General features: G+C 67.1%; 51 protein-coding genes and 1 pseudogene (1 of these 52 only partly in view). 37 read left to right on the forward strand and 15 right to left on the reverse strand.

All coding sequences use genetic code 11. From position 1 onward, the window contains the following. The 4 genes from B0E41_RS12290 to B0E41_RS12305 form a co-directional block, all read right to left on the reverse strand. Positions 1-633, reverse strand: a 633-nt coding sequence (locus tag B0E41_RS12290) for a GMC family oxidoreductase N-terminal domain-containing protein (protein WP_171984744.1), incomplete at its 3' end; no start/stop codon positions are given. Positions 634-681: 48 nt separating this feature from the next. Further along, a complete protein-coding gene (betB, locus tag B0E41_RS12295; RefSeq protein ID WP_077331528.1) occupies positions 682-2,139 on the reverse strand; it encodes a betaine-aldehyde dehydrogenase in 1,458 nt (485 codons plus the stop codon). 95 nt (positions 2,140-2,234) lie between these two features. Then, complete coding sequence (locus B0E41_RS12300) at positions 2,235-3,167, reverse strand: choline ABC transporter substrate-binding protein (RefSeq protein ID WP_253194814.1); 933 nt, start codon at positions 3,165-3,167, stop codon at positions 2,235-2,237. Between the two features lie 283 nt (positions 3,168-3,450). Next, the gene (locus tag B0E41_RS12305; RefSeq protein WP_077331445.1) at positions 3,451-4,377 is read right to left on the reverse strand and encodes a DMT family transporter; all 927 of its coding nucleotides are present in this window, start codon (positions 4,375-4,377) and stop codon (positions 3,451-3,453) included. 320 nt (positions 4,378-4,697) lie between these two features. On the opposite strand from B0E41_RS12305, the gene B0E41_RS12310 reads away from it, so the two are divergent. From B0E41_RS12310 to fdhA, 14 genes are all read left to right on the forward strand, one after another. After that, entirely contained in the window at positions 4,698-5,669 is a 972-nt protein-coding gene (locus tag B0E41_RS12310; protein ID WP_077331446.1) for a dipeptidase, read from the forward strand. A 151-nt stretch (positions 5,670-5,820) separates the two neighbouring features. Then, positions 5,821-6,615: a glycine betaine ABC transporter substrate-binding protein gene (locus tag B0E41_RS12315; RefSeq protein ID WP_253194816.1), complete on the forward strand. Its 795-nt coding sequence runs from the start codon at positions 5,821-5,823 to the stop codon at positions 6,613-6,615. Positions 6,616-6,660: 45 nt separating this feature from the next. Next, the gene (locus B0E41_RS12320; RefSeq protein WP_077331447.1) at positions 6,661-7,731 is read left to right on the forward strand and encodes a haloacid dehalogenase-like hydrolase; all 1,071 of its coding nucleotides are present in this window, start codon (positions 6,661-6,663) and stop codon (positions 7,729-7,731) included. A 40-nt stretch (positions 7,732-7,771) separates the two neighbouring features. Then, positions 7,772-8,305, forward strand: a complete 534-nt coding sequence (locus tag B0E41_RS12325) for a DUF5943 domain-containing protein (protein WP_077331448.1) — start codon at positions 7,772-7,774, stop codon at positions 8,303-8,305. A 23-nt stretch (positions 8,306-8,328) separates the two neighbouring features. Continuing rightward, the gene (locus B0E41_RS12330) at positions 8,329-10,389 is read left to right on the forward strand and encodes an NADH:flavin oxidoreductase (protein ID WP_077331449.1); all 2,061 of its coding nucleotides are present in this window, start codon (positions 8,329-8,331) and stop codon (positions 10,387-10,389) included. A 1-nt stretch (position 10,390) separates the two neighbouring features. Then, positions 10,391-12,277, forward strand: coding sequence for a (Fe-S)-binding protein (locus B0E41_RS12335; protein WP_077331450.1), 1,887 nt, complete (start codon positions 10,391-10,393; stop codon positions 12,275-12,277). Further along, a complete protein-coding gene (locus tag B0E41_RS12340) occupies positions 12,274-13,377 on the forward strand; it encodes an electron transfer flavoprotein subunit alpha/FixB family protein (RefSeq protein ID WP_077331451.1) in 1,104 nt (367 codons plus the stop codon). Before B0E41_RS12335 ends, B0E41_RS12340 begins: the two co-directional genes overlap by 4 nt. Continuing rightward, complete coding sequence (locus B0E41_RS12345; RefSeq protein ID WP_077331452.1) at positions 13,374-14,168, forward strand: hypothetical protein; 795 nt, start codon at positions 13,374-13,376, stop codon at positions 14,166-14,168. Before B0E41_RS12340 ends, B0E41_RS12345 begins: the two co-directional genes overlap by 4 nt. A gap of 12 nt (positions 14,169-14,180) precedes the next feature. Continuing rightward, positions 14,181-15,437 (forward strand): aromatic ring-hydroxylating dioxygenase subunit alpha, encoded by a 1,257-nt coding sequence (locus B0E41_RS12350; protein WP_077331453.1) that lies wholly within the window; start codon positions 14,181-14,183, stop codon positions 15,435-15,437. Positions 15,438-15,485: 48 nt separating this feature from the next. Further along, positions 15,486-16,577 carry a hybrid-cluster NAD(P)-dependent oxidoreductase gene (locus tag B0E41_RS12355; RefSeq protein WP_077331454.1) on the forward strand — a complete coding sequence of 364 codons (1,092 nt, stop codon included), beginning with the start codon at positions 15,486-15,488 and terminating at the stop codon, positions 16,575-16,577. Positions 16,578-16,765: 188 nt separating this feature from the next. Further along, entirely contained in the window at positions 16,766-17,803 is a 1,038-nt protein-coding gene (locus B0E41_RS12360) for a glycine betaine/L-proline ABC transporter ATP-binding protein (RefSeq protein WP_077331455.1), read from the forward strand. Continuing rightward, complete coding sequence (locus B0E41_RS12365; protein WP_077331456.1) at positions 17,796-18,668, forward strand: proline/glycine betaine ABC transporter permease; 873 nt, start codon at positions 17,796-17,798, stop codon at positions 18,666-18,668. The genes B0E41_RS12360 and B0E41_RS12365 overlap by 8 nt, the downstream gene beginning before the upstream one ends. Before the next feature lie 19 nt (positions 18,669-18,687). Next, complete coding sequence (locus B0E41_RS12370) at positions 18,688-19,758, forward strand: GlxA family transcriptional regulator (RefSeq protein ID WP_077331457.1); 1,071 nt, start codon at positions 18,688-18,690, stop codon at positions 19,756-19,758. A 174-nt stretch (positions 19,759-19,932) separates the two neighbouring features. Then, positions 19,933-21,135 (forward strand): formaldehyde dehydrogenase, glutathione-independent, encoded by a 1,203-nt coding sequence (gene fdhA, locus B0E41_RS12375; RefSeq protein ID WP_077331458.1) that lies wholly within the window; start codon positions 19,933-19,935, stop codon positions 21,133-21,135. A 116-nt stretch (positions 21,136-21,251) separates the two neighbouring features. On the opposite strand, the gene B0E41_RS12380 is transcribed toward fdhA, so the two are convergent. Together B0E41_RS12380 and B0E41_RS12385 are read right to left on the reverse strand one after the other, a co-directional pair. Continuing rightward, positions 21,252-22,598, reverse strand: coding sequence for a dicarboxylate/amino acid:cation symporter (locus B0E41_RS12380; RefSeq protein ID WP_077331459.1), 1,347 nt, complete (start codon positions 22,596-22,598; stop codon positions 21,252-21,254). Between the two features lie 179 nt (positions 22,599-22,777). Next, positions 22,778-23,803, reverse strand: a complete 1,026-nt coding sequence (locus B0E41_RS12385) for a DctP family TRAP transporter solute-binding subunit (protein WP_077331460.1) — start codon at positions 23,801-23,803, stop codon at positions 22,778-22,780. A gap of 21 nt (positions 23,804-23,824) precedes the next feature. Between B0E41_RS12385 and B0E41_RS12390 the strand changes: the two genes are divergently transcribed. The 9 genes and pseudogenes from B0E41_RS12390 to B0E41_RS12425 all read left to right on the forward strand — a co-directional run bounded on the left by B0E41_RS12390 (position 23,825) and on the right by B0E41_RS12425 (position 32,947). Beyond that, positions 23,825-25,789, forward strand: coding sequence for an ATP-binding protein (locus B0E41_RS12390; protein ID WP_077331461.1), 1,965 nt, complete (start codon positions 23,825-23,827; stop codon positions 25,787-25,789). Further along, positions 25,786-26,412: a response regulator gene (locus B0E41_RS12395; protein WP_077331462.1), complete on the forward strand. Its 627-nt coding sequence runs from the start codon at positions 25,786-25,788 to the stop codon at positions 26,410-26,412. Before B0E41_RS12390 ends, B0E41_RS12395 begins: the two co-directional genes overlap by 4 nt. Positions 26,413-26,426: 14 nt before the next feature. Further along, positions 26,427-26,660: pseudogene (locus tag B0E41_RS26585) on the forward strand (DUF1653 domain-containing protein); the annotation flags it as partial. Positions 26,661-26,711: 51 nt separating this feature from the next. Beyond that, positions 26,712-26,915, forward strand: coding sequence for an oxidoreductase-like domain-containing protein (locus B0E41_RS27120; protein ID WP_253194817.1), 204 nt, complete (start codon positions 26,712-26,714; stop codon positions 26,913-26,915). A gap of 107 nt (positions 26,916-27,022) precedes the next feature. Further along, on the forward strand, positions 27,023-28,408 hold the full coding sequence (locus tag B0E41_RS12405; protein ID WP_077331463.1) for an HD domain-containing phosphohydrolase: 1,386 nt from the start codon (positions 27,023-27,025) through the stop codon (positions 28,406-28,408). Then, the gene (locus B0E41_RS12410) at positions 28,405-30,567 is read left to right on the forward strand and encodes a PAS domain S-box protein (protein ID WP_077331464.1); all 2,163 of its coding nucleotides are present in this window, start codon (positions 28,405-28,407) and stop codon (positions 30,565-30,567) included. The genes B0E41_RS12405 and B0E41_RS12410 overlap by 4 nt, the downstream gene beginning before the upstream one ends. A 13-nt stretch (positions 30,568-30,580) precedes the next feature. After that, on the forward strand, positions 30,581-31,522 hold the full coding sequence (locus B0E41_RS12415; protein ID WP_253194810.1) for a response regulator: 942 nt from the start codon (positions 30,581-30,583) through the stop codon (positions 31,520-31,522). Further along, positions 31,519-32,382: an HDOD domain-containing protein gene (locus B0E41_RS12420; protein ID WP_171984745.1), complete on the forward strand. Its 864-nt coding sequence runs from the start codon at positions 31,519-31,521 to the stop codon at positions 32,380-32,382. Before B0E41_RS12415 ends, B0E41_RS12420 begins: the two co-directional genes overlap by 4 nt. A gap of 22 nt (positions 32,383-32,404) precedes the next feature. Further along, positions 32,405-32,947 (forward strand): response regulator, encoded by a 543-nt coding sequence (locus B0E41_RS12425; RefSeq protein ID WP_077331466.1) that lies wholly within the window; start codon positions 32,405-32,407, stop codon positions 32,945-32,947. Between the two features lie 143 nt (positions 32,948-33,090). On the opposite strand, the gene B0E41_RS12430 is transcribed toward B0E41_RS12425, so the two are convergent. Then, positions 33,091-34,185, reverse strand: coding sequence for a PA0069 family radical SAM protein (locus B0E41_RS12430; protein WP_077331467.1), 1,095 nt, complete (start codon positions 34,183-34,185; stop codon positions 33,091-33,093). Between the two features lie 121 nt (positions 34,186-34,306). Further along, a complete protein-coding gene (locus tag B0E41_RS12435; protein WP_077331468.1) occupies positions 34,307-36,106 on the reverse strand; it encodes a monovalent cation:proton antiporter-2 (CPA2) family protein in 1,800 nt (599 codons plus the stop codon). A 311-nt stretch (positions 36,107-36,417) separates the two neighbouring features. On the opposite strand from B0E41_RS12435, the gene B0E41_RS12440 reads away from it, so the two are divergent. The 12 genes from B0E41_RS12440 to B0E41_RS12495 all read left to right on the forward strand — a co-directional run bounded on the left by B0E41_RS12440 (position 36,418) and on the right by B0E41_RS12495 (position 49,469). After that, on the forward strand, positions 36,418-37,395 hold the full coding sequence (locus B0E41_RS12440; RefSeq protein ID WP_077331469.1) for an ABC transporter ATP-binding protein: 978 nt from the start codon (positions 36,418-36,420) through the stop codon (positions 37,393-37,395). An 11-nt stretch (positions 37,396-37,406) separates the two neighbouring features. Beyond that, positions 37,407-38,168: an ABC transporter permease gene (locus B0E41_RS12445; protein WP_077331532.1), complete on the forward strand. Its 762-nt coding sequence runs from the start codon at positions 37,407-37,409 to the stop codon at positions 38,166-38,168. A gap of 196 nt (positions 38,169-38,364) precedes the next feature. Next, complete coding sequence (locus B0E41_RS12450) at positions 38,365-39,084, forward strand: FadR/GntR family transcriptional regulator (protein ID WP_077331470.1); 720 nt, start codon at positions 38,365-38,367, stop codon at positions 39,082-39,084. After that, positions 39,081-40,094: an L-idonate 5-dehydrogenase gene (locus B0E41_RS12455; protein WP_077331471.1), complete on the forward strand. Its 1,014-nt coding sequence runs from the start codon at positions 39,081-39,083 to the stop codon at positions 40,092-40,094. Before B0E41_RS12450 ends, B0E41_RS12455 begins: the two co-directional genes overlap by 4 nt. A gap of 43 nt (positions 40,095-40,137) precedes the next feature. Next, positions 40,138-41,106 carry a sialic acid TRAP transporter substrate-binding protein SiaP gene (locus B0E41_RS12460; protein WP_077331472.1) on the forward strand — a complete coding sequence of 323 codons (969 nt, stop codon included), beginning with the start codon at positions 40,138-40,140 and terminating at the stop codon, positions 41,104-41,106. A gap of 10 nt (positions 41,107-41,116) precedes the next feature. Beyond that, positions 41,117-41,728, forward strand: a complete 612-nt coding sequence (locus B0E41_RS12465; RefSeq protein ID WP_077331473.1) for a TRAP transporter small permease — start codon at positions 41,117-41,119, stop codon at positions 41,726-41,728. Between the two features lie 13 nt (positions 41,729-41,741). Next, positions 41,742-43,148: a TRAP transporter large permease gene (locus B0E41_RS12470; RefSeq protein ID WP_077331474.1), complete on the forward strand. Its 1,407-nt coding sequence runs from the start codon at positions 41,742-41,744 to the stop codon at positions 43,146-43,148. Next, entirely contained in the window at positions 43,145-44,668 is a 1,524-nt protein-coding gene (locus B0E41_RS12475; RefSeq protein WP_077331475.1) for an altronate dehydratase family protein, read from the forward strand. Before B0E41_RS12470 ends, B0E41_RS12475 begins: the two co-directional genes overlap by 4 nt. A gap of 18 nt (positions 44,669-44,686) precedes the next feature. Next, positions 44,687-45,898 carry a D-mannonate dehydratase ManD gene (gene manD, locus B0E41_RS12480; protein WP_077331476.1) on the forward strand — a complete coding sequence of 404 codons (1,212 nt, stop codon included), beginning with the start codon at positions 44,687-44,689 and terminating at the stop codon, positions 45,896-45,898. Positions 45,899-45,906: 8 nt separating this feature from the next. Beyond that, positions 45,907-47,415 carry a mannitol dehydrogenase family protein gene (locus B0E41_RS12485; RefSeq protein ID WP_077331477.1) on the forward strand — a complete coding sequence of 503 codons (1,509 nt, stop codon included), beginning with the start codon at positions 45,907-45,909 and terminating at the stop codon, positions 47,413-47,415. Between the two features lie 62 nt (positions 47,416-47,477). Then, positions 47,478-48,437 carry a sugar kinase gene (locus tag B0E41_RS12490; RefSeq protein WP_077331478.1) on the forward strand — a complete coding sequence of 320 codons (960 nt, stop codon included), beginning with the start codon at positions 47,478-47,480 and terminating at the stop codon, positions 48,435-48,437. A gap of 24 nt (positions 48,438-48,461) precedes the next feature. Continuing rightward, positions 48,462-49,469, forward strand: coding sequence for a zinc-binding alcohol dehydrogenase family protein (locus tag B0E41_RS12495; RefSeq protein ID WP_077331479.1), 1,008 nt, complete (start codon positions 48,462-48,464; stop codon positions 49,467-49,469). Between the two features lie 49 nt (positions 49,470-49,518). Here the strand turns inward: B0E41_RS12495 and B0E41_RS12500 are convergent, their stop codons facing one another. Continuing rightward, a complete protein-coding gene (locus tag B0E41_RS12500; protein WP_171984746.1) occupies positions 49,519-50,409 on the reverse strand; it encodes a helix-turn-helix domain-containing protein in 891 nt (296 codons plus the stop codon). A gap of 229 nt (positions 50,410-50,638) precedes the next feature. Between B0E41_RS12500 and B0E41_RS12505 the strand changes: the two genes are divergently transcribed. Beyond that, complete coding sequence (locus B0E41_RS12505; RefSeq protein WP_077331481.1) at positions 50,639-51,406, forward strand: nuclear transport factor 2 family protein; 768 nt, start codon at positions 50,639-50,641, stop codon at positions 51,404-51,406. A 15-nt stretch (positions 51,407-51,421) separates the two neighbouring features. Next, positions 51,422-51,790 carry a hypothetical protein gene (locus B0E41_RS12510; RefSeq protein WP_077331482.1) on the forward strand — a complete coding sequence of 123 codons (369 nt, stop codon included), beginning with the start codon at positions 51,422-51,424 and terminating at the stop codon, positions 51,788-51,790. 85 nt (positions 51,791-51,875) lie between these two features. Here the strand turns inward: B0E41_RS12510 and B0E41_RS12515 are convergent, their stop codons facing one another. The 6 genes in view from B0E41_RS12515 to B0E41_RS12540 are tightly spaced (at most 37 nt apart) and all read right to left on the reverse strand, a layout consistent with a single transcriptional unit that may run on beyond the window. Beyond that, a complete protein-coding gene (locus B0E41_RS12515) occupies positions 51,876-53,141 on the reverse strand; it encodes a D-amino acid dehydrogenase (protein WP_077331483.1) in 1,266 nt (421 codons plus the stop codon). Continuing rightward, on the reverse strand, positions 53,138-54,094 hold the full coding sequence (locus tag B0E41_RS12520; RefSeq protein WP_077331484.1) for an ornithine cyclodeaminase family protein: 957 nt from the start codon (positions 54,092-54,094) through the stop codon (positions 53,138-53,140). The genes B0E41_RS12515 and B0E41_RS12520 overlap by 4 nt, the downstream gene beginning before the upstream one ends. Before the next feature lie 37 nt (positions 54,095-54,131). After that, the gene (locus tag B0E41_RS12525; protein ID WP_077331485.1) at positions 54,132-55,034 is read right to left on the reverse strand and encodes an amino acid ABC transporter substrate-binding protein; all 903 of its coding nucleotides are present in this window, start codon (positions 55,032-55,034) and stop codon (positions 54,132-54,134) included. 14 nt (positions 55,035-55,048) lie between these two features. Beyond that, complete coding sequence (locus tag B0E41_RS12530; protein WP_077331486.1) at positions 55,049-56,458, reverse strand: amidase; 1,410 nt, start codon at positions 56,456-56,458, stop codon at positions 55,049-55,051. Continuing rightward, the gene (locus B0E41_RS12535) at positions 56,455-57,141 is read right to left on the reverse strand and encodes an amino acid ABC transporter permease (RefSeq protein ID WP_077331487.1); all 687 of its coding nucleotides are present in this window, start codon (positions 57,139-57,141) and stop codon (positions 56,455-56,457) included. Before B0E41_RS12535 ends, B0E41_RS12530 begins: the two co-directional genes overlap by 4 nt. Next, positions 57,138-57,516, reverse strand: partial view of an amino acid ABC transporter permease gene (locus B0E41_RS12540; RefSeq protein ID WP_077331488.1) — the 3' portion only. 269 nt of this gene lie beyond the right edge of the window; the window shows 379 of its 648 coding nt (coding positions 270-648); the start codon falls outside the window, past its right edge; its stop codon occupies positions 57,138-57,140. Before B0E41_RS12540 ends, B0E41_RS12535 begins: the two co-directional genes overlap by 4 nt.

Genomic DNA, 57,516 nt, shown 5'->3' on the forward strand with positions numbered 1-57,516 from the left:
CTTGAGCGCCGGGCGCAGGTAGGCCATGGCCGTGCTCCAGCGCCGGCCCTTGTGCACGGTCATGTCCATGGGGCCAAAGCCCTCTTGCCGGTGGCCGTTCATGTCGGCGGTGTAGCCATAACCGGCCTCCTGCCCGGCCTCGATGAAGGCCTTGTAGAGCGGGTTCTCGCAGGCACCGGTGCGCACCTTCAGCGGCCCGTCCGAGCCCCGGTAATCGTCGCCGCCCTGCTCCCGGGTTTCAGACTTTCGGAAGTACGGCAGGCAGTTGGCATAGCGCCATTCGGGCAGGTCAAACTGTTCGGCCCAGCCGTTGTAGTCCTCCGCGTTGCCGCGGATGTAGACCATGCCGTTGATGCTGCTCGACCCGCCAATGGTCTTGCCGCGCGGGCAGTGGATGCGGCGGTTGTTCATGCCGGGGTCGGCCTCGGCCTCGAACTGCCAGCTGTAGCGCGGGTTGGCCATGGGGTAGGCGAACGCGCTGGGCATGTGGATGAACAGGTTGTGGTCCATCGGGCCGGCCTCGATCACCAGGATCTTCACGTCCAAGTCTTCGCCCAAGCGGTAGGCCAGCGTGCTGCCGGCCGAGCCTGCGCCGATGATGATGTAGTCGAACGCTGCGGCGGGCTGGGTCATGCGAGGCGGTGCGTGCTGCGGTGGAGATGAAGGATCGGAAAGCGGATTTCAGCGGTAGCCGGTGGCCACCTCGCCGAGCTCGACATACACGGTCTTGAGCTGTGTGTAGTGGTCCAGGGCGGCCATGCTGTTCTCGGAGCCGATGCCGGATTCGCCAACGCCCCCGAACGGCATCTCGATGGGCGTGATGTTGTAGTTGTTGATCCAGCAGATGCCGGCCTTGATGCGCGCGGCAACGCGGTGGCCGCGCTGCAGGTCGGTGGTGAACACACCGGCGGCCAGACCAAAGCGCGACTGGTTGGCGCGCGCGATGGCCTCGGCCTCGGTGTCGAAGCTCAGCATGGAGAGCACCGGCCCGAAGATTTCCTCGCGCACGATGCGCATGTCATCCTGGCAGTCGGCAAAGATGGTCGGCGCCACGAACTGGGCGCCCAGGCCCTCGACCGCGACCCGCTCCCCGCCGCAGACCAGCGTCGCGCCCTCGGCCACGCCGCTGGCGATGTACTCCATCACCCGGGCGGTGTGGGCCTCGGAGATCAGGGCGCCGACCTCGGTGGCGGGGTCCATCGGGTCGCCCACACGCAACAGCAGCGTGCGCTCCTTCAGGCGCGCCAGGAACCGGGGCGCAATGCCGCGTTGCACGAACACGCGGGTGCAGTTGGTGCAGACCTCGCCCTGGGTGTAGAAGTTGCCCATCATCGCGGCGGCCACCGCCTGCTCCAGGTCGGCGTCGTCGAACACCAGCAGCGGCGATTTGCCGCCCAGCTCCATCGTCACCCGCTTCAAGGTGCCGGCGGCCGTTTCCATGACCCGTTTGCCCGTGGGCACCGAGCCGGTGACCGAGACCTTGGCCACACCTGGGTGGGCCGCCAGCATGGCACCCACCGCCCCGCGCCCCTGCACCACGTTGAACACCCCAGGCGGCACGCCGGCCTCCAGGTACACCTCGGCCAGCTTGACCGCGGTGGCCGGTGTCAACTCCGAGGGCTTGAAAATCATCGCGTTGCCCGCCGCCAGCGCGGGCGCCGATTTCCAGCAGGCGATCTGGATCGGGTAGTTCCAGGCGCCGATGCCCACGCACACGCCCAGCGGCTCCTTGCGGGTGTAGGCGAACGCGTTTTTCAGGGGGTATTGCTGGCCGGTCAGTGTCGCGGCAGCGCCCGCGAAATACTCGATGCAGTCCGCGCCGCTCATCACGTCCACGACCAAGGCTTCTTGAATCGGTTTGCCGCAGTCCTGCACCTCCAGCGCCGCCAACTCGTGATTGCGCTCGCGCAGGATGTCGGCCGCCCGGCGCAGGATGCGCCCCCGCTCGGTGCCGGTCATGGCCGACCACAACTGGAAGCCCGCCTGCGCGGCCTCCACCGCCCGGTTCACGTCGTCCTGTGTGGCTTCGTGCACGACGGCGTAAGCCCGCCCGGTCGCCGGGTTGACCGACTCAAAAGCCTGCCCCCCGCCGTGGACGGTTTGGCCGTTGATGAAACTGAACAGGGCTGTGGGATTCATGACCATCCTTGCGGGGCCTGGCCCTTGCAGGCCGGGCGCTCGGGGCCGCACACCGGCCACCCCCACACGGATGGAGGCCGGCGGTGCGGGCGGGTTTATTTTGCGAGAGCAGCCTTGACCGCGTCCAGGCCGGGCTTGCCATCGAACGTGGTCACGCCCGCCAGCCACTTGTCCACCGTGCCCGGGTTCTTCTTGAGGTAGGCCCGTGCCGCCGTGTTGGGCTTGACCTTGTTGAGGATGGGGCCCATCACCTCGTTCTCGATGGTGGTGCTGAACTGCAGGTTCTTGAGGAAGGCGTAGACATTGGGGCAGCGCTTCTCATAGGACGGCGGAACCGCGGTGTAGACCTTGGCCTCGCCCAGGTTCGGCCCGAACACATCGTCGCCACCCGCGAGGTAGCTCATCTTCATCTGCACGTTCATCGGGTGCGGCTCCCAGCCCAGGAACACGATGGCCTTCTGCTCCTTGACCGCGCGCTGCGCCGACACCAGCATGCCCGCCTCGCTGGACTCCACCAGCTTGAAGGTCTTCAAACCGAACTTGTTGTCCTTGATCATTCCGGCGATCAGGGCGTTGCCGTCGTTGCCGGGTTCGATCCCGTGGATCTTGCCCCCCAGTTCCTTCTCGAACTTCGCGATGTCGGTGAAGGTCTTGAGACCCTTGTCGTACAGGTAGGTCGGCACCGCCAGCGTGTACTTGGCGCCCACCAGGTTGGGTGTCTCCAGCACCTTGATGTCGCCCGCCTTCACGAACGGCTCGATGACCGGCGTCATGGACGGGTTCCAGTAGCCCAGGAACGCGTCGATCTGTTTTTTCTTCATGCCCGCGAAGACGATGGGCACGGACGCGATGGTGACCTTGGGCTGGTAGCCGAGGCCTTCGAGCACCACCGAGGCCAGCCCCGTGGTGGCCGCGATGTCGCTCCAGCCCACGTCGGCAAAGCTGACGGTCTTGCAAGCGGCGTCTTCGGCGAAGGCTTGCTGCCCCGTCAACAAGCTCACTGCGGCGAATAGTCCTGCTACCTTCATCTGCATGTTTGCTCCAGCTGGAAAAGACGACGCAGGCACCCGGATGGTCGTTGACCAAGCATTGCCGCGTCCGTTGGGAACACACCCCCGTCAAGGGGTGCGGGAAACGTCTGCCGCCACCCCATCAACGGCTTGGAACGGCTTGGTACGCCAGGGCATGATGCGGGGCATCGGCGCCTGGCGATTCGCTGAACACGCCAGTTTCTGGCCTGATTCCGACATGCACCGGGGCCAGCTCTCCGTGAGTCGGCCGTCGCCACCACGAACCGCTGGCGCAAAAAACTCACGGCGGCGCAGTGGCCGCCTGGCGTGAAGACGAGGCGGGGCGAGAGGCCAGGTAGACGCCGGGCATGAGCAACAGGCCACCCCACAGGTGGTGCCAGCCCAGGGATTCACCGAGCAGCCACCAGCCCGCCAACGCCCCATAGAGCGGGCCCAGATAAAGGGTTGCTGCCACCTTGCTGGCGCCCAGCACCTGCTGCGACCAGCCGTACAGGCTGAAGGCCATCAGGCCCGGAACCAGGGCCGCGGTGAGCCCCATCAGCAGGGCCTCGGTGCCGATCACAGGGGCAGAGGCCTGAGACATCTCCCAGGCCGCCCCTGCGGCCAACAATGGCATGGCGCCCCAGGCGGCGGCCGCCAACCGGGCGGCGGCGCCCAACGGACTGCGCCAGGCCTCCAGCAGGAGCGCATAGAGCGCCCAGCAGACCACGCTGGTCAGGATCCAGAGATCCCCTTCAACGAACCGGAACTCGGCAAGGCTCATCCAGTGGCCCTGCACGATGACATGCAACACGCCGGCCAGCGCCAGGGCCAGGCCCGCCCACTGCAGGCCACCCATGCGTTCGCGCAGCCACGCGGCCGAGCTCACGGCGATGAGCGCCGGTGCGGCGGAGTAGATCAGGGCGATGTTGGTGGCGCTGGTCGTGCGACCACCGATGTACACCCAGGCCCCGCAGGCCACCATGCCCAGAAAGCCCAGCACCAGGTACTGGTACCAGTGCCGGGCCAGGTGGCGCCATTCCCGCCGCAGTTCGTCGCGCACCAGCCAGCTCAGCAACACGCCCGCCAATCCCCAGCGCATGAACCCCAGCGTGTAGGGCCCGACAACCCCCGGCGCCACGCGGGCCAGCAGGTTGTTGACCGTCCACAGGAGCGGGATCAGCCAGATGGACCACATGGCGAGCCGGATGTTTGCGTTTGACCGCATGGAACGTGCTTTCAGGAGAAAAGGGGGAGAGGTGAGTGGTGGACAAAGGCCGCCCGAATTGTCTCAGCAGCGTCCAACGCGATCAGCGCACTCCGCGCCGAAGCCACGGCTCCCGAGCCTGTCGGCCTGGCACCTCGGCGGGAAAAAGCGGTTGAAAACCCACCGCCTGCACCGGTCGGCCGCCATGTCGTTTATGAGCAAGTGCGCGTCTGTCATGCACAAGCTGGCGGGGGACCGCGCCACAACAATGAACGCACTCGACAGCACCCCTAGCAGAAAACCAAGTCCTCTTCGCGTAAACCCTTACTCACACCCCAGCCATGAGCAACTTGCACCAGGACGCCATCGTCATCGACGGTCTCATCATCTCGAAGTGGGACCGTTCGGTCTTCGAGGACATGAAAAAGGGCGGCCTCACCGCCGCCAACTGCACCGTCTCGGTGTGGGACGACTTCAAGAGCACGGTGCACAACATCGCCGAGATGAAGAAGTCCATCCGCGAGAACAGCGACCTGCTGTCCCTGGTGCGTTGCACGGCCGACATCGAGCAGGCCAAAAAAGATGGCAAGACCGGGATCATCCTCGGGTTCCAGAACGCACACGCCTTCGAAGACCACCTGGGCTATGTCGAAGCCTTCGCGGACATGGGCGTGCGCGTGGTCCAGCTTTGCTACAACACGCAGAACCTGATCGGCACCGGCTGCTACGAACGCGACGGTGGCCTGTCGGGCTACGGCCGCGAGGTGATTGGCGAGATGAACCGCGTCGGGATCATGGTGGACCTGTCCCACGTCGGTGCCAAGACCTCCGAGGAAGCGATCCTCGAGTCGAAGAAGCCGGTGACCTACAGCCACTGCCTGCCCGCGGGCCTGAAGGAGCACCCGCGCAACAAGAGCGACGAGCAGCTCAAGTTCATCGCCGACCGGGGCGGCTTCATCGGCGTGACCATGTTCCCGCCCTTCCTCCGGCGCGGCATCGAGTCCACCGTGGACGACTACGTGGAAGCCCTCGATTACGTGATCAACCTGGTCGGTGAAGACTGCGTGGGTGTCGGCACCGACCACACGCAGGGCTACGGACAGGAGTTCTTCGACCACATCACTCACGACAAGGGCCGTGGTCGTCGCCTGACCAACTTCGGCACCGTGCAGAACCCGATGGGCATTCGCACCATCGGTGAAATGCCCAACCTGACGGCCGCCATGGAGCGCGCCGGCTGGCCGGCCAGCAAGATCACAAAGGTCATGGGGCGCAACTGGCTCCGTGTTTTTGGTGAAGTGTGGAGTGTGTAGTTCCAGTCGCCCCGCCTCCCAGGCCGTTCTCGCTTTCTTCCAACCAACGCAGGAGTTCCCCATGATGATCAAGTCGCAACATTCGTCCCCCCGTCCCCGCCGCACATTTCTGGCCCAGTCGCTGGGCCTGACCGCACTGGCCGCCACCGGCATGGGTGCCCTGGCGCAAGCCAAGCCCGCGCTCAAGATCGGTTTCGTGGACGGCTGGTCCGACAGCGTGGCGACCACGCACCTGGCCGCGGCCATCATCCGCAGCAAGCTGGGGCACCCGGTGGACCTGGTGCCGCTGGCCGCCGGCATCATGTGGCAAGGCGTGGCGCGCGGTGACCTGGACATGACCCTGTCCGCCTGGTTGCCCGTGACCCACGAAGCCTACCTGGCCAACTTCAAGGACAAGGTGCAGATCATCGGCGCCAACTACCCGGGCGCCAAGATCGGTCTGATCGTGCCGGAGTACGTCAAGGCCAACAGCCTGGCGGACCTGAACAACTTCCGCGCCGACTTCGACAACCGCATCGTCGGCATCGACGCCGGCGCCGGCGTGATGAAGAAGACCGAAGAGGCCATCAAGGCCTACGGTCTGGAGATGCGCCTGCTGCCGAGCTCGGGCCCCGCCATGGCCGCCGAGCTGGACCGCGCCTACCGCGCCAACAAGGCCATCGCCGTGACCGGCTGGATCCCGCACTGGATGTTCGCGAAGTACAAGCTGCGCTTCCTGGCCGACCCCAAGAACATCTACGGCGCCGAAGAACACGTCGACAGCGTGATCAACCCCGGTCTGAACGCCAAGGCCCCGTCGGTCGTGGCCTTCCTCAAGAAGTTCTCCTGGAAGCCCGAGGAAATTGGCGCGGTGATGCTGGCCGTCGAAGGTGGCAGCAAACCCGCCGCCGCCGCCGACAAATGGATGGCCGACAACGCGGCGCGCGTCGCCGAGTGGACCGCCTGAGCGTCCAACTGAATCCAACTTCTAACTAGCAAAGGCTGTGTCGCCATGTTGAAGCAAACCATTTCTTTTCAATGGCTGGCGCCCTGGGCGCTCAGTCTGGGCCTGGTGTTTTCCGCTCAGGCCCAGACAGCGTTGAAACATTGGCCACCTGAGGCTGCGACACAGCTGGAGAGCCTGATCCAGGCCAACGCCAACAAGGGCGCGTTTGCGGTGTTCGACGCCGACAACACCACCTACAACAACGACCTTGAAGAGTCCCTGCTGCCCTATCTGGAAATGAAGGGCATTCTGAGCCGCGACAAGCTCGACCCGGCGTTGAAGCTGATTCCGTTCAAGGACATCGACGGCCACAAGGAAAGCCTGAACAGCTATTACTACCGCCTGTGCGAGATCGACGACCAGGTCTGCTACCCCTGGGTGGCCCAGGTGTTTTCGGGCTACACCTTGCGTGAGCTCAAGGGCTGGGTCGACGACATGCTGGCCGCCGGCACCAGCATTCCCGCGACCTACTACGAAGGCACGGCGGTCAAGACCATCGCCGTCAAGCCACCGAAGTTCTATACCGGCATGCAGGAGCTTTACAACAAGCTCATGGAAAACGGCATCGAGGTCTACGTGGTGAGTGCCGCCAGCGAAGAGCTGGTCCGCATGGTGTTGGCCGACCCGAAGAATGGCTACAACATCAAACCGCAGAACGTCATCGGCGTCGGCATGCAGCTGAAAAACCGCAAGACCGGCGAGCTCACCAACGCGCGCAAATTGATTGCCGCCAAGACCTACGACCCCGCGGCCTTGCTGGACCACGAATTGACTCCCGCGCTGTGGGCACCCATGACCTGGTTCGAAGGCAAGCAGGCCGCCATCTACACCTACATCGACGAATGGAAGAAACCCATTCTGGTGGCCGGAGACACCCCGGTGAGCGACGGCCCCATGCTGTTTCGCGGCACCGATGTGGAGCACGGCGGCTTGCGCGTGTGGGTGAACCGCAAAGACAAATACCTGGTGCAGATCCAGGCCATGCAGAAAAACCATGCCGAAGCCCAAAAGGCCCTGGGCCTGCCAGTCACGGCGGACCGCAACTGGGTGGTGGTCAAGTCGGCGCAGATCCAGTAAGGCCGCGCCTGCGCCATTCCTCAATTCAAAAAAAGTCCCCATGAACCCCCAACTCCCCATTGAAGTCAACGCCGACACAGGCGTCTGGACCACCGACGGCTTGCCGATGATTTATGTGCCGCGGCACTTCTTCGTCAACAACCATGTCGAAACCGAGGCCGTGGTGGGGCGCGAGGTGTATGCGCCGGCGCTCTACAAGGCGGGCCACCGCTCGGCCTACTTCTGGTGCCAGAAAGAGGCCGCCACCCACGGGCTGACCGGCATGGCGGTGTACGAGCACTACCTCAAGCGCCTCTCGCAACGCGGCTGGGGCCTGTTCTCCTTCATCGAGGCCGATGCCACCACGGGCCACGCCCGCATCAAGCTGGAGCACTCGGTGTTCGTGCTGGCGCAGGGCATCGCCGGTGTGCCGGTGGACCACAGCAAGGTCTGCTACCTGTTCGCCGGCTGGTTCTCGGGTGCGATGGACTGGGTGCTGGAGACCGCCGGTTCGGCGGTGCGCACCACGAGTGCGGAAACCCAGTGCGCGGCCGAAGGCCACGGCCACTGCGAGTTCACCGTCCGCCCCCTCTGACACTTTCTGAATAAGCCGTCGCCATGCGCTACCCGCATCTGTTCGAACCCCTGAAGCTCAACCAGGTCCTGCTGCGCAACCGCATCGTGAGCACGGCGCACGCCGAGGTGTACGCCGAAGGCGGCCACCCGACCGAGCGCTACATCCGCTACTACGAAGAGAAGGCCAAGGGCGGCGTCGGCCTGGCCATCTGCGGTGGCTCCAGCCCGGTCTCCCGCGACAGCCCCTGGTCGTGGTGGAACTCGGTCAACCTGGCCACCAACAGCGTGATCGAGCCCCTGGCCAACCTGGCCGAGACCATGCACAAGCATGGCGCCAAGCTGATGATCCAGGCCACCCACATGGGCCGGCGCAACGCCTGGCACGGCTTCGACTGGCCGCACCTGGTCAGCCCCTCGGGCATCCGCGAGCCGGTGCACCGTGGCAACGCCAAGATGATCGAGATCGAAGAGATCCGCCGCATCGTGGCCGACTACGGCCGCGCCGCCAAGCGCGTGAAAGACGCGGGCCTCGACGGCATCGAAATCTCCGCCGCGCACCAGCAGCTGATCGACCAGTTCTGGAGCCCGCGCGTCAACCACCGCACCGACGAGTACGGCGGCAGTCTTGAAAACCGCCTGCGCTTCGGCATGGAGGTGCTGCAGGCCGTGCGCGAACAGGTGGGGGCCGATTTCTGCGTGGGCATGCGCATGTGCGGCGACGAATTCCATGAAGACGGCATCAGCCACGAGATGGCCAAGGAGATCGCCCAGGCCATGTCCGAGAGCGGCCTGATCGACTTCCTGAGCGTTGTGGGCTCGGGCGCCGACACCCACAACACGCTGGCCAACTGCATGCCGCCCATGGCCCTGCCGCCGGAGCCCTTCGTGCACCTGGCCGCCGGCATCAAGTCGGTGTCCAAGGTCCCGGTCATGCATGCGCAGAGCATCCGCGATGCGTCGCAGGCCGAGCGCATCCTGGCCACCGGCATGGTGGACCTGGTGGGCATGACCCGCGCGCAGATCGCCGACCCGCACATGGTCATCAAGATCCGCGACGGCCGCGAAGACCAGATCAAGCAGTGCGTCGGTGCCAACTACTGCATCGACCGCCAGTACAACGGCCTGGACGTGCTGTGCGTGCAGAACGCCGCGACCAGCCGCGAACAGACCATGCCCCACGTGATCGAAAAGACCACGGGCGTGCGCCGCAAGGTGGTGGTCGTCGGCGCCGGCCCGGCGGGGCTCGAGGCGGCCCGCGTGGCCCGCGAGCGCGGGCACGACGTGGTGCTGTTCGAGAAGCACCACGCCGTGGGGGGCCAGGTGAACCTGGCCGCCAAGCCGCCCAAACGCGAACAGATGGCGGGCATCATCCGCTGGTTCGACATGGAAACGGTGCGCCTGGGGGTGGACCGCCGCCTCGGCGTGGCGGCCACGGCCGAGATGATCCGCGCTGAAAAACCGGACATCGTGGTGCTCGCCACGGGCGGCACGCCGCACACCGGCCAGGTGCCCGCCTGGGGCGCGGCCGACGGCCTGTGCGTCAGCGGCTGGGACATCCTCTCGGGCGCGGTGGCGCCGGCCGACAACGTGCTGGTCTACGACAGCATCAGCACGCACGCCGGCACCGGCGTGGCCGACTTCATCGCGTCCCGCGGCAAGCTGGTGGAGATCGTGACGCCCGACGTGAAGGTGGCCGACGACACGGGCGGCACCACCTTCCCGGTCTTCTACCGCCAGCTCTACGCCAACGGCGTGATCCAGACCCCCAATTTCTGGCTGGAGCGCGTGTACCGCGAGGGCGACAAGCTGATCGCGGTGCTGAAGAACGAGTACACCGAGGCGCTGGAAGAGCGCGCGGTCGATCAGGTGGTGATCGAGAACGGCATCCTGCCCAACGAGGGTCTCTACCACCAGTTGAAGCCCCTGTCGCTGAACAAAGGGCAGACCGACATCGACGCCCTCTACGACGCGCTGCCGCAGCCCGGCCTGAGCCTGCAGACCGACGGCGATCAGTTCCTGCTCTACCGCGTCGGCGACTGCGTCTCGATGCACAACATCCACGCCGCGATCTACGACTCGCTGCGCCTCTGTAAGGACTTTTGAGATGTCGCTTGCGCACCTTGTGAGCGCTGTGTTCTGGCTCGCCGTTCTGGGCCTGCTCATCGGCCTGGCCCGGCGCACCGCGATCTGGCGCACCGGGCGGTCGGCGGCCTTTGACCTGGGCGGTCTGCTGCAGATCCCCAAACGCTACTTCGTGGACCTGCACGATGTCGTGGCGCGTGAGCCCTTCGTGGCGCAGGCCCATGTCGGCGTCGCCGGGGGCACGCTGCTGGCGCTGTTCGTCGTGGCGCTGAACTACGGCCTTGGACTGTACTGGCGCAGCCTGGACGTGGTGCTGCTCATCGCCGGCCTGCTGGCCATGGTGGGCGCCGCTGCGATGGCCTGGCGCCGGCGTGCGGCACCCGCGCGCCTGTCACAAGGGGCCTGGAAACGACTGCCCTATTCCCTGCTGGCCTTCGCCGTGGCCGCGACCCTGGTCGGTGTGGTGGCCCTGACCGGCACCGCCCTCGCCCCCTGGCTGGCGGGCCTGATCAGCCTGGCCTTCGCCGCGGGCGTCGCCGAGCTGGCGCTGGGCATCGGCCTTGGCGGCCCCATGAAGCACGCCGTGGCCGGCCTGCTGCACCTCGGCCTGCACCCCCGCCCCGAGCGGTTCGGCGACAAACGCTTCGCCACGGCCCTGAAACCGCTGAAGCTGACCGCCGAGGACATGGGCGTGGGCCAACCCGCGGACTTCGCCTGGAACAAGCTGCTGTCCTTCGACGCTTGTGTGCAGTGCGGCAAGTGCGAAGCCGCCTGCCCCGCGTTTGCCGCCGGCCAACCCTTGAACCCCAAAAAGCTGATCCAGGACCTGGTGGTCGGCATGAGCGGCCGCACGGACGCCGCCTACGCCGGCAGCCCCTACCCCGGCCAGCCGGTGGGCCAGCACGGCGGCGCACCCCATCTCCCCATCGTCAACGGCCTGATCAACGCCGACACGCTGTGGTCCTGCACCACCTGCCGCGCCTGCGTGCAGGAGTGCCCGATGCTGATCGAGCACGTGGACGCCATCGTGGACATGCGCCGCCACATCACCCTGGTGCGTGGCGAGGTGCCCAACAAGGGCATGGAAGCGCTGGAACAGCTGCGCGAGACCGACACCGTGGGCGGCTTCCCGCTCGGCGCGCGCCACCACTGGGCCGCCGACCTGAACGTGCCGGTGCTGACCCCTGTCGAGCAGACCGACTGGCTGGTGCTGGTGGGTGAAGGTGGGTTTGACATGCGCTACCAGCGCAGCTTGCGGGCCTTCGTCAAGACGCTGCAGAAGGCCGACCTGAGGTTCGCGCTGCTCGGTGCGGCGGAAACCGACTGCGGCGACCTGGCACGTCGGCTGGGCGACGAGGCGGGCTTCCAGCGGCTGTCCCTGCAGCTGATCGCCACCCTGAAGGCGCACAGCTTCCAGCACATCGTCACGCCCGACCCGCACATCTTCCATTCACTGAAGAACGAGTACCCCGCCATGGGTGGAACGTACGACGTGTGGCACCACACCCAGCTGCTGGCCGACCTGCTGGCCAAGGGCACCATCACGCCCACCAAGGCGCCCGGCCAGGACGTGGTGACCTACCACGACCCGTGTTACCTCGGCCGCTACGGCCGCGAAGTGGATGCCCCTCGCCAACTGCTCAAGGGCATCGGTATCAAGGTGGTCGAGATGGAGCGCCATGCCGAGCGCGGCCGCTGCTGCGGCGGCGGTGGCGGCGCGCCGTTCACCGACATCCCGGGCGAAACGCGCATCCCCGACATCCGCATCGCCGACGCCCGGCAGACCGGCGCCACCGTGGTGGCCGTCGCCTGCCCCAACTGCACCGCCATGCTCGAAGGCGTGGTCGGCCCGCGCCCCGAGGTGCTGGACATCGCCGAGCTCGTGGCCCGCGCACTGGAGGTGGCATGAACCATCCAACCACGGCACTGCGCCGCGTTGATCCGCGCCGCCCGGCCATCATCACGCCGCAAGGCCTGCGCCGCATCGTGCTGGGCAGCAGCGAAGGCGAACGCCTGGTCACCAGCGCAGCGCATGCGCCGCTGGCCAAGCCGGTGCGCAGCGCCGGCCCCTTCAGCGAAGTCACCCTGGTGGTGACCCACTCGGACCGGGGCGCGCTGACCGATCTGGCGCACCAGGCGATCGCTGCCGCGGCCATCCTGGCAGCGCCCCACACCGAGGTGGTGCTGGCGGTGCTGGGCCCTTGCCACGACGACGTCGCGGCACTGGGCGTGGACCGCGTCGTGGTCGCCGACGGATTTGATGCCAACCAATATCAGCCCAGCGCGTGTGTTCAGTGGTTGCAGGATCTCTCGGCCCGCCTGGCGCCACGGCGCTGGTTCTTTGCCGACCGCGGCGCCGATGGCCAGCTGGGCCGCCGGTTCGCGGCCCAGGCCGGCCTGCGCTGCGCCTGCGGCGTCGCGGAGCTGGACGCCGACAGCCTGCGCATTCCGGCGCGCACGGGCCAGGACCGACTGCTGCCGCACGCCGACGTGATGCTGCTGGCCAAGGGCGTGGCCAGCACCGCGCTGCCCTTCGTGGGACAGGGTGTGCGCGACGAGGCGCCCCGCTGGCCCGTGGTGAGCGAACGCGGCGTCGAAGACCTGGGCGTGGTCACCGGCGACCCCGCCACGATGGCCCTGGAGGAAGCGGACTTCATCCTGGCCGCCGGCAACGGGGTGAACGACCTGCCCCTGTTCCACACGCTGGCCCAGGAAGTCGGGGCCGCCGTCGGCGCGTCCCGCGTGGCCGTGGACGACGGCCGCTTCGTGCGCGCCCAGCAGATCGGCGCCACGGGCAAGACGGTCACCGCGTCGGGCTACCTCGCTCTCGGCATCTCGGGCGCCGTGCAACACCTGCAGGGCATCAAGGACTGCCGCCATGTGATCGCGGTGAACCTGGACGCGTCCGCGCCCATCGCGCGCCGCGCCAACCTGACGGTGGTCGAAGACAGCCGGTCCCTGATGCAGGCCCTGCTCGAACTGGTGCGACAGCACAAGGAGGCACCATGAGCTCGCACCGTAGCCCGCAGGACGAAGGTAATCCAGTGAACAAGATCACGGTATTGGTCGCGGCGCGCGAGCACCCCGTCAGTGGCCGGCCTGTGCGCAGCCGGGCCGACGCCATCGCGGCGTCGCTGGCCCTGGGCCTGTCGGACCAGGCCCGGCTGCTCTCGGTCGGCACCCTGCCGGACAGCGTGGCGCGGGACTACCTGGCCCTGGGCGCTTCCCGCGTCGAGGTGCTGGCGTGCGCAGCCGGCACCGATGCCACCGCCGCCTTGAAGACCGAGCTGCAGTCCGTGGCCTGGGTGCTGACCGGCACCCGGCAAGCGCCCGAACACGGCGAAGGGTTCTTGCCCTTTGCGCTGGGTGCGGCGCTGGACCGGCCCGTGATCACCGACGTGCTGGCGGTCCAGCCCGACGGGGACACCTGGATCGTGACCCAGGCCCTGCCCAGGGGCGCCCGGCGAAAGCTTCGCGTGCACTCGCCGGCCGTGCTGGCGGTGAGCGCCGCCGCGCCGCAGCTGCTGCGCCATTCCCTGGCCAGCGCGCTGGCCGGGCACATCGTGCGCCAGCCCCTGTCTGCCGCACAGACCACCGCGTTCGCGGAAGGCCCGCTGGTGCCGGGCCACAAGCGCCGAAAAGTGCTGGAAGCGCGCAGCCAGAAAAGTGGGCATGACCGCATGCTGGGCGCCATCGAATCGGCGTCGACCGGCGGCACGGTGCTGCAAACCGGCGACACGCGCAGCAAGGCACAAGCGGTGCTGGACTACCTGCGCACCCATTCTCTCGTTCACTTCTGAAGGGACCCCCTCATGACAAAAACCATCTCTGCCCAGACGCTGCTCACCCGCGAGCTGCTGGACCGTCGCCGCCCCGGATACAGCCTGGAGGCGCCCTTCTACCTCAGCGAAACGGTGCTGCAGGCCGACATGGAACACATCTTCGGCAAGCACTGGCTGTTCGTCGCCGTCGAGCCGCAGATCCCCGAGCCCGGCGACTACGTGGCCATTGAATTTGGCAGCAAGTCCATCCTCATCGTGCGCGACGACGACATGGGGGTGCGGGCCTTTCACAACGTCTGCCGGCACCGTGGTTCGCGGCTGTGCAACAGCCACCAGGGCCAGCTGGGCAACATCGTCTGCCCCTACCACCAGTGGACCTACGACCTGACCGGCAAGCTGATCCACGCCAAGCACATGGGCGCCGACTTCGACCCGTCTGAAATGAGCCTCAAGAGCGTGCACGTGCGCACCCTGTCGGGCCTGATCTTCATCTGCATGGCCGACGAACCCCCGGAAGACTTCGAGCAGATGGTGGCGGAGATGACGCCCTACCTGGAACCGCACCGCCTGCAGGACTGCAAGGTGGCCGCGCAGGTGGACATCATCGAAGACTGCAACTGGAAGCTCACCATGGAGAACAACCGGGAGTGCTACCACTGCGTGAGCAACCACCCCGAGCTGACCGTCTCCCTCTACGAATACGGTTTCGGCTACAAGCCGGACGAGCACAACGCGGCCGAACAGCAGCGCTTCATCGACATCACGGCCGCCAACCACGCGCGCTGGGAGAGCATGGGTCTGCCATCGGCCGAGATCGACACGCTGGACGATCGGATCACCGGCTACCGCACGCAGCGGCTGCCACTGGACCGTGCGGGTCAGTCACAGACCATGAACACCGAGGTGGCGTCGAAAAAGCTGCTCGCCGATTTCGTCGACCCCGCGCTGGGTGGGCTGTCTTTCTGGACCCAGCCCAACTCCTGGCACCACTTCATGAGCGACCACATCGTCAGCTTCTCCGTGCTGCCGATCTCGGCCACCAAGACCCTGGTGCGCACCACCTGGTGCGTGCACAAGGATGCGGTGGAAGGTGTGGACTACACGGTCGAGAACCTCACCGCCGTCTGGAACGCCACCAACGCGCAGGACCGCCGCCTGGTCGAAGAGTCGCAGATCGGCATTGCCACCGGTGCCTACCAGCCCGGCCCCTACTCCCCCTACACCGAAGGCCTGGTCGAAAAGTTCTGCAGCTGGTACGTCAACCGCCTGAACGCCCACTCGCGCTGACCGCCCGACCACTCAACACGCCATCCATCACGCGCCCGCATCCTCGCCATGGTCACCCCCTCTCACGCACACGACCTTGCCGCACCGCCCCCGGCGGTGTGGAACTCTGACCAAGACGACGCGCTGCGTTGCGTGCAGGTTCGCCAGGAAACACACGACGTCAAAACCTTCGTGCTGGCCGCCGGCGGTCCCCGCCACTTCCGCTACCTGCCGGGGCAGTTCATCACCCTCGAACTGGACATCGGCGGGCGCAAGCTCAACCGCTGTTACACACTGTCGAGCACCCCCACCCGCCCCGACCTGGTGAGCATCACCGTCAAGCGCGTGCCCGGTGGTCCGGTGTCCAACTGGTTGCACGACCACCTGTCCGTCGGCATGACCCTGGGCGCGATCGGGCCTTCCGGTGAGTTCAGCTGCTTCCACCACGCGCCCGCACCGCGTTACCTCTTTCTCTCGGGTGGCAGCGGCATCACACCGCTGATGTCGATGACGCGCGCGCTGCACGACCTCGGCAGCGAAGCCGACATCGTGTTCACCCATTGCGCCCGCTCGCCGGTCGATCTGATCTTCCCCGAAGAGCTCACGCTGATGGCGCGCAACATGGCCAAGCTCCGGCTGGCCATGGTGTGCGAGCAGCATGCCCCGGGCAGCGCGTACGCCGGGCACCTCGGCCGCATGGACGCGGCGCGCCTGGCCCACATCGCGCCCGACTTCATGGCACGCGACATCTACACCTGCGGACCGGCGCCGTTCATGGCCGCGATCCGCCAGCTCCTGTCGGTCGCGAGCTACGACATGGCGCGCTACCGGGAAGAGAGTTTCTCGTTCGCCGCGCCAGCGGAGCCCGAGCCGGCACCACTGGTCGACGGCGCATCGGCTGCGCACAGCATCGTGTTGCAGACCAGCGGCCAGAGCTTCTCGTGCCGCAGCGACCAGACGCTGCTGCAAGCGGCGCAGGCGGCGGGCCTGCGCCTGCCCTCCTCCTGCAGCAACGGAGTGTGCGGCACCTGCAAGACGCGCAAGACATCTGGCGAGGTCGAGATGAAACACAACGGCGGCATCCGCCCGCGCGAAATCGCTCAGGGCTGGATCCTGCCCTGCTGCAGCAAACCACTCAGCGACATCGCACTGGAACGGTGAGCGACGCACCGATACGCACTGCTTCCGCCCCCTCCACACCCCTCAGCCAATGAATCTGCACATGCACACGTCACTGGGGCTTGTCCCATGCCCAAAACCCCCGACTTGACAGAGGATCAGGGGTTACGTCGATGGCATGCAGCTTGCTCATAAAAACATTACCGACAGAAGACAACCAGAGACCCACGATGCAAAAACCCAAAGTCAGTGTTCGAAGTCTGTACAAGATCTTCGGCAACAACATTTCAGAAGCGCAGAAGCTGCTGGCCCAGGGGCTCAGCAAAGACGAGGTGTTTTCGAAGACCGGCCACGTGGTCGGCGTGAACAACGTCAGCTTTGACGTGGCGCCCGGCGACATCTATGTGCTGATGGGGCTCTCGGGTTCGGGCAAGTCCACCTTGATCCGGCTCATCAACCGGCTGGTCGAACCCTCGTCCGGTTCCATCAACATCGACGGCGAAGACATCGCTGCCTTGCCACAGCACGAGCTGGTCAAGTGGCGGCGACGACGGGTTGCGATGGTCTTTCAATCGTTCGCCCTGATGCCGCACCGCAGCGTGCTGGACAACGCAGCCTTCGGTCTTGAAATGGCGGGTGTGGACCGCAAGACGCGCGAAGAACGGGCGATGCAGGTTCTCAGCCAGGTCGGCTTGCAGACCTATGCAGGCAAGTACCCGGCGCAGCTCTCGGGCGGCATGCAGCAACGGGTGGGGCTGGCCCGCGCGCTGACGGTGGACCCGGACATCCTGCTGATGGACGAGGCCTTCTCGGCCCTCGATCCGCTCAAGCGCGTCGAGATGCAGTCCCTGATGCTGGACCTGCAACGCGAGCACCGGCGCACGGTCATTTTTGTGTCGCACGACCTCGAAGAGGCGCTTCGCATCGGGAGCCGGATCGGCATCATGGAGGGCGGCAATCTCGTGCAGGAGGGCACGGCCCACGAGATCATCACCCGGCCGGCCAACGACTATGTGCGCCGTTTCTTCAAGGGCGTGGACACCTCGCGCTACCTGACCGCCGGGGACCTGCTGGACCCTTCGCTGCAGGGTCACACGTTCAGCGAACACCACCGCATGTCCTCACTGACGCCCCTTCCCGAGGCCATGAAGATCGTGCTGGGCATCGAGCACCCGGTGGGCGTGTTCGACGACACCAACCGCTTGCTGGGCGGCATTTCCGCCCGCAGCCTGCTCCAGAAAATTGCACAAGAGGCCCGCCATGTCTGATCTGCTTTCACAGGTAACCCAAGCCTCCGAGAACATGCTGCCCCTCGGGCAATGGGTCAACGCCGGGGTGAAGCTGCTGCTGGACAACGGCGCCGCCGTGTTCGACGCCATCGGCCTCGTGGTCGAACAGTTCGCCGAATGGGTCGAGACCGCCATGCTGGCCATCCCCTTCTGGCTCGTGATCCTGGTCGCGGTGGGGGTCAGCGTCCGCAGGGTGAGCTGGCGGTTCGGCACGTTTGTGGCGCTGGCCCTGATGCTGATCGTCGTCACGGGGTTCTGGTTGCAGACCATGGTCACCCTGGCGCTCACGCTCTCGGCCACCTTCATCAGCCTGTTCTACGGCATCCCGCTGGGCATCTGGTGCTCGCGCGCGCCCCGCGTCAACGCGGTCGTCCGGCCCATGCTCGACTTCATGCAGACCATGCCGGCCTTTGTGTACCTGATCCCGGCCGCCATGCTGTTCGGGCTGGGTCGCGTGCCCGGCATCCTGGCGACGGTGATCTTCGCCATGCCGCCGGTGGTGCGACTGACCAGCCTGGGCATCCGGCAGGTGAGTGCTGAGCAGGTGGAAGCCGGCAACGCCTTCGGCTGCACATCGACCCAGCTGCTGTTCAAGGTGCAGCTGCCGATTGCGCTGCCCACCATCATGGCCGGCGTCAACCAGACCATCATGATGGCGCTCTCGATGGTGATCATCGCCTCGATGGTCGGCGCCGGCGGTCTGGGCAACGACGTGCTCGCCAGCATCCAGCGGCTGGACATCGGCCTGGGTTTCGAGAGCGGGCTGGCCGTGGTGCTGCTGGCCATCATCCTGGACCGCATCACCGAAAGTTTCGGTGCCGGCCGCGACAACAACAAGAGCTGAACGCCATCAGGAGCGCCCCATGACACGTCCCTCGCCTGAGCCCTTGTCACCCGGCGACATCCACCGGGAGCGCCCTTCCCCGGAAGGCTTCCACGTGGGCTTCGTCCTGCTCCAGGACTTCTCCATGATCGCGTTTGCCAACGCGGTCGAGACGCTGCGCATGGCCAACTACATCAGCCGTCGCACCCTGTACCGATGGACCGTCGTGGAGCCCGAGAGGTCGCCCCCCATGGCGAGCAACGGATTGACCATTTCCCCGGTCGGCGGTGTGGAAGACCTGGCCACCTGCGACGCGGTGTTCGTCTGCGGGGGCCTCAACATCCGGCAGGTCACCAACGAGGCCGTGCGCAGGCTGCTGCGCCAATGTGCCGCCAATGGCGCGGTCATGGGTGCGCTGTGCACGGGTTCGTTTGCCCTGGCCAGCGCGGGCCTGCTGGACGGCTACCGTTGCGCCATCCACTGGGAGAACCTGGCGGCGATCAGCGAAGAGTTTCCCAAGGTCCGGTTCACGCCGGAGGTCTTCATCTTTGATCGCGACCGCATCACCTGCTCGGGTGGCACCGCGCCGCTGCACCTGATGCTGCACCTGGTCCGCGGACACCATGACGCCAAGCTGGTGATGGCGATCTCCGAGCAGTTCATTGTGGAACGGCTGCGCGCCAGCAGCGACCGCCAGCGCATCCCGCAACCCGAGTGCATCGGCCCGGGCTATCAGCACCTCACCGAAGCCGCGGAGATCATGGCGGCCAACATCGAGGAGCCCTTGTCGCTGATCGATCTGGCCGGTCTGGTCGGGCTCTCGCTGCGGCAGCTCGAGCGCCTGTTCAATCGCTACTTCAGCATGAACCCGGCGCAGTACTACCTGAACCTTCGCCTGCGCCGCGCCCAGGAACTGCTGACGCACACCAGCCTGCCGATCATGCAGGTCACGGTGGCGTGTGGTTTTCAGTCGTCCTCGCATTTCTGCAAGGCCTATCGCTGTCTGTTCGGCCACGCGCCCAGTGACGAACGCCGGCGGCAGGCGGCCGAGGCAGGCACCGGACGCGCACCCCAGGCCAGGCGCCCACCCGAACTGGTCCGGGTGGCGTGACACGCCCTGCCTTGCCGACACAACACAACTTGGCGTCGCACTGGATCAATTCCTCGCTCTCCGATCTGTGACAGTTCCCTTCGGGTCATCCCCACGCGCGGCGTGCATGGCCCGAAGGTGGCAGCAACCGCTGCCCACCCAACGTGGAACCACCAACCAACAGAGGAGACAGCCATGTCAGACAACCGAGGTGTCGTGTATCTGGGCCAGGGTCAGGTCGAAGTCCAGTCCATCCCTTTCCCCAAACTGCTGAGCCCGCTGGGTCGAAGCGCCGAGCACGGCGTGATCCTGAAGGTGCTCACCACCAACATCTGTGGCTCGGACCAGCACATGGTGCGTGGCCGGACCACCGCAGTGACCGGGCTGGTGCTGGGCCACGAAATCACGGGCGAGGTGCTCGAAGTCGGACGCGATGTGGAGACGCTGCAGCGCGGCGACATCGTGTCGGTGCCGTTCAACGTGGCCTGCGGACGCTGCCGCACCTGCAAGGAACAGCACACCGGTGTCTGCCTGAGCGTGAATCCGTCTCGCGCAGGCGGTGCCTACGGCTATGTCGACATGGGCGGCTGGATCGGTGGGCAGGCCGAGTATGTGATGGTGCCGTATGCCGACTTCAACCTGCTGAAGTTCCCCGACCGCGACAAGGCGTTCGAGAAGATCCGCGACCTGACCTGCCTCTCCGACATCCTGCCCACGGGCTACCACGGCGCCGTGACAGCCGGGGTCGGTCCCGGCAGCACCGTGTACGTGGCTGGCGCCGGCCCGGTGGGTCTGGCCGCTGCGGCTTCGGCACGCCTGCTGGGCGCGGCGGTCGTGATCGTCGGGGACGTCAATCCCGTGCGCCTGGTCCATGCGCGCAAGGTGGGTTTCGAGACGGTGGACCTGTCGCAGGACGCCACGCTCGGCGAACAGATTGCCCAGATTCTGGGAACCACGGAGGTGGACTGTGCCATCGATGCCGTGGGCTTTGAGGCGCGCGGCCACGGCCATGCCGGGTCGCAGGAAGAGGCACCTGCCACGGTCCTCAACTCCTTGATGGAAGTCACGCGGGCCGCGGGCAAGATCGGCATTCCCGGCTTGTACGTCACCGAAGACCCGGGCGCCACCGACAAGGCCGCGAAACAGGGTTCACTGAGCATCCGTCTGGGCCTCGGCTGGGCCAAGTCACACAGCTTTTTCACCGGACAGACACCGGTCATGAAATACAACCGCGCGCTGATGCAAGCGATTCTGTGGGACCGGATCCAGATCGCCGACGTGGTGGGCGTCGAGGTGATTTCGCTCAACAACGCCCCCAAGGGCTATGCGGCATTCGACGCCGGCGCGCCGAAGAAGTTTGTCATCGATCCCCATGACCAGCTGAAGCTGGCCGCCTGACCTTCAACAGGCCAGATTCCCCACCGCCGATGTCCCCAGCTCGGATCGGCCAGGCGCACCCCCAAAACAATGGCGCCCCGCAGGGCGCCATTGTTGGATCAGGGTCCGGCCCGTGTTCAGGGCCGGGCGTCGCCCACCGCCATGTGCGCCACCTGCTGGTCGAGGATCTCTTCGGGCTCGTCGGCTTCCTGCGCTGTGGGGTTGTCCAGGCCCTGCTGCAGGCGCTGCATGTCGAGGTCGCCAGTCCACTTGGCCACCACCAGGGTCGCCACGCCGTTGCCCACCAGGTTGGTCAGGGCGCGGGCTTCGCTCATGAAGCGGTCGATGCCCAGGATCAGCGCCAGGCCGGCCACGGGCACGCCGCCCACGGCCGAGAGCGTGGCCGCCAGCACGATGAAGCCGCTGCCGGTGATGCCGGCCGCGCCCTTGGAGGTGAGCAGCAGCACGGCCAGCAGGGTCAGCTGCTGCGTCAGCGTCATGGGGGTGTCGGTGGCCTGGGCGATGAACACCGCGGCCATGGTCAGGTAGATCGAGGTGCCGTCGAGGTTGAACGAATAACCGGTGGGGATCACCAGGCCGACCACCGACTTCTTGGCGCCCAGGTTTTCCATCTTCTCCATCATGCGCGGCAGCACCGATTCGCTCGACGAGGTGCCCAGCACGATCAGCAGCTCTTCCTTGATGTAGCGGATGAATTTCACGATGCTGAAGCCGTGCAGGCGGCTGATGAGGCCCAGCACCACGAACACGAACAGCAGGCAGGTCAGGTAGAAGGTGCCCATGAGCTTGCCGAGCGAGAACAGCGAGTCGATGCCGTACTTGCCGATGGTGAAGGCCATGGCGCCGAAGGCACCGATGGGGGCCACCTTCATGATGATGCCGACGATGTCGAACAGCACGTGCGAGCTCTTTTCGATGAAGTCGAACACCATGGTGCCGCGGCCGCCGAACTTGTGCAGCGCGAAGCCGAACAGCACCGAGAACAGCAGCACCTGCAGGATGTCGCCCTTGGCGAACGCGTCCACCACCGAGGTGGGGATCACGCTCAGCAGGAAGTCGACCGTGCCCTTCATCTTGCCGGGCTCGGTGTAGGCGGCGATGGCCTTGGTGTCGAGCGAGGCGGCGTCCACGTGCATGCCCGAGCCGGGCTGGATCAGGTTGACCACCAGCAGGCCGATGAGCAGCGCCACCGTGGACACGACCTCGAAGTACAGCAGCGCCAGGCCGCCGGTCTTGCCAACCTTCTTCATGTCTTCCATGCCGGCGATGCCCACCACCACGGTGCAGAAGATGATGGGCGCGATGATCATCTTGATCAGCTTGATGAAGGCGTCGCCCAGCGGCTTCATCTGCTCCCCGAGCGCGGGGTAGAAGTGGCCCAGCAGCACGCCAACGGTGACGGCGAACAGGACCTGGACGTAGAGGGATTTGTAAAGCGGCTTGCGCGTGGTGCTCGTGGCCATGGGTTTGTCTCCAGCTGAACTTGTAAGAGGGGCGCCGGGTGTGTCGGCTGCCGGCGCCTGCAGGTGCCCGGTGTGCGGGACAGGCTGGACGATACGCAGCGGCCCGGGTCGCGCCAACTGTGGCGTTCAACAGTCGTAGAACTACGTACGCCCCGCAGCGCCCGGTTTCAAGCGACGTTTCAGCGCTGGTCGAGCGCCCGCTGCACGTCGGTCAACAGCGCCGATCCCAGGCTGCGCTGGAAGCCGTCGTACACGGTCTGCAGGTGGCGGCGCAGCGCGCTGCGCTCGGCCGGCGTCAACCCGTGCACCTGCAGGCCGGGCGTGCGCCGCAGCGTGGCCAGGGCCATCGCGTCCAGCTCGGCGGCCAGGCGGTTGCCGTGCGCCAGCGCCTCGGCCAGCGCCGTGCTCAGCAGCTCGCGGTCGGCCGGCTGCAGGCTGGCCCAGAAGCGCGGGTGGCTCACCACCGCGTAGCCCAGGTAACCGTGCTGTGTGAGCGTGATGTGCGGCTGCAGCGCGGCCAGCCCCTGCGTGAGGAAGTTGGAGAGCGGGTTTTCCGCCGCGTCCACCACGCCGCTGGCCAGCGCGCGCTGCGTTTCGCCGAACGGCAGCACCACCGGCTGCGCACCGAGTGCGCGCACCTGCTCGCCCAGCACCCGCGAGGCCTGCACCCGCACACGCAGGCCCCGGTAGTCGGCCGGGGTGCGCAGCGGGCGCGCGGCGCTCATCTGCTTGAAACCGTTGTCGAGAAAACCCAGGCCCAGCATCTGCTGGCGGCCCAGGCGCTGCAGCAGCCCGCGCCCCACCTCGCCCTGCGTCACGCGCCGCACCTGCGCCAGGTCGGCGAACAGGTAGGGCAGGTCGAACACCTCGAACTCGGGCACACCGGCCATGCCGAACTTCGAGAGCGAGGGCGCCAGCATCTCCACCGCGCCCAGGCGCAGCGCCTCAATCTCGTCGTCATCGCCCCAGAACTGCGAGGCGGGGTGCACCTCCACGCGAATGCGGTCGCCCGCGCGAGCGTGCACCAGCGACTGGAAGCGCAGCGCCATCTGGCCCTTGGGTGTGTCGGGCGCCACCACGTGCGAAAAACGCAGCAGCACCGCAGGCCGCGCCGCCCGTGCCCAGCCGCTGGCCACGGCACAGGCCGCCCCCAGCACCGCGCGGCGCAGGATGCGCGGTGAACGGGGAACGGGCGTGGCGGACATGCTCGCTATGCTAACGAGGCCATGGCAACCGACACCCCGCTGGATTTCGACACGCTGGACCTGGACACGCGCCAGGCCGCGGCCCTGACACGCCGCGCCATGACCTGGCTGGGCGCGCTGCTGCTGCTGGTGGCGGCCTCGGCGGTGGCGATGTGGCTGTTCCTGCGCGCCGAGGAGGCGCGCGAGGCCGACCGCCGGCGCACCGCCGACGCCGAGTGGCTCGACCAGACCCTGCGCTTCCATTTCCGGCGGCTCGAAGGCGACCTGGCCACGCTCGCCCTGCAGGCGCAGCCCGGCGGCTCGCGCGCCACCGCCCCGCCCAACGGCCCCTGGTGGCGCAGCCCCGAGCTGCTGGCGTTTCACGGCTGGGTGCCGGCCGCCACCCCCGGAGACCGCCGTCCCTGGCCCGCCTACCTGCAGGCGGCGGCGCAGCAGCCCGCGCACACCGAGGCGCTGGGCACGCTGCTCGACACCACGCGCGGCCTGCAGCGCCCGGCCTACGCCGGCCCGCTGGTGTCGGCAAACGGCGATGCCATGCTCTGGCTGGCCGTGCCGCACTTCGAGCAGGGCCGTTTCGTGGGTGATCAGGTGGCCGCCGTGCCCGTGGCGCGCCTGCTCGCCGGGTTCATCCCCGCCTGGTTTCTGCAGGACCACGCGCTGGCCTTGGCCGCCGACGGCGCCGCACTTGGCGGCGACACCCCCCTTCGTTACATCGCCCCCATCAACCTCCCGGGCGCCCAGCTGCGCCTGCAGGTGAGCACCCGCGGCGACGCAGCCCCGTTCGCGCCCCGCGCCTTCTTCGCCGTGGCCATGCTCTGCCTGGCGGGCATGCTGCTGGCGCTGCTCGCCTTGTGGCGCGATGCCGCGCGCCGCCAGCGGGCCGAAGCGCGGCTGCAGACCCAACTGGCCCTGCGCACCGCCATGGAACGCTCGGTCACGCTCGGCCTGCGCGCCTGGGACACCCGGGGGCGCCTGCTCTACGCCAACCCCGCGTTCGCGCGGCTGGTGGGTTGGGCGCCCGCTGAGCTGATCGCCCACACCGGCCCGCCGCCTTACTGGCCCGACGCGCAAGGCGACGAGTTCGCGCAGCTGCAACGCGCCGCCAGCGACCCCGCCACCCAGCAGGCCGGCGTGGCGCAGCGGCTGCGCCACCGCGACGGCACCGTGATCGACGTGCTGGCCCACAGCGCCCCGCTCACCCTGAGCAGCGGCGAGGTGGTGGGCTGGGTCGGCTCGGTGCTGGACGTGACCGAGCGCCAGCGCGTGGAGCGCCTGGCCGCGCGGCAGCAGGAGCTGCTCGAAGCCTCGGGCCGGCTGGCGGCCATGGGCGAGGTCGCGTCCACGCTGGCGCACGAGCTCAACCAGCCGCTGGGCGCGCTCAGCGGCTTCGCCACCGGCCTGCTCAACCGCGTGCGCGAGCAGCGCATCACGCTGGACGAGATCGTGCCGGTGGTCGAGCGCATGGAGCGCATGGCCGACAAGGCGGGCCGCGTGATCCAGCGCATCAACGCCTTCGCGCGCCGCCAGGACATGACGCGCCTGCCGCTCGCGCTGGCGCCCTTCGTGGCGCGCGTGGCCCACAGCGTGCCGCTGCCCGAGGGCGTGGCGCTGGAGCTGAGCCTGGCCGCGGGCGACGGCCCCACCGTGCCGGCCGACGCGCTGCTGCTGGAGAACGCGCTGCACAACCTGGTGCTCAACGCGAGCGAGTGGGCGGCGCGCAGCGGGCGCACGCCGTCGCGGGTGCGCGTGAGCCTGGTGCCGGGCGAGCAGCAGGTCGGCGTGTGCGTGGCCGACAGCGGGCCGGGCGTGCCCCCGGCACAACGGGCCACGGTCTTCGACGCCTTCGCCAGCCACAAACCCGGCGGCATGGGCATGGGCCTGGCGATCTGCCGCTCCATCGCCGAGGCGCACCGTGGCCGCATCGAGCTGGCGGACAGCCCCGATCTGCTGGGCGCAAAATTCACCCTCTGGCTGCCCACGACATGAACCCCACCGTCCACCTGATTGACGACGACACCGATTTCCGCGACGGGCTGGCCTGGCTGCTCGACTCGCGCGGCCTGCCCACGCGCGGCTGGGCGGGCGGCGACCTGTTCCTGCAGGCGGTGCGCAGCGGCGAGGTGCCCAACGCCTGCTGCGTGGTGCTGCTCGACATCCGCATGGAGCCGCTGTCGGGCCTGGCCACGTTTGAGCAGCTCAAGGCCCTGCCCTGGCCCTGGCCGGTGCTGTTCCTCACCGGCCACGGCGACGTGAGCATGGCGGTGGCGGCGGTGAAAAACGGGGCCTGGGACTTCCTCGAAAAACCGTTCCAGAACAACCTGCTGGTGGACAAGGTGGAGGCCGCGCGCCACGCCGCCGTGACGCTGCACACCGCATCGCAGGAGAAGCTGCGCTTTCAGCAGGCGCTGGCCGCGCTCAGCGCGCGCGAGCGCGAGGTGCTCGACGAGCTGCTGCAGGGCCACTACAACAAGAACATCGCCGACCACCTGGGCATCGCCCAGCGCACGGTGGAGTTCCACCGCGCCAACATCTTCGAGAAGCTCAAGGTGCAGTCGGCGGTGGAGCTGGCCCACCGCATGGGCCGGCTGATCGCCGGCGCGGGAGACTAACCCTTTCGCATGACATGACCACCCCCATCGACCACGACCTGCCCCCGCTGAACGCCACGCCTCCCGGCCTCTACCGCCATTACAAGGGCGGCTGGTACGAAGTGATCGACACCGTTCGCTGCAGCGAAACCCTGCAAGGCATGACGCTGTACCGCGCGCTGTACGGAGGCTTTGGTCTGTGGGTGCGCCCCGCGGCCATGTTCGCCGAACACGGCCGGTTCGAAGGCCAAGAACAGCCCCGCTTTGCCCCGCACGATCCGGCACGCATCCTGCTCGGCGACCTGGCCACCGCGCACGCGCTGATCGCCCACCTGCGCGGCCGTGCATTGCGGGAGCGGCAGCTTCACCTCGACACCGCCCTGCGCCCGCCACCCCCCGAGCCCACCGCCTGCTGTGGGCGCGGCTGCAACGGCTGCGTGTGGGAGGGGTTTTACGAGGCGCTGCACCACTGGCGGGTGGACGCGCTGGCGGTGATCGGGCCGCTGGATCGGCCCACGGGCTGAGCGGTCGCACGCCCATAACCGCATATGTGGCATGGGCATGGCGAGAAGCACTCAAGTGCGGCCCCGGGGTGTCGAAATGACCTGAAGCACCCAGGGACCCACACGCCATGACCACCACCTTGCTCCAAGCGCCGCCTTCGTCGGAGATCCACCCAGACCCGCCTGAGAGCGCCACGGTGCTGACCGTCGATGACGAGCCGTCCGTCCTCAATGCCTTGCGCCGTGTGTTCCGCGCGCAGGGCATCGCGACACTGCAGGCCACCAGCGCCGCCGAAGGCCTGGTGCTGCTGAAAACCCACCGGGTGGACCTGGTGATTTCGGACATGCGCATGCCCGAGATGGATGGCGCACGCTTTCTGGAGCTGGTGAGAAACCACGACGAAAGCATCGTGCGCATCCTGCTGACCGGCTACGCCGACATGTCGTCCACCATCGCCGCCATCAACAAAGGCGCCATCCACCGCTACATCGCCAAGCCCTGGGACGACCAGGATCTGGTGCTGGTGGTGCGCGAGGCTCTGACCCGGCGCGACCTGGAAAAAAAGAACGCCGAGCTGACGTCGTTGACGAAACGGCAGAACGAGCAGCTTCGGGACATCAACCAGACACTGGAATCGCGGGTGGTGGCGCGCACCGCCGAACTTCAGCAGATCAACGGCATGCTGGACGCGGCCTATGAAGACCTGGACAAGACCTTTGTGCTCGCGGTGAACGTGTTCTCCAGCCTGATGGAGATGCGTGGCGGTCACCCGGGCCACGCGCGCCGCGTGGCCGATCTGAGCCGCGAGACCGCCAAGCGCCTGAAACTGTCGGAGCGCGACGTGCGCGACGTCTACCTCGCCGCCCTGGTGCACGACATCGGCACCATCGGGTTTCCCGACACCATGCTGAAAAAGCCGGTGTCGACCTACACCGCGGACGAACACCAGCGCTACCGGCGCCACACCATCGAGGGCGAAACCGCCTTGATGGCGCTGACCCAGCTTCAAGGGGTGGCGAAGATCGTGCGCCAGCACCACGAGCGGGTCGATGGCAAGGGCTTCCCCGATGGGCTGGCGGGCACCGCCATCACGATGGGCGCGCGCATCGTGGCCGCGGCGAGCGATCTGGACGAACTGGCCCACGGTGCCCTGGGCGAGCTCAACCTGTCGGTGGAGCGGGTGAACAGCATGCTCATGGGCGGCGTGGGCACGCATTACGACAAAGCCGTGATCGAGATCCTTCTCAAGGTCGCCGAAGACCTGGCCGCGGCCGCGCAAAACGACGTGCAGATCGATGCGCACGATCTGCGTCCCGGCATGGTGCTGGCGCGCGCCGTGTTGTCGGCCAAAGGCGCCACGCTGCTGGCCGCAGGCTACATGTTCGACGAGCGCGTGGTCAAGCAAGTCACGGCGTTTGCCGAGCGCGAGGGCGTTCGGCTCACCCTGTGGGTGAAAGGCGACTCCCTTCCGCCCGATGTCAAACGCATCGAGTCATCCAGGAGCGAATCATGATGGTCGAAGCGCTGGAGCAACCGCACTGCCATGCCAGCGTCGCCCGGGACATCGTGCATGCCGTGGCCGTGCCATCGGCCCTGCTGGACGGGGGACACATCGTGAGCGCCAACGACGCCCTGTGCCGACTGAGCTCGCGCGGGGCGGACGAGCTGGCCGGCCTGTCTTTGCTCGATCTGGTGGACGAGGCCTCGCGCCCCGACCTGCGGGCAGCGCTGCACACCTGTGCTGAAAACGGCGAGCAACCGCCAGTGGTGTCGTCCTCGATCGTGACCCAGGACGGTGGCTTGCGCCCGGTGGAAATCCACGCGCGCCGGGTGTGTTTTGACGACCAGTGCCAGGTGGTGGTGACCTGTGTCGACCTCAGCGATGTGATGCACGTGCAGAGCAGTCTGCTGGCGATGACGACGATGCTGTCGCAGATCATCGACGGCGCCCCGGTGCCGTCCCTGGTGATCGACAAATACCACCGGGTGACCCACTGGAACACGGCCTGCGAACGCATGACGGGCATCAAGCGCAGTGAGGTGGTCGGCACCCGAGACGCCTGGAAGGCGTTCTACAAGGAGAAGCGCCCCTTGCTGGCGGAGATGATCATCGACGGGGCCGACGAGGCCACGTTGCAGTCGTTCTACGGCGGCCAGATGAACCTCTCGTCCACCCTCGCCGGAGGCGTCGAGGTCGAGGCCTTTTTCCCCCAGTTCGGCGACTCGGGCAAGTGGCTGTTTTTCACCGCCGCGCCGCTGTACGACGGGCAGGGCGAGGTGATCGGCGCCATTGAAACCCTGCAGGATGTCACCGCCCGCCGCCGGTCAGAAGAAGACCTGCTGCAGCACCGCAACGAGCTGGAAGAAATCGTCAAGCAACGCTCGACCGAACTGGCTGCGACCGCGCGGGACCTGGAGATGTTCATCGCCAATTCGCCCATCGGGGTGGCCTATGCCAAGAAAGGCGTCATCCAGCGCGTCAATCCCGCCATGGCCGCCATGTTCGGCTATTCCTCGGCCGACATGACCGGTCTGCCGGCCCGCGCGACCTACCTGACGGAAGAGGACTTCACCAACTTTGAAAGCCATGTCATTCCCCGGTTCAAAGTAGGCGAACCCATTCATACGGAGATGTGGATGCGCCGCGCCGATGGCCGTCCCATGTGGGTGCAGGTCGATGCCTACGTGGCCAAAGCGACCGACCCGGGTCTTGGCACCTGGTGGATGATGCAGGACCGCTCCGACATCCGGGATGCGCAGGCGCAGTTGCAGGAGCGGATCAACCAGCTCGATGCGATGAACCGCCAACTGGAGGAAGCGCAGAACCAGTTGTTGCAACAGGACAAGATGGCGTCGATCGGGCAACTGGCCGCCGGTGTGGCGCATGAAATCAACAACCCGATCGGCTTCGTCAGCTCCAACCTCAACACCTTGCGCCAGTACGTCGAAGGCCTGCTGGGCCTGAGCGAGGCCTGCGACGCCGCCCTGGCTGCGCCGGACGATGCTGCCATGATCAGCGCCATGGCGAAGAAGCGCGAGGACATTGAAATCGACTTCCTGCGCGAAGACTTGCCCATGCTGCTGGACGAATGCGCCGACGGCTTGGGCCGCGTCAAGAAAATCGTGCAGGACCTCAAGGACTTTTCGCGGGTCGACCATTCCGACTGGGCGCAGGCCGACCTCAACGCGGGCCTGGAGTCCACCCTCAACGTGGTGCGCCACGAAGTGAAGTACAAGGCCGAGGTGGTCAAGCAACTCGCGCCGCTGCCGCAGGTCACCTGCCTGGCCGCTCAGCTCAACCAGGTGTTCATGAACCTGATCGTCAACGCGGCGCATGCGATCGCCGACAAAGGCACCATCACCCTGTTGTCCGGCGTGGAGCAGGACTGGGCCTGGGTGCAGGTGGAAGACACGGGCTGTGGCATGACCCCCGAGGTCCAGCGCCGGATCTTCGAGCCCTTCTTCACCACCAAGGACGTGGGCAAAGGCACGGGGCTCGGGATGTCGCTGTCGTTCTCCATCATCCAGAAGCACGGCGGCACCATCCAGGTTCACTCGACCGTGGGCCAAGGGACCGCCATCCGCGTCTGGCTCCCGGTCGACGGGCCGCAGTCCCTGGCGAAAGACGCCAAACCACCGTTGTGGGAGCAGGCACATGCGCACACAGCCTGAACATCCGCTCCCCATGAGCGCAGCGCCGGGCCGTTCCCAAGCCAGCTCGCACCGCAGCCCGCAGGGCGAAGGTACTCCAGTGAGCCCCACCCATGACCGGCCGGCCACGCCACCGCACCGGCGCACGCTGCTGCTGGTGGACGACGAAGCGTCGATCCTGTCGGCGCTCAAGCGCCTGTTCCGCCGCGATGGCTACCACATTCTCACCGCCACCAGCGGCGCAGAAGGACTGGCGCTGCTCGCTAAGCAACCTGTGAACGTGATCCTGTCCGACCAGCGCATGCCCGGCATGACCGGCATCGAATTCATGCGCGAGGCACGGCGCTTGTACCCCCACACCGTGCGCATCACCCTGTCGGGTTACACCGACCTGGAGTCGATCATCGAGGCGGTGAACGAGGGTGCCGTGTACAAGTTCCTGACCAAGCCATGGGACGACGATCTCTTGCGCCACCACGTGTCGCAGGCCTTCGAACAAAGCGAACTCGCCGCAGAAAACCGCCGCCTCAGCGAAGCGGTCCACCGGGCCAACCGCGAGCTCGCCATCGCCAATCAGCGGCTCGAACGCGTGGTGCGCGACGAAAGCGAGCTCAGGCAGGCCATGCAGAACGCCGCCGGCGCCTCCAGGGATGCACTGGATGTCTTGCCCATGGCGGTGTTCGGCATCGGAGACGACGGCATGCTGGCGTACGTCAATCGCTTGGCCGTGCGCCAATGGCCCCACTGGGCGTCAGCGTTGGGGGGCGATCCCGAGCCATCGATGCAGCAGGTACTGACCGTGCTCGAATCGGCCGCGAAACGCGACGGCCACGAGGGGCTGCACACCAACATCGGGGGGCACGACGCCAAGGTCTGGATACGCCCGATGGTCGGCCAGGGGCGCCCCCTGGGCCAACTGATACTCGTGCAACTGGAATCAGACACCCTGGTGGTGCCGTCGGGGGACTTCGCATGAACAACGCTGTACTGGAAGCCCCGCTGACGCAGCTGGAACCCGCCGCCTGGGCGCGGTGCATCGTGCAGTTGCCTTCGCTGCCCAGCGCCTTCATCGCGGCGGTCAAGGTGCTGAGTGAGGACAACGTGCCTGCGTCGGCCTGCATCGAGGCCATCGAACGCGATCAGGCCCTGACGGTCCGTGTCCTGCGCCTGGCCAATTCCGCTTTCTACGGGGTGCCAGGCAAGGTCTCGCGCATCGGCGACGCGGTCCAGATGCTGGGTGTGCGCACGGTCGCGAGCACACTGGCCGCGGTGTCCCTGCGGTCGACCCTGGGGTCGTTGCGCTGCGAGGGCTTCTGCTTCGACACCTACTGGCGTCACACCTTGTGCACGGCACTCACGGCCCGGGAGCTGGCCAAGCTCACGTCGCTCGATGCCGGCGAGGCCTTTCTGCTCGGCCTGCTGCACGACGTGGGCCAGCTGGTGTTGGCCATGACCAGCCCGGAACTGCAGGCGCACGCGCTGCGGCTCTGCCGCTCGCAAGGTGTGCCCATGCACGAAGCGGAGCGCCGCGTGTTTGGCGTGGCGCACCCCGAGGTGGGTGCGGCTGTGGCCCGGCAATGGAACTTTCCGGCCCACATTTCCGAGGCGATCGCCGGTCACCACGCACCTGCACCCATCACCGCAGGACAGCGGCTGGCGTTCTCCGACCTGGGGCACCTGGCCAACCACATGGCCCACGGTCTGGACACATCCCCCATCGACATCGAGACCCTGCTGGCGGACCCGCTGTGGTCCGTGCTGGGCACCAGCGAACAACGTCTTCGCCATCTGGCGGAGCGTGTCTGCGCCGAGCTGCAGCTCATGGCCTGCGCCTGAAAAACCTGATTGGAGCGACCCCATGAACCATCCTCTTCAAGGCAGCATCCTTCTCGTCGATGACGAGGAGTCCATCGTCCGCGCCTTGCACCGAACCTTGCGCGGCCCCCTGGGAAACCAGGTGAAGATCGTGACCTGCAACAGCGGTGCGGACGCCATCGGCGAACTGATGGCCCAACGTGTTGACGTCATCGTCAGCGACTTGCGCATGCCCAACATGGGTGGCATGGAACTGCTGGCCTTGGCGGCGGACTTGCAGCCCGGGTGCGTGCGGATGATCTTGACCGGAACGGCGGACTTTTCGACAGCGCAAGAGGCCGTGAACAAGTTCGGCCTGTACCGCTACCTGACCAAGCCCTGGGAGACCGAAGAGCTGGTTCGCCACATGTCGTCCGCCATGGCCTTCAGCATGGAGCAACGTGCACGGCACGACCAGGCCACGCAGTGGGTCGCCAGCCAATCCAAGCTCAGCCCCGAAGAGCTGGAGCGGCGCAGGCTCGAAGCCATGGAACCCGGCATCACCCAGGTGGAGTGGGACGCCGACGGGTGCGTGATCATGCGGTAGAGGTAGGAGCACCCCCTGCCGCGCTGCGCGCGACCCCCCTCAAGGGGGGCGGCACTGGCCGTCCGGCGAAGCCGGCCCGGCGGTGCCCCTGGGTGGACCATTCCATGCTGTCGGTGTGACACACCTCCAGCATGACAAACGTTTCAGAACAGATCGCTCTGCCCTTGCAGCGCTGCGGGCCGGAACTGCGTGGCGTCCAGCGGTTCGCGCCCTCGGTTGAAGCCGAGCCGGTCGCAGGTTTTCACGAAGCGCTGGCGCAGCAGCTCGGACCAGATGCCCTGGCCTTTCATGCGGGTGGCGAAGTCGGCGTCATAGTCTTTGCCGCCACGCATGTCCTGGATGCGCGCCATCACGCGCGCGGCGCGGTCGGGGTAGTGCAGCGCCAGCCACTGCCGGAACATGTCGCTCAGCTCCCAGGGCAGGCGCAGCACCTGGTAGAACGCGCGCCTTGCGCCCGCCTCGTAGGCCGCTTCGAGCACGCGCTCCATGTCGTCGTTGATGAAGGGAATCTGTGGCGACACGCTCACACCCGTGGGCACACCCGCCTCGGACAGCGTGCGGATGGTGCGCAGCCGCCGGTGCGGCGCGGCGGCGCGCGGCTCCAGGATGCGCGCAAGTTTTGAATCGAGCGTGGTGATGGTCACGTAGACCGCGGCCAGCCCCTGCGCGCCCATGGGCGCGAGCAGGTCGAGGTCACGCTCCACGCCGCTGCCCTTGGTCACCATCGCCAGCGGGTGGCGGGCGGTGTGCAGCACCTCCAGCACCTGACGGGTCAAGCGCAGCTCGCGCTCGATGGGCTGGTAGGCATCGGTCACGGTCCCGATGGCCAGCAGATCGGGCGTGTAGGCGGGGCGCAGCAGCTCGCTGCGCAGCACCTCGGCGATGTTGCGCTTGGCCACCAGCCGGGTTTCGAAGTCGAGCCCCGGCGAGAGGTTGAGGTAGCTGTGCGTGGGCCGCGCGTAGCAGTAGATACAGCCGTGCTCGCAGCCCCGGTAGGGGTTGAGGCCGAGGGTGAAGCCGATGTCGGGCGAGTCGTTGCGGGTGATGGCGCTCTTTGCGTCTTCAAACGTCACCTGCGTGGCCGGCGCGGCGGCTTCATCGCCCGCGGCCTGGCCTTCGTCGAGCGTGCCCCAGCCGTCGTCGAACGCGTCGCGGGTGTCGCGCTCGAAACGGTGCGGCTGGCGGTGTGCCACGCCGCGCCCTTTGAGGGCGTGCAGGGGAATGTGGATGTCGGGCATGGGCAGCGGTCGGTGAAGACTGGGTACTGTACAAAACATCAGTACCCATGCCAAGCCCGAACCGCTGGGCGGTCAGGTGTCCGCGGTCACCTCATCCCCCGGCGCGGGTGCCCGCACCGCTTCATGGGGTGACGGTCTGACCGCTGTCCCGCGCGGCGTCCCGTTTCGCCAGGTTCCCGAGGATCAGCGCGCGACCGGCGAACAGGCCGCCGGCCACCTCCAGATCGAAGCGCTCTGCGTCGCGGCGGCGCACGCGCTCCATGAGCTCATCGGCCTCCTCTTCACTCGCGCCGGTGGCGAGCACCGCCTGGCGGCCCATCACCATGGCCGACTCGAAGGTCTCGCGCACGAAGCAGTCGGCCCCGGCCTTGGCCAGCGCCACCGCGTGCTCGCGATCGAAGGCGCGCACCAGCACGCGCGCCTGCGGGCAGACCTCCTTGGCGATCTCGGCGATGCGCGTCGCCGCCGCCTTGTCATCGAGGCACACCAGGATCGCGCTCGCGGTGTGGGCACCGGCCGCATGCAGCACGTCTTCGCGGCTGCCGTCGCCGTAATAGACCTTGAAACCGTAGGCCTGCGCGTCGCGGATCATCTGTGTGTCGTTGTCGATGATGGTCAGCGTGGCGCCCCGCGCCAGCACACCCTGGCTGGCGATCTGACCGACGCGGCCGAAGCCGATGATCAGCACGCTGGCGGTGTGTTCGCTCACCGCCTCCACGCCCTCCATCGAGACCTCGGCGCGCGATGCAAAGCGCTGGTGCAGCAACACGGTGAGCGGCGTCAATGCCATCGACATCACCACGATGGCCGTCATGTTGGCGTTGACCACCGGGTCGATCACACCCGCGGCCAGCGCCGCGGCGAACAGCACGAAGGCGAACTCGCCGCCCTGGGCCATGAGCACGGCGCGGTCCAGCGCGTCGGCGTGCGAACTCTTCGCCAGCCGAGCCACGCCGTAGATGCACAGCGCCTTGACCGCCATCAGCGACAGCACGCCGGCCACGATGAGCGGCCCGTTGCGTGCGACCACGGCCAGGTCCAGCGACATGCCCACCCCGAGGAAAAACAGGCCGAGCAAGAGGCCACGGAAGGGCTCGACATCGGCCTCCAGCTGGTGCCGGAAGGTGGACTCCGAGAGCAGCACGCCCGCGAGGAAGGCGCCCAAGGCCATGGACAGCCCGCCCAACTGCATCAGCAGCGCCGCGCCCAGCACCACCAGCAGCGCGGCCGCCGTCATCACCTCGCGCGCCTTGGCGTTGGCCAGCACCCGGAACAGCGGATTGAGCAGCCACAGGCCCACCACCACCAGCACCGCAACCGCCCCGAGGGCCAGGCCCACCGCGGCCCAGCGCGAGCCGGCGGCCGCCACCTCGCCCGGGAGTTCGCCTGCCACGGGCGGCGCGAGAAAGGCCACCAGCGCCAGCAGCGGCACGATGAGCAGGTCTTCAAACAGCAGCACGGCCACGATCTTCTGCCCGCGCGGCGCCGCCACATCGCCGCGCTCGCCGAGCAGCTGCATCACGATGGCGGTGGAGGTGAGCACGAAGCCCATGGCGCTGACGAAGGACACCGTCAAGGAAAAACCGAAGGCCACGCCCACCAGCGTCAGCAGCGTGCCGCAGACCACCGCCTGCAGGCTGCCCAGGCCGAAGATCGCGCGCCGCAGGCTCCACAGGTGAGAGGGCCGCATCTCCAGCCCGATGATGAACAGGAACATCACCACGCCGAGTTCGGCCGTGTGCAGGATGGTCTGCGGGTCGTTGAACCAGCCCAGACCGAACGGCCCGATGGCCAGACCCGCCGCCAGGTAACCCAGCACCGAGCCCAGCCCCAGCCGCTTGAACAAAGGCACCGCCACCACGGCCGCGCCCAGCAACATCACCACCGGCAGCAGATCGCCGCCCCCACCTTCCACCGCCATAGAGCGTCTCCTCGTGTTCCGTGTTGTCCGGGCCTGGCCTGCGCGCGAAGCGGCTGCTACCGCCGCATCCGTGGCCGGTGCAGGGCCTCCACCCCGCAGCGTCCCGCCGCATTGTCGGTGGTGCGGCGCCCGTGCGTGTGGCCGACGCGGGAATAGGCCCACAGTGCCCGAGGCCCCGAAGGCGCACTCAACCCCGGCGCTGCAAGGTCGTTCCACCACCGGTATAAAGTGCAGCTCCCACACACCTGCCGCCATCCGCCTCCATCGGTCGGACCCGCGCGGCAGTCCAACCTCCCAACGTCCCGCACGCCATGACCCCATCTCCTGTCGCGGTCGCCACGGCCGACGCCATCGTCAGCATCCGAGGCGTGAGCAAGACCTACGCCGGCGGCTTCCAGGCGCTGAAGAACGTGAACCTCGATATCCGTCGCGGCGAAATCTTTGCGCTGCTCGGCCCCAACGGCGCCGGCAAGACCACGCTCATCAGCACCGTGTGCGGCATCACCAACGCGACCGAAGGCCAGATCACCGCCGACGGACACGACACCGTGCGTGACTACCGCGCCGCGCGCGCCACCATCGGCCTGGTGCCGCAGGAGCTGCACACCGACGCGTTCGAAACCGTGTGGGCCACGGTGAACTTCAGCCGCGGCCTGTTTGGCCAGGCACCCCACCCGGCCTACATCGAGAAGCTCCTCAAAGACCTCTCGCTCTGGGACAAGAAAGACAACAAGATCATGACGCTCTCGGGCGGCATGAAGCGCCGCGTGCTGATCGCCAAGGCGCTCTCGCACGAGCCCAAGATCCTGTTCCTCGACGAGCCCAGCGCGGGCGTGGACGTGGAGCTGCGGCACGACATGTGGCGCCTGGTGCGCGAGCTGCGCGAGGCCGGCACCACCATCATCCTCACCACGCACTACATCGAAGAGGCCGAAGACATGGCCGACCGCATCGGCGTGATCCGCAAAGGCGAGCTGATCGTGGTGGAAGACAAGGCGGTGCTCATGCGCCAGCTCGGCCAGAAGCAGCTGGCGCTGTCGCTGCAACATCCCCTGACGGCGGTACCACCCACGCTCGCGTCGTGGCCGCTCGCGCTGTCGACCGACGGCCTGACGCTGACCTACAGCTTCGACGCGCAGAAAGACGACACCGGCATCGCCGAGCTGCTGGCCGCGCTGGGCGAGCAAGGCATCGGCTTCAAGGATTTGCGATCCAGCGAGAGCTCGCTCGAAGACATCTTCGTGAGCCTGGTGCATGAACCACAAGACGAACAGAAAGCGAGCGCCTGAACATGAAAGGTTTGAACCTGCACGCCGTGCGCGCCATCTACATGTTCGAGATGAACCGCGCCTTCCGCACCTGGATGCAGAGCATCATCGCGCCGGTGCTCTCTACCTCGCTCTACTTCATCGTCTTCGGCTCGGCCATCGGCTCGCGCATGGGCGACATCGGTGGCGTGAGCTACGGCGCCTACATCATCCCCGGCCTGCTCATGCTCTCGCTGCTGAGCGAGAGCATTTCCAACGCCGCCTTCGGCATCTACATGCCCAAGTGGTCGGGCACCATCTACGAACTGCTGAGCGCACCGGTGAACTGGGTCGAGGTGCTGCTGGGTTATGTGGGCGCGGCGGCCAGCAAGAGCCTGATGCTCGGCGTGCTGATCCTGCTGACCGCGCGCGGGTTCGTGCCCTATGAGATTGCGCACCCGGTGTGGATGGTGGGCTTCCTGCTGCTCACCGCCATCACCTTCTGCCTGTTCGGTTTCATCATCGGCTTATGGGCCGACAGCTTCCAGAAACTGCAGGTGATCCCGCTGCTCGTCATCACGCCGCTGACCTTCCTGGGCGGCGCGTTCTACAGCATCAACATGCTGCCTGAGCCGTGGCAGACGGTGTCGCTGTTCAACCCGGTGGTCTACCTCATCAGCGGCCTGCGCTGGGCCTTCTACGGCGCGGCCGACGTGCACATCGGCATCAGCACCGGCATGACGCTGATCTTCATGTTCGCCTGCCTGGGCGTGGTGTGGTGGGTGTTCAAGACGGGGCACCGCATCCGGCGCTGAGCGCCTCTCCCTGGCTTCCCTTTCAAAGGGCCAGACCTTCCGGGGTCTGGCCCTTTTCTTTGAGGTCTGCAGCAACCTCTCGCGGTCGCAGCGCGGCCCGATCGCCCCATCTCACCCGGGTAAACCCCAGCACGCACAGCCTCTGGCACGGCCTAGACTGCGGTCAATTGGTCTTACCAATTTACCAAATACAGCCATGCCGTTCCAAGCCATCGAGCCACGCCGGCTCTACCGACAGATCGCAGACCAACTGCGCCAACTCATCCAGAGCGGCGAGTTCGCCGTGGGCTCTCGCTTGCCCGCCGAACGCGAACTGGCCTTGAAGATGGGCGTGTCGCGGCCGTCCGTGCGGGAGGCGCTGATCGCGCTCGAAGTCCAGGGGCTGATCGAGGTGCGCGTGGGCTCGGGCATCGTGGTCATCGCCCGCGAGCCGGTGCGGCGGCTGGACAACGCCCACGGTCCACTGGAGATCATCCGGGCGCGCCAGCTGATCGAATGTGAACTGGCCGCCGTGGCCGCGCGCAGCGAAGACAGCACCCTGGTGCCCGACCTGGAAGAGAGCCTGCGCGAGATGGAAAGCGACATCGCCGCACGGACCCTGCCCATCAGCGGCGACCGCAACTTCCATCTGCGCATCGCCCAGGCCAACGACAACAGCCCCTTGCTGGCCGTCGTCACACAACTCTTCGACGAACGCAATGGCCCGCTGTTCTCCCGCCTGGGCAGCCACTTCGAACGCGAAACCACCTGGAAGCAGGCCGTGGCCGAACACCGCGCCGTGGTCAAAGCCATCGAGCGCCACGACCCGCAGGCCGCGCGCAAGGCCATGAGCAGCCACCTGGAGCATTCCCACGAGCGCTTCTCCGCCGGCTGGACCGCACCCACTGAAACCGAAGCTCACAGGAGTCTTGCATGAGCCTCGCCTGCACCCTGCACGGTCCTCTGCAACTGAGCGTCGAGCAGTTGCCCCAGGTCGAACCGGCGGCGGGCCAGGTGCGCCTGCGCCTGGGCGCGGGCGGCATCTGCGGCTCGGACCTGCACTACTACCAGCACGGCCGCGCGGGCGTGTTCGCCATCCGCGCGCCCTTCGTGCCCGGTCATGAGGCTTCGGGCGTGGTGGAAGCCGTCGGGGCCGGTGTCACGCGGGTGCGGCCGGGCCAGAAAGTGGCCGTGAACCCGGCCCACCCTTGCGGCGTGTGCCCCGCCTGCCGTGCGGGCCGCAGCAACCTCTGCGAACAGATGGTGTTCCTGGGCAGCGCGGCGATTTTTCCGCACCTCCCGGGCCTGTTCAGGGAACAGTTCGTGGTGGGTGAATCGCAACTCACGCCGGTGATGGAAGACGTGAGCCTGGGAGAGATCGCCTGCACCGAGCCGCTGTCGGTGGGGCTGCACGCGGTGCGCCGCGCCGGCAACGTGCTGGGCGCCACGGTGCTGGTCACGGGCGCGGGCACCATCGGCTGCATGGCGGTGATCGCCGCGCGGCTGGCCGGCGCCGGCCGCGTGCTCTGCAGCGACCCGAGCGACCGGGCGCGTGACATGGCGATCACCGTGGGCGCCGACGAGGCACAACCCGACACCCGCGCATGGCCAGGCCAGGTCGATGTGGCCATCGAGGCCGCGGGCCACCCCGCCGCGCTGGCCGGCTGCTTGTCGGCCGTGCGCCGCGGTGGCCGCATCGTGCAGGTCGGCACGCTGCCGCCCGAGCTGCCCTTTCCGGCCAACGACATCATGACCCGCGAGCTCGACTACGTGGGTGCGTTCCGCGCCGACATCGAATTCGACTGGGCCGTCCAGGCCATCCGCAGCCGGCGCGCCGACGTGCGCCCGCTCATCAGCGCACAGATCCCGATCAGCGAATCGAAGGCGGCCTTCGATTTGGCTTTGGACCGCAGCCGCAGCACCAAGGTGCAGCTCATCCCTGGCTAGCGCCGGTTGACTCACTTTTTTCCACAACGACAGGAGACACCGAATGAACACCACACGCATCACCCTGGCCGTGGCCGCGAGCCTGATTGCCGCCGCACCCGCCTTCGCTCAGACCAAGCTCAAATGGGCCCACGTGTACGAGACATCCGAGCCCTTCCACACCGCGTCGGTGTGGGCGGCCGAAGAGATCAAGAAGCGCAGCGCCGGCCGCTACCAGATCGACGTGTACCCCGCCTCGCAGTTGGGCAAGGAAAACGACATCAACCAGGGCCTGACCCTGGGCACGGTGGACATCATCATCTCGGGCTCCAGCTTTGCGGCCAAGGCCTTCCCGCGCATCGGCGTCACCTACTACCCCTACACCTTCCGCGACGTGGACCACCTGCTGGCCTACACCAAGAGCGACATCTACAAAGAGCTGACCGCCGGCTATGAGCAGAAGAGTGGCCACGAGATCATCGCCACCACCTACTACGGCACCCGCCACACCACGAGCAACAAGCCCATCACCAAGTGCGCCGACATGAAGGGCCTGAAGATGCGCGTGCCCGACGTGCCGGCCTACCTGGCCATGCCCCGTGCCTGCGGCGCCAACACCTCGCCCATCGCGTTCGCCGAGGTCTACCTCGCGCTGCAGAACGGCACCGTGGAGGCCCAGGAGAATCCGCTGCCCACCATTGAAGCCAAGAAGTTCTACGAGGTGCAGAAACACATCGTGCTGACCGGCCACATCGTGGACCACCTGAACACCGTGGTGGCCGGCGCCCTGTGGAAGAAGCTGTCGGATGCCGACAAGAAGATGTTCGTTGACGTGACCCAGGAGGCCGCGGCCAAGGCATCGAAAGAAGTGGCCGCCCGCGAAAAAGAACTGGCCGCCGTGTTCCGCGGCAAGGGCGTGAGCGTGACCGAGGTGAACACCGGCGAGTTCCGCGACACCGTGCTGAAGAACGTGACCTTCGAGCAGTTCGGCTACCAGAAGGCCGACTGGGACCGCATCCAGGCCGTGAAGTAAGGGAAGCAGCATGTCGATTCAAAGCACGCTGCCCGATGTGGGTGGTGCGGCGGAGTCGCACCCGGTCGAGACCAGCGCGGAAGCGCTGGTCTCCAGCTTCGCCGAGGCCGACCAGCACCAGGTGAATCTCTCGGTCTATGGCATCGAAGACTGGATCTGCCTGGGCTTCTTCTGGATCATGACCGGCCTGGTGTTCCTGCAGTTCTTCAGCCGCTACGTGCTGAACGACTCGTTCGCCTGGACCGAGGAGCTGGCCGTGTACTGCCTGATGCCGGTGGTCTTCATCGGAGCGGCCATGTGCGTGCGGCGGGCGCGGCACATCCAGGTCAACCTGGTGTACCGCTACCTGCCCACCCCGGTGGGCCGGGCCCTGTCCACCGCGGTGGACCTGGCGGCCATCGCCTTCTACGGCTACGCCTGCTGGCTGGTGGCGCGCTACGCGCTGGCGGTGGACAACGAGCCCATGACCACCATCGACTGGAACAAGAGCCATGTGTACTGGCTGGCCTTTGCGGGCTTTGCGCTGATGACCGTGCGCGGCGTGCAGGTGGCCGTGGAGAACGGGCGGCGCGGTTTCTCGCCGCTGCAGAACCCTGGCTTCTTTGACGGCTCTGCCCCCTGAACGGAACCCCACCATGCTGATCCTGATCGTCTCTTTCCTGGGGCTGATGCTCTGCGGCCTGCCGGTGGCCGTGGCCATGGCGGGCGGCTCGCTGATCTACATCCTGGTCTCGGGCAGCGTGCCCGACATCGTGCTGGCCCAGCGCATGATCGCCGGCATCGAGTCCTTCCCGCTGCTGGCCGTGCCCTTCTTCATCCTGGCCGGCAACCTGATGAACATTGCCGGCATCACCGGCCGCATCTACAACTTCGCGGTGGCCCTGGTGGGCTGGATGAAGGGCGGCCTGGGTCAGGTCAACATCATCGGCTCGGTGATCTTCTCGGGCATGTCGGGCACGGCCATCGCCGACGCGGCGGGCCTGGGCTCCATCGAGATCAAGGCCATGAAGGAACACGGCTATTCCACCGAGTTTGCGGTGGGTGTGACCGCTGCCTCTGCCACGCTGGGCCCGATCTTTCCGCCCTCGCTGCCTTTCGTGATCTACGGGATGATGGCCAACGTCTCGATCGGCGCGCTGTTCGTCGCAGGCATCCTTCCCGGCGTGTTCATGACCGTGCTGATGATGATCACCGTGGCCTACTTCGCCCACCGCCATGGCTGGGGCGGCGACGTGGCCTTCCACTGGGGTCGCCTGGGCGGCGCCGCGCTGGAGATCCTGATCGTGCTGGCCTTTCCCATGGCAGTGTGGCTGGCCGTGAAAGCCGGTGTGTCGGTGAACGTGGCGGCCATCACGGCCTTTGTGGTGCTGCTGGCGCTGGACTGGCGGTACAACTTCTCGGCCGTGCTGGCGCTGATGGCGCCGGTGATCCTGATCGGCGGCATGACCATGGGCTGGTTCACGCCCACCGAAGCCGCCGTGGCCGCGGTGATCTGGGCGCTGTTCCTGGGACTGGTGCGCTACCGTTCCATGAACCTGAGAACGCTGGCGCAGGCCACCTTCGACACCATCGAAACCACCGCCTCGGTGCTGTTCATCGTCACCGCCGCGTCCATCTTTGCGTGGCTGCTCACCACCACGCAGGCCGCGCAGGCCCTGGCCGACGGGATCCTCTCCATCACCAGCAACAAGTGGGTGTTCCTGCTGCTGGCCAACCTGCTGATCCTGTTCGTGGGCTGCTTCATCGACACCATCGCGGCCATCACGATCCTGGTGCCCATCCTGCTGCCCATCGTGGTCATGCTCGGCATCGACCCGCTTCAGTTCGGCGTGATCATGACGCTGAACCTGATGATCGGCTTGCTGCATCCGCCACTGGGCATGGTGCTCTTTGTGCTGGCGCGCATTTCCAAGCTCTCGGTGGAACGCACCACCATGGCCATCCTGCCCTGGCTGATTCCGCTGATGCTGGCGCTGATCGCCATCACCTACATCCCGACTCTCACGCTGTGGCTGCCACAGCAAATGGGGTTGATGAAATGAACCCTGTCATCCGCATTCATCCGAACGACGACGTTGTCATCGCCCGCCAGCAGTTGCTGGGTGGCACGCGCATCGAGACCGAAGGCATCACCGTGTCGGGCCTGGTGCCGCCGGGCCACAAGATCGCGGTGCGCGCCATCGCGGCGGGCGAGCCGGTGCGGCGCTACAACCAGATCATCGGCACCGCCACCCAGGCCATTGCGCCCGGGCAGCATGTGCACTCGCACAACCTGGCGTTCAGCCGCTTCGACCGCGGACACAGCGTGGGTGGCGATGTGCGGCCGGTGGCCTATGTGGACACGCCGGCCACCTTCGACGGCATCGTGCGCGCCGACGGCCGGGTGGCCACGCGCAACTACATCGGCGTGCTGACCAGCGTGAACTGCTCGGCCACCGTGGCGCGCGCCATCGCCGACCACTTCCGCCGCGACATCCACCCCGAGGCGCTGGCGCCCTACCCCAATGTGGATGGCATCGTCGCGCTGACCCACGGCGCGGGCTGTGCCACCGACAGCGAAGGCGAGGGTCTGCACGTGCTGCGCCGCACGCTGGCCGGTTACGCGCGGCACGCCAACTTCGCCGCCGTCATCGTGGTGGGCCTGGGCTGCGAGACGAACCAGATCCAGGGCCTTCTGGCGCAGGAAGGCCTGCGAGAAGGCGCCAAGCTCGTGACCTTCAGCATCCAGGACACGGGTGGCACCGCCAAGAGCGTGGCGCGCGGCATCGAGGCCGTGCAAGCCTTGCTGCCCGAGGCCAACGCCGTGCAGCGACAGCCCGTGCCCGCCAGCCACCTGGTGGTGGGTTTGCAGTGCGGCGGGTCCGACGGTTACTCCGGCATCAGCGCCAACCCGGCGCTGGGCGCGGCGGTGGACCTGGTGGTGCGCCACGGCGGCACGGCCGTGCTGTCCGAAACGCCCGAAATCTATGGCGGTGAACACCTGCTGCTGCAACGCGCGGTGTCGCAAGCCGTGGCCGACAAGCTCGAAGCCCGCCTGCGCTGGTGGACCGAGTACTGCAGCCGCCACCACGCCGAGATGGACAACAACCCCTCGGCCGGCAACAAGGCCGGCGGCCTGACCACCATCCTCGAAAAGTCGCTGGGCGCCATCGCCAAAGGCGGCACCACGCCCCTGGTCGATGTGTACGAGTACGCCCAGCCCATCAGCGCCAAGGGCTTTGTCTACATGGACACGCCGGGCTACGACCCGGTGTCGGCCACCGGCCAGGTGGCGGGCGGCGCCAACCTCATCTGCTTCACCACCGGGCGCGGTTCGGCCTATGGCTGCGCGCCCTCGCCCTCGCTCAAGCTGGCCACCAACAGCGCGCTGTGGGCCAAGCAGGAAGAAGACATGGACATCAACTGCGGCACCGTCATCGACGGCAGCGAGAGCGTGGAGCAACTGGGCGAACGCATCTTCCAGGACATGCTGGCCGCTGCGTCGGGCCGCAAGACCAAGAGCGAACAACACGGCTACGGCCAGAACGAGTTCGTGCCCTGGGCGCTGGGCGCCGTCATGTAAACCCTTCAGAGAAAGACCATGAAGATCACCGCCGCCAAAGTCATCGTGTGCGCGCCCAGCCGCAACTTCGTGACCCTGAAAATCGAGACCGATGAAGGCCTGACCGGCATCGGCGACGCCACGCTCAACGGCCGCGAACTCGCCGTGGCCAGCTACCTCACCGACCACGTCATTCCCTGCCTGATCGGGCGCGACCCGCAGCAGATCGAAGACATCTGGCAGTACCTCTACAAAGGTGCCTACTGGCGCCGCGGCCCGGTGACCATGAGCGCCATCGCGGGTGTGGACACGGCGCTGTGGGACATCAAGGCCAAGGCCGCCAACATGCCGCTGTACCAGCTGCTGGGCGGCAAGAGCCGCACCGGCGTGATGGTCTACGGCCACGCCAACGGCAAAGACATCACGCAGACCGTGGAAGAGGTGCTGCGCTACAAGGAGATGGGCTACACGGCGATCCGCGCGCAGAGCGGCGTGCCCGGCCTGGAGAAGGTGTACGGCGTGGGCCGCGGCAGCATGTTCTACGAACCGGCCGACGCCGACCTGCCCAGCGAACACGACTGGTCCACCGAAAAATACCTGCGCCACACGCCCGAGCTGTTCGACAAGGTGCGCGCCGCCGTGGGCCCCGACATCCACCTGCTGCACGACGCGCACCACCGCCTCACACCCATCGAAGCCGCGCGCCTGGGCAAGGACCTGGAGCCCTTTCGCCTGTTCTGGCTGGAAGACACCACGCCGGCCGAAAACCAGGAGTCGTTCCGGCTGATCCGCCAGCACACCACCACGCCGCTGGCCGTGGGCGAAATCTTCAACACCATCTGGGACTGCAAGGACCTGATCCAGAACCAGCTGATCGACTACATCCGCACCACCGTGGTCCACGCCGGCGGCATCACCCACCTGCGCCGCATCGCCGACCTGGCCGCGCTCTACCAGGTGCGCACCGGCTCGCACGGTGCCACCGACCTGTCGCCCGTGTGCATGGGCGCCGCACTCAACTTCGATCTCTGGGTGCCCAATTTCGGCATCCAGGAGTACATGCGCCACACCGACGAGACCGACGCCGTGTTCCCCCACGCCTACAGCTTCAAGGACGGCTACATGCACCCCGGCGAAACGCCCGGCCATGGCGTGACCATCGACGAGGCGCTGGCGGCCAAGTACCCCTACCAACGCGCCTACCTGCCGGTGAACCGCCTGCAGCACGATGGCACGCTGACCAACTGGTGAGGGTGGACATGAATCGATTGAACGACAGCACGGTGGGCGCGTTGCCCGCCGCCGTGACGCGGCCCGACTATGACCGCACAGCCTTGAAAAACGGCATCGTGCACCTGGGCATCGGCGCCTTCATGCGCGCCCACATGGCCGCCGCCACCGAAGCGGCCATGGCCGCGGGCGACCTGCGCTGGGGCATCGTCGGCGTTTCGCTGCGCCAGCCCGACACGCGCGACGCCCTGGCACCGCAGGACGGTCTGTACACCTTGGCGATCCGCGACGCCGACGAGCAGGGCCAACCGCGCCAAAGCCTGCAGGTGATCGGCGCGGTGCGCAGCCTGCTGGTGGCCCCCGAAAACCCGCAAGCGGTGCTCGACGCCATCGCCGCCGCAGACACTCGAATCGTGAGCCTGACGGTGACGGAAAAAGGCTACTGCCACGACCCGGCCACCGGCGCGCTGCGGCTGGACCACCCGGACATCGCCCACGACCTGGCCCACCCCGCCAAACCGCGCTCGGCCATCGGCCTGCTGGTGTTCGGGCTGCAGCTGCGCTTGGCGCGCGGCCACGGGCCGCTCACACTGATGTCGCTGGACAACCTGCCCGCCAATGGCCGCGTGCTGCGCGGCGCCGTGCTGCGTTTTGCGCAAGCGGTGGACCCGGCGCTGGCCCAGCGCATCGCCGCCGAATGCCGCTTTCCCTGCTCCATGGTGGACCGCATCGTGCCCCGCACCACCGACGCCGACCGCGCTTCGGTAAGCCAGGCGCTCGGGTGCGAAGACCGCTGGCCGGTGCTGGGCGAACCCTTCTTCGACTGGGCGGTGGAAGATCATTTCGCCGCCGACCGACCCGACTGGACGCAGGGCGGCGCGCGCTTCGTCGAAGACGCCGAACCCTTTGAGCGGCTCAAGCTGCGCATGGTCAACGGCACGCACTCCAGCATCGCCTACCTGGGTGCCATGGCCGGCTGGCAGACGGTGGACAAAGCCATTGCCCAGGCGCCGCTGCGCGAGCACATCGAAGCGCTGATGCGCGATGAAATCGAACCCACGCTGGCCGAACTGCCCGGCCTGGACCTGCCCGCCTACCGCGCCAACCTGCTGGCCCGCTACGCCAACCCCGCCCTGGCCCACCGCACGCAGCAGATCGCCATGGACGGCTCGCAGAAGCTGCCCCAGCGCCTGCTGGGCACCGTGCGCGACCGGCTGGCCACCGGCCTGCCCGTGCCCCGCATGGCACTGGGCGTGGCGGCGTGGATGCACTACCTGCGCGGCGTTGACGAGCTGGGCCAGCCCTACCCCATCGACGACCCCCACGCCGCCGAACTGACAGAGCTGCACCAGCGCTCGCTGGGCCAGGGAGTCAGCATCGAAGCCGTGCAGACCATGCTGTCCTACGCGCCGGTGTTTGGCGATCTGGCGGGCAACGCAGCGCTGGCTGCCGCGCTGCGCAAAGCCCTGCAATCGCTGCAGACGCACGGCGTGCTGGCCACGCTGGAGGCCGTGAACCTCGGGGAGCTGGCCTCATGAGCGCAGCGCCGGGCCGTTCCCAAGCAAGCTCGCACCGCAGCCCGCAGGGCGAAGGTATTCCAATGCGCGCAGCGCCCGAACAACTCGACGTCTTGTCGCTGGGCGAAACCATGGCGCTGCTGGTGGCGCAGGAGCCCGGGCCGCTGGACCAGGTGCAGAGCTTCAACAAGCGGCTGGCGGGGGCCGACAGCAACGTCGCCATCGGCCTGGCGCGCCTGGGTTTCAAGGTGGGCTGGGTCAGCCGCGTGGGGGCCGACTCGTTTGGCCGCTACGTGCGCCAGACCATTGAAGCCGAAGGCGTGGACACCTCGCAGGTGGAGGTGGACCCGAACCGCTCCACCGGCTTCATGCTCAAGTCGCGCAGCGTGGACGGCAGCGACCCGGCCATCGAGTATTACCGCCGTGGCTCGGCCGCCAGCCAGCTCGGCAAGGCACACCTCAAGCTCGACTACGCACTCAAGGTCCGGCACCTGCACACCACCGGCATCACCCCGGCGCTGTCGCCCGCGGCCCGCGAACTGGTGGCCCACGCCATGATGACCCTGCGCGGCGCCGGCCGCAGCGTCTCGTTCGACCCCAACCTGCGCCCCAGCCTGTGGCCCGACACGGCCACCATGCGCGACACGCTGAATGAGCTCGCCCGCCACGCCGACTGGGTGCTGCCCGGCCATGCCGAAGGCCAGCTGCTGACCGGCCAGAGCAGCCCCGCCGACATCGCCGCCTGGTACATCGACCGGGGTGCGAAAGCCGTGGTGGTGAAGATGGGTGTCGAAGGCGCCTACTTCCGCACCGCCAGCGGCGAACACGGCCAGGTGCCCGGCGTGCCGGTGCCCGTGGTGGTGGACACCGTGGGCGCCGGCGACGCGTTTGCCGTGGGCATCATCAGCGCCCGGCTGGAAGACCTGACCTGGCCCCAGGCCCTGCGGCGCGCCAACTGGATCGCCTCGCGCGCGCTGCAGGTCATCGGCGACATGGAAGGCCTGCCCACCCGGGCCGAGCTGACCGCACAAGACATTGTTTGAACATCCATTGAACCCAAGGAACCCATGCTGACCGTTGTTTGCGAAACCCCCGGCACCCTGCTGGCCCAGGACCGCCCCATGCCCGAACGAGGCGCCCACGAGGTGCTGCTGCGCGTCAAGCGCGTGGGCGTGTGCGGCACCGACCTGCACATCTTCACCGGCAAACAGCCCTACCTGAGCTACCCGCGCGTGATGGGCCATGAGCTCTCGGGCATCGTCGAAGCCGCCCCGGCCGACAGCGCCCTGCGCCCCGGCGACACGGTCTACGTCATGCCCTACCTCTCGTGCGGCACCTGCATCGCCTGCCGCGCGGGCAAGACGAATTGCTGCACGAACATCCAGGTGCTCGGCGTGCACCGCGACGGCGCCTTCACCGAATACCTGACCGTGCCCCAGGCCTTCGTGCACAAGGCCGAGGGCGTGTCGCTCGACCAGGCCGCCATGGTGGAGTTCCTGGCCATCGGCGCCCACGCGGTGCGCCGCTCGGCCCTGCGCCCGGGGCAGCGCGTGCTCGTGGTGGGGGCCGGCCCCATCGGCATGGCCGCGATGATTTTTGCGCAACTGCGCGGCGCCACCGTCACCGCGCTGGACGGGCGGAAAGACCGGGTGGACTTCTGCACCGGCGCGCTGGGCATCCACGCCGGTGTGCCGCTGGGCGAAGGCGACGAAGCGCAACTCGCCCAGCTCACGGACGGCGAGTTCTTCGACGTGGTGTTCGACGCCACCGGCAACCCCCAGGCCATGGAACGCGGCTTCAGGTTCGTGGCGCACGGCGGCAGCTATGTGCTGATCTCGGTGGTCGGCGCGAACCTCACTTTTTCCGACCCCGAATTCCACAAGCGCGAGATGACGCTGCTGGGCAGCCGCAACGCCACCACCGAAGACTTCATCACCGTGCTCGACGCCATGCGCGCGGGCCTGATCCCGTCCGCGTTGAACACCCACCGCCTGGCGCTGGCCGATGTGCCGACGCAGTTCCAGACCCTGCTCGACCCGGCCGCCGGGGTGATCAAGGCCATCGTCGAGTGTTGAGCGGACCCGGCGGCGGGGCAGCGCGGCCCGCCTCAGGTGTCTCACGCCGTTAGCGGCGCTGCAGGTGATGCGCCTGTCGGAAGGCCTCCGGCGTCGTCCCCACGCGCCGCCGAAAGAACTTGACGAAGTTCGTCGGCTCACTGAAGCCCAGCAGCTCACCGATGGCGACCGACGTCGACGTGCTGTGCACGAGCAAGCGCTGAGCCTCCAAAGCCACGCGCCGATCCACGGCCTCCTTGGCCGAATGCCCCAGCACGTCGTTGCAGGTGCGTGTCAAGGTGCTCGTTGAAACGCGCAGCCTCCGGGCGATCAGTGCCACGGACGGGCGGGTGTCGACCAAGCCTTCCAGCTCGCGCCGCAAACGCCGAATCAAAACGGCCTGCACCGTGGGCGCCGTCGCAGGCCCGGTCGCAGAACGGCTGAGGCTGAGCATCTGGCACATGAGCAGCTCGCGCGCCATGGCGGCCGACAGCCCGTCCAGCACCGGTTGATCGAGTTCCCTGCGGAGCATCGCGGCCAAAGCCTTCCAGGCCGCCAGCCCGTCAGCGTCCAGTTTGAAGTGGACCGGCCAATCCTCCAGACGCAGCATGGCCATCGTCCCCGGCTCGGATTTCGCTGCCTTCGGCTGCACGACGGCCGGATCGATCAGCAGCACATCCGCTTCGAGACCCTTCGCCGGCTGCCATTGCTGCACCTGTCCGGGCCTCACAAAAACGACCTGGCCGGTGCGCAGGCCGAAGTGCTCGAAGTCGACCAGGTGTTCTCCACGCCCTTCGGTCGCCACGAGAACCATGAAGAACTCGACGCGCTCCGTCACGACAAACAGCCTCGGGGACACCCGGGCGCGCAGTTCCGACAAGGTCATCAGTTCCACCCCGATAGGGTTCAGTCGGGCACTCTCGAAGCGCGTCTCTCGCAGCGACTTGGTGGGTTGGGTCACGAACCGTCCTTTCGGCACACATGGGCGTGCATGCGCGATTTCTACCATCAATTGCCCGACAGTGACCTGGCAGACGGGGCTCGACGCCGGCAAAGTACGTGCCTCAAACCAACCAACGTTCACCCCGATGCCCTCCTTCCGAACCCTCTCCAAGCAAGTCGTCACATGGGGCCTTCTGGCGGTCGTCGCTGGCTGCGCATCGACCACCTCTTCTCCCAAAGGAACCCCCATGTCCTCTCAGCCCAAACAGCAAGTCGTCGCACTGCTCAAAGCCATCGAAACCGGCGAGTCCGCGCCGGTGGCTGTCGTCAATCCCAACAAGTACATCCAGCACAACCTCGCCGTCGGCGAGGGCCTGGCAGGCTTCGGCGCGGTGCTGCAGGCCCTGCCGAAGGGGTCGGCGAAAGTGAACACGGCGCGCGTCTTCCAGGACGGTGACTTTGTCTTCACGCACACCGACTACAACTTCTTCGGCCCGAAGATCGGCTTCGACATCTTCCGTTTTGAAGACGGCAAGATCGTCGAACACTGGGACAACCTGCAGGAGACGCCGGCCCAACCCAACCCGAGCGGGCGCACGATGATCGACGGACCGACCGTGGCGACAGACCTGGACAAGACCGCTGCCAACAAACAACTGGTCGCGTCGTTCGTCGACGACATCCTGGTGAACGGCCGCATGGACCGCCTGGCGGGCTATTACACCGGCGACAACTACCACCAGCACAACCCGCAGATCGCCGATGGCCTGTCCGGCCTCGGCGCGGCTTTGCAGGCCATGGCCAAAGCCGGCGTGACGATGAAGTACAGCAAGGTGCACAAGGTGCTGGGCGAAGGCAACTTCGTGCTCGTGGCCAGCGAGGGCGAGTTCGCCGGCAAGCCGAGCGCGTTCTTCGACCTCTTCCGGGTCGAGAACGGCAAGATCGCCGAGCACTGGGACACGATCGAAACCATCCCGGCTCGGTCGGAGTGGAAGAACGCCAACGGCAAGTTCTGACGCAGGGAGGCCTGCATGAATCCCTGGAAGTTCTTGCTGAGCAGCGTTCTCTCGGCCACCTTCGCGGTCCAGCCGGCCCTGGCAGCCGGCCAGGGCGGCAACGTCATCGAAATCGTCACGTTCAAGCTCAAGGCGGGTGTGTCGGCAGCGGAGTTCGCTCCGATCGACAAGGCGGTGGAGCGTGAACACGTCGCCCAGCAGCCTGGCTTCGTGTCGCGCGAGAGCGCGCACGGCGCGGACGGCGAGTGGCTGGTGATCGTGCATTGGCGCTCGGCGAAAGACGCCGACGCATCCATGGCGAGCTTCGAGAAAGCTCCTGCCGCCGCGCCGTTCATGTCGAAGCTCGAGGCCTCGACGATGCGCATGACGCGCTACGAGAAGTAGCGTTCGGGCGTCGGCCGGAACGCGCCAGGCGGACACGGCCGCTTCCATGCCGGCCATGGCGCTGAAGGCGGCGGACGCCTGGCCGTCATGACGAGGACCCGGCACCCGCTCCAGTGATCTGTGCCATGGGCTGCCGCAGGGGCCCGTGGCTCATGATCTGCCGCCCCAGCACCACGGCACTGCCAGCGGCCAGCGTGAACCCCAGCGCCCCGTGGCCCGCATTGACATAGAGATTGGCCGGACCCATCTGCCGCGTGATCGGCACGGCGGTGGGGGTCGCCGGGCGCAGGCCCGCCCAGGGCTGGGTTTCTTCAAACCCGCATGCGCCGGGAAACAGCGTGTCCACCGCCTGCACCATCCGCTGGATGCGCGACGGGGGAATGGACAGGTCGTGTCCGACCACCTCGGCCATGGCCGCGACCCGCAGCCGCCCACCCAGCGGCGCAAACACCGTCTTTCGCCCCAGATCGGTCACGCTGACCACGGGCGCCTTCTGCGGTGAGTGGATCGGCAGGGTGATGCTGTAGCCCTTGATCGGATAGATCGGCAGAGACACATTGACCGACGCGGCCAGCCGCGGGGCCGCGGCACCGTTGGCGATCACGAACACGTCCGCTGCGAGTGCGCCGCCGGGCGTCTGCGCCGCCACGATCCGGCCGCCCCGCACAGAAAACCCCGTGACGGCCGTGTCAAAGTGCAGCTGCCCGCCCATGCGCAGCAGGCTCTGCGTCATCTGAACACTCAGCGCATGCGGGTCCCCGACACATTCATCGGCCGTCCAGACCCCACCCGCAAACCGCCCCAGATACCCGCTCAGGGCGGGCTCCTTGTCCACACAGGCCTGCGGGTTCAACACGGCCTGCTGGCACCCCAGATCGGACTGGAACCGCACCTGCGCGACCTGCCGCCGCAGCGTGTCGGCGTCCGGGCACAGCACGAGCTTGCCGTTCTGCTGAAAGGAAAACGCCCAGGCTTCCTGCGCCATCCATTGCTCCAGGGTGGCACGGCTGAGCTGGGCCAGCAGGAGCAGCTCCCGGGTGCCCTGGCGCGATTGCCGGGCGTTGCAGGCGCTCAGGAACTGCAGGCACCACCACCACTGGCGCACGTCGAGCCTCAAGCGAAAGCGCAGCGGCGAGTCGGGCGACAGCAACATCGATGGAAGCCCCAGCAGGGTCGCGGGCGACGCGAGCGGCTCGACATAGCTGTAGCTGAGCTGGGCGCCGTTTGCAAAGCTGGTGCCGCGGCCTGGCCCCTGCTCGCTGTCAACCAGCATCACCTCAAACCCTTGCCGGGCGAGCTGGTAGGCGGTGGCGCAGCCCACGATGCCGGCACCAACGACGCAGACCTTCATGCGCGGACCTCCCGTCTTTCATTCACGCGTTCGGAGGCATGCGAACGCTGGTAGGCCAGGTAGGCGCAAGCGGTGTCCGCAAGCCCCGTTCCCACAGACTTGAACACGGTGATGCACGAGCCCGAGTTCGGCCACGGCGCCAGGCCGCCGTACAGCGCGGGCAGGTCCAGCGTCTTGTCCAGCTTCGTCGCTTGTGACGCGTTCCACAGAACGATGTCGCCCGCCTCCTGCAGGCTCTGGGGCAACCACTCCACGATCACGCGCGAAGCCCGGTCCAGCGTCGTGTCGTCCAGCTCCCGCCCTTTCGGTGAGCTGATGCCGATGGCGGCCACGAACGCCCTCGGTTTGAGCCAATGGCCGAGAAACACCGGCTCCGTCGAACGGGTGGCGGTCACCACGACGTCCGCGCCCCGCACGGCCTCTTCCGCCGAACAGGCATGCACGCTGGCGCCGGTGCGTTGCGCGAGCTGTCGGCACCAGTCCTCATCACACAAGGGATCGACGACTGCGATCTCCTGAAACCGGAACACGCCACAGAGCGCATCGGCTTGCGCACGGCCCTGCAGGCCGGCGCCAAACAAGGCCAGTTTGCTCGCGCCCGCCGGAACCACCTGGCGGGCGATCAGGGCCGTCTGGGCCGCCGTGCGGAAGCGGGTGAGTTCATTGCCCTCCAGCACGGCGAGCGCGGTGTTGGTGTCCAGATCAAACAGATTGACGAGAAAACTGAAGCGACCGGCCATCGTGGGATACACCTTGACCGCCGCCACGCTGCGACCGGTCCAGATGCCGCCCATCGAACTGAGCCGCGCGTCGGCACATTCGCTGCGGGTTCGAGGGTGCACGCTGGCCAGCCCGGCGCCAAAGTCCTGATAGGCCTGGTCGAGTACCTCGACCACGCTGGGGTAGTCGAGGAGCCTGGCGATGTCGGCGTCGCTGATGAAGTGGGGGTTCATGGGTCAACAGAAGTGAGCGGGTTGAAAAGAAGACGGGTCATGGAATGCCGTACTTGTTGGGGAACCGGATGTTTTCTTTCATGTAGATGCTCATGGGGATGCGCAGGCGTTCACTGTCGAACCACTTGCGGTAGATGGACAGCAGCTCCCCCGAATGCATCAGTTCCAGCAAGCTGCGATCCACCACCGCTCTCAGCGCAAGATCGTCCTTGGGCAGCATGAAGGCGTAGGGCTCCACCGTCATGAACGGCCCGGTCACCGCCAGCCCGTCTTTGAGCTTTGAAAGCGCCATCAGTCCGTACAGCAGCACGTCGTCCTGGGCGTAGGCGTCCACCTCGCCGTCCTCCAGCAGCTTCAACCCCTCGGCGTCTGACCCCACCGCGACCACTTGAACGCCCCGTTCCAGCTGCAGGCTCTTGAAGCGGGCTTCTGCCGTGGTGCCGCGCGCGACCGCAATCCGCTTGCGCGCGAGATCGTTGACCCTGTCCACCCGCAGTGTTTTCCTCGCGAGCAGTCGAAGGCCGGTGTTGAAGAAGGTGTGGGAAAAATCCACGTCCTTTTGCCGGGCCAGTGTGTTGGTGTTGCCCCCGCACTCCAGGTCGATCGCTCCAGCCTTGAGCATCGGGATGCGGTCCGATGCCTGGATGGGCAGGAACTCCGGGGTCAGGTCCGGGCGAGCCAGCCGCTGGCGCAGCTTGTCGATCACCCGCCTGCAGATGTCGATCGAATACCCCACGGTTTGACCTTGCGCGTCCTGAAACGCAAACGTGCCGGGCGTGGGGATGTACCCCACCCGGATGCGGCCGCTCTGGGCCATGCGAGACCAGGCCGGGCTCTCGTGGGGCGAAGGCACGGATTCCGTTGCCCCTGCGGCCAGCGATGCGCCCAGCAGCCATGCGATCAACAGGCGTTTGCCTGACAGGTGAAGGATCGGGTTCATGTCGCACCCTGCCTTCAGTCAAGCCCACCGGGGCGCAGGCGGTGCCAGGGCGTGGCCTGCTCGAAGGCATGGCCCAGGCGGAACACCAGCGGCTCGTCCCAAGGGCGTCCGATGAACTGGATGGAGATCGGCATGCCCTCGGGGGAGAGACCGGCGGGCACGGCCAGCGAGCACAGGTTCATGAGGTTGACGAACCGGCCAAATCGAGAGAGCGGTGTGGCGAGTTCGTCCACATCGGCCACCGGAATGGCCGATATCGCATTGGTGGGAAACACACAGGCCTCGATGCCATCCATGGCGGCCAGCATGTCGTGCCGGGCCTGATCGCGCGCCCGGAGCAGCCGCAGGTATTCCCCCGCCGCCACATCGCGCCCCAGCAGGATGCGCCGGCGGACATGGGCGTCGAACTTCAGGTTCGAACGCTCAAACAGCGCCCCCAGGTTGTCGTATCCCTCGGCGCTCATCAGCCGGCCAGCGATGCGCATGGAATCGGCGCAACTCTGGGGAAGCGGCTTCTCCACCAGTTGCATGCCCAGGCCCTGGAGCGTGGCCAGGGCCTCGTCGTATGCCGCCAGCACCGCCGCCTCCACCCCCACCCGTTCCTGCGCGGGCAACACCCAGAGGCGGGCACCGCGCGGCATCACGTTCACACCGTCGATGACCCGCCGGACAGGCGCCTCCTGCGACACCGGATCGCGCGGATCGGCACCGGCCATCACGTCCAGCAGAAGAGCGCAATCCCGCACAGTGCGCGCCAGCGGACCCACCGTGTCGTGGGTGGGGCACAGCTCGATCAGGCCGTGCCGACTGATCAGGCCGTGTGTCGTCTTCAGCCCGACCAGGCCACACAGCCCGGCGGGTATGCGCACCGATCCACCGGTGTCGGTGCCGATGGCGGCGCAGGCCATGCCCGCGGCCACCGCCACCGCAGACCCACTGCTCGACCCCCCGGGGACCCGGTGCGTCTGCATGTCCCAGGGATTCCACGGCGTGCCCATGACCTCGTTGGTCCCCCAGCCCCCAAAGGCGTATTCCACCGTGTGGGTCTTGCCGATCACGATGGCGCCCGCACTGCGCAGGCGCTCCACCACCGTCGCCGTGGTGGTGGAGACACGGGCGGGCAAGGCCCCCGAGCCGCCGGTGATGGGCTTGCCGCCGATGTGAAACAGGTCTTTCACCGCCACGGTGACGCCGTGCAAGGGGCCCAGGCGGACCCCGGCGCGGCGCAAGCCATCCATGGCCAACGCGGACTCCAGTGCTTCCTCGGCATAGACGTCGACAAAGGCGTGCAGCTGATGGTCCAGCCGCTGGATTCGACCGAGTTGCTGTTCCACCAGCGACACGCTGGTGAGTTCGCCCGTATCCAGGGCATGTGTCGCCTCTTCGATGGAGGCAAAAGCGGGATCGAACTGAATAACGCTCATGCAACCCCCAACACACGTCGACCACGGTTCAACCGCCGCTCCAGCAGCCGCGAGAGCATCGACAGCGGAAACGCGATCCCGAAATAGAACAACCCCACCAGCAAGAAAATGTGCAGCGGCAGGAAGGACTCGCTCGAAATGGCGCGGGCCGCGAGCATGAGTTCGTCGGTGGCAATGAGCGCGCACAAGGAACTGTCCTTCAGCAAGGCCACGTAGGTGTTGAGCAAGGGCGGCAGCATGATGCGCAGCGCCTGGGGAAACACCACGTGGACGAACACCTGCAACGGCGAGAGCCCCACCGCCAGCGCGGACTCCCGCTGACCCCGGTGGATGGCCGTCAAGCCGCCCCGAAGGATCTCGGCCACATAGGCCGAACCGTGCAGACCCAGACCGAGCGCGCCGGCCCAGTAGCCCGACAGCGTCAGCCCCAGCGGCGGGAGGGCGAAGTACAGCGCCAGCAGCAGCGCCAGCAAGGGCACGGTGCGCACGAACTGCACATAGGCATTGGCCGCCACCGCCAACACGGCGGCACCGCTGCGTTGCATGGCGACCAGCAAGGCCCCCAGACCCAGGGCCATCACGAAGCCCACCAGCGAGAGACGGGCCGTCACCAGCGCGCCGTCCACCAGCCGTGGCCCCCAGTCGGGCAGGTACGCCAGGTAGGTCAGAAAGAACTCAGTCATCGCGCCTTCTCCATGGTCCGTTCGACCCGTTTGAAACCCCAGGCCACGGGCAACACCATGGCCGCGTACAGCAGCATGGCCGCCAGGTAGATCAGCGTGGTTTCGAAGGTCGATGTCACCAGGTTTCTCGCGTAGAACATGATCTCGGGCGCGGCAATGGCCGAGGCGATCGAGGTGTCCTTGATCAGCGCGGTGGTGTAGTTCGCCAGCGACGGAAACGTCGCGCGAAACATCTGCGGCACGAGCACGTGGCGCAGCGTCTGGCCCGGCGTGAGGCCCACCGCCAGGGCCGCTTCACGCTGCCCCACATGCAGCGACTTCAAGCCCGCGGCAAACACGTCACACAGCACCGCCGCGCCCACCAGGCCCAGCCCG

This window comes from Hydrogenophaga sp. A37 (genome assembly GCF_002001205.1).
In the GTDB taxonomy this organism is placed as follows: Bacteria; Pseudomonadota; Gammaproteobacteria; order Burkholderiales; family Burkholderiaceae_C; genus Hydrogenophaga.

Coding starts and splice junctions, on each gene's coding strand:
- B0E41_RS12355 (WP_077331454.1), top strand. CDS start 15,486: ATGGTCACCCCCTCTCACGCACACGACCTTGCCGCACCGCCCCCGGCG.
- B0E41_RS12475 (WP_077331475.1), top strand. CDS start 43,145: ATGAACCCTGTCATCCGCATTCATCCGAACGACGACGTTGTCATCGCC.
- B0E41_RS12465 (WP_077331473.1), top strand. CDS start 41,117: ATGTCGATTCAAAGCACGCTGCCCGATGTGGGTGGTGCGGCGGAGTCG.
- B0E41_RS12325 (WP_077331448.1), top strand. CDS start 7,772: ATGAACCCCCAACTCCCCATTGAAGTCAACGCCGACACAGGCGTCTGG.
- B0E41_RS12505 (WP_077331481.1), top strand. CDS start 50,639: ATGTCCTCTCAGCCCAAACAGCAAGTCGTCGCACTGCTCAAAGCCATC.
- B0E41_RS12515 (WP_077331483.1), bottom strand. CDS start 53,141: ATGAAGGTCTGCGTCGTTGGTGCCGGCATCGTGGGCTGCGCCACCGCC.
- B0E41_RS12510 (WP_077331482.1), top strand. CDS start 51,422: ATGAATCCCTGGAAGTTCTTGCTGAGCAGCGTTCTCTCGGCCACCTTC.
- B0E41_RS12340 (WP_077331451.1), top strand. CDS start 12,274: ATGAACCATCCAACCACGGCACTGCGCCGCGTTGATCCGCGCCGCCCG.
- B0E41_RS12415 (WP_253194810.1), top strand. CDS start 30,581: ATGAGCGCAGCGCCGGGCCGTTCCCAAGCCAGCTCGCACCGCAGCCCG.
- B0E41_RS12405 (WP_077331463.1), top strand. CDS start 27,023: ATGACCACCACCTTGCTCCAAGCGCCGCCTTCGTCGGAGATCCACCCA.
- B0E41_RS12520 (WP_077331484.1), bottom strand. CDS start 54,094: ATGAACCCCCACTTCATCAGCGACGCCGACATCGCCAGGCTCCTCGAC.
- B0E41_RS12385 (WP_077331460.1), bottom strand. CDS start 23,803: ATGTCCGCCACGCCCGTTCCCCGTTCACCGCGCATCCTGCGCCGCGCG.
- B0E41_RS12320 (WP_077331447.1), top strand. CDS start 6,661: ATGTTGAAGCAAACCATTTCTTTTCAATGGCTGGCGCCCTGGGCGCTC.
- B0E41_RS12370 (WP_077331457.1), top strand. CDS start 18,688: ATGACACGTCCCTCGCCTGAGCCCTTGTCACCCGGCGACATCCACCGG.
- B0E41_RS12530 (WP_077331486.1), bottom strand. CDS start 56,458: ATGAGCGTTATTCAGTTCGATCCCGCTTTTGCCTCCATCGAAGAGGCG.
- B0E41_RS12440 (WP_077331469.1), top strand. CDS start 36,418: ATGACCCCATCTCCTGTCGCGGTCGCCACGGCCGACGCCATCGTCAGC.
- B0E41_RS12425 (WP_077331466.1), top strand. CDS start 32,405: ATGAACCATCCTCTTCAAGGCAGCATCCTTCTCGTCGATGACGAGGAG.
- B0E41_RS12535 (WP_077331487.1), bottom strand. CDS start 57,141: ATGACTGAGTTCTTTCTGACCTACCTGGCGTACCTGCCCGACTGGGGG.
- B0E41_RS12455 (WP_077331471.1), top strand. CDS start 39,081: ATGAGCCTCGCCTGCACCCTGCACGGTCCTCTGCAACTGAGCGTCGAG.
- betB (WP_077331528.1), bottom strand. CDS start 2,139: ATGAATCCCACAGCCCTGTTCAGTTTCATCAACGGCCAAACCGTCCAC.
- manD (WP_077331476.1), top strand. CDS start 44,687: ATGAAGATCACCGCCGCCAAAGTCATCGTGTGCGCGCCCAGCCGCAAC.
- B0E41_RS12460 (WP_077331472.1), top strand. CDS start 40,138: ATGAACACCACACGCATCACCCTGGCCGTGGCCGCGAGCCTGATTGCC.
- B0E41_RS12390 (WP_077331461.1), top strand. CDS start 23,825: ATGGCAACCGACACCCCGCTGGATTTCGACACGCTGGACCTGGACACG.
- B0E41_RS12495 (WP_077331479.1), top strand. CDS start 48,462: ATGCTGACCGTTGTTTGCGAAACCCCCGGCACCCTGCTGGCCCAGGAC.
- B0E41_RS12300 (WP_253194814.1), bottom strand. CDS start 3,167: ATGAAGGTAGCAGGACTATTCGCCGCAGTGAGCTTGTTGACGGGGCAG.
- B0E41_RS12305 (WP_077331445.1), bottom strand. CDS start 4,377: ATGCGGTCAAACGCAAACATCCGGCTCGCCATGTGGTCCATCTGGCTG.
- B0E41_RS12395 (WP_077331462.1), top strand. CDS start 25,786: ATGAACCCCACCGTCCACCTGATTGACGACGACACCGATTTCCGCGAC.
- B0E41_RS12430 (WP_077331467.1), bottom strand. CDS start 34,185: ATGCCCGACATCCACATTCCCCTGCACGCCCTCAAAGGGCGCGGCGTG.
- B0E41_RS12380 (WP_077331459.1), bottom strand. CDS start 22,598: ATGGCCACGAGCACCACGCGCAAGCCGCTTTACAAATCCCTCTACGTC.
- B0E41_RS12490 (WP_077331478.1), top strand. CDS start 47,478: ATGCGCGCAGCGCCCGAACAACTCGACGTCTTGTCGCTGGGCGAAACC.
- B0E41_RS12410 (WP_077331464.1), top strand. CDS start 28,405: ATGATGGTCGAAGCGCTGGAGCAACCGCACTGCCATGCCAGCGTCGCC.
- B0E41_RS12345 (WP_077331452.1), top strand. CDS start 13,374: ATGAGCTCGCACCGTAGCCCGCAGGACGAAGGTAATCCAGTGAACAAG.
- B0E41_RS12330 (WP_077331449.1), top strand. CDS start 8,329: ATGCGCTACCCGCATCTGTTCGAACCCCTGAAGCTCAACCAGGTCCTG.
- B0E41_RS12315 (WP_253194816.1), top strand. CDS start 5,821: ATGGGTGCCCTGGCGCAAGCCAAGCCCGCGCTCAAGATCGGTTTCGTG.
- B0E41_RS12350 (WP_077331453.1), top strand. CDS start 14,181: ATGACAAAAACCATCTCTGCCCAGACGCTGCTCACCCGCGAGCTGCTG.
- B0E41_RS12450 (WP_077331470.1), top strand. CDS start 38,365: ATGCCGTTCCAAGCCATCGAGCCACGCCGGCTCTACCGACAGATCGCA.
- B0E41_RS12485 (WP_077331477.1), top strand. CDS start 45,907: ATGAATCGATTGAACGACAGCACGGTGGGCGCGTTGCCCGCCGCCGTG.
- B0E41_RS12525 (WP_077331485.1), bottom strand. CDS start 55,034: ATGAACCCGATCCTTCACCTGTCAGGCAAACGCCTGTTGATCGCATGG.
- B0E41_RS12335 (WP_077331450.1), top strand. CDS start 10,391: ATGTCGCTTGCGCACCTTGTGAGCGCTGTGTTCTGGCTCGCCGTTCTG.
- fdhA (WP_077331458.1), top strand. CDS start 19,933: ATGTCAGACAACCGAGGTGTCGTGTATCTGGGCCAGGGTCAGGTCGAA.
- B0E41_RS12420 (WP_171984745.1), top strand. CDS start 31,519: ATGAACAACGCTGTACTGGAAGCCCCGCTGACGCAGCTGGAACCCGCC.
- B0E41_RS12360 (WP_077331455.1), top strand. CDS start 16,766: ATGCAAAAACCCAAAGTCAGTGTTCGAAGTCTGTACAAGATCTTCGGC.
- B0E41_RS12470 (WP_077331474.1), top strand. CDS start 41,742: ATGCTGATCCTGATCGTCTCTTTCCTGGGGCTGATGCTCTGCGGCCTG.
- B0E41_RS12310 (WP_077331446.1), top strand. CDS start 4,698: ATGAGCAACTTGCACCAGGACGCCATCGTCATCGACGGTCTCATCATC.
- B0E41_RS12365 (WP_077331456.1), top strand. CDS start 17,796: ATGTCTGATCTGCTTTCACAGGTAACCCAAGCCTCCGAGAACATGCTG.
- B0E41_RS12435 (WP_077331468.1), bottom strand. CDS start 36,106: ATGGCGGTGGAAGGTGGGGGCGGCGATCTGCTGCCGGTGGTGATGTTG.